Source organism: Pyxidicoccus xibeiensis (assembly GCF_024198175.1).
GTDB classification, from domain to species: Bacteria; Myxococcota; Myxococcia; order Myxococcales; family Myxococcaceae; genus Myxococcus; species Myxococcus xibeiensis.
On record NZ_JAJVKV010000017.1, the window covers coordinates 1 to 57,029 of the forward strand.

Genomic DNA, 57,029 nt, shown 5'->3' on the forward strand with positions numbered 1-57,029 from the left:
GGCCGTGACGGCGGGCCGGGGCGCGGGCGTCGGCGTGGGCGCCGTGGCGGCTGGCCGGGGCGCGGGCGTGGGAGTGGGCGCCGCGGCGGTCGGCCGGGGCGTGGGGGTGGGGCGCGGCGTGGGCGCCGGGGTGGGAGAGGCCGTGGGGGTCGGCGTCACGGTGGCACTCCCGGGCGTGGAGGCCGGGCGCCGGATGACTTCGACCGCGGGGACCACCCGCCGTGTCTTCCTGTCGTTCACAGTCTTACGTTACCTGATGCGAGTCGTCCGGGCATGCCCGGCTTCACGGCTGGAGGGATGCTGAGAGGTCCACCTTCCATCCGGATGGCTCTCGGACCATCCGGACCTCGTGGGTGCTTCCTGGCGAGCGTACGAGCACTGTCGCCTCGTCGCCCTCCTCCCGGACCAGCGAGACCTCCGTAACATCCGGAGGGGGAGGGACATTCGCGAAGAAGAGGGCCATGGGCTCCGGTGGCTCCGTGCTTCCCGAAGCCTTGCCCACCGCCTGGGCCCGCTCGGCCAGCGCGTCCTGCGTGGGCTTGGAGAGGACGGCCCAGGCCTCCTTCAGCTCCCCCCGCTTCACCAGCCGGTGGAAGGAGGTGTAGGCGTCCTGGGGGGTGCCGAAGCGCGGCCGGTTGCAGCCGCCCAGGCCGAGCAGGACCAGGGCCACCAGCCAGGGCATCGTCACAGTCAGGCGCATGGAAACAGGGATTTAGGTCAAAGCGTGGCCGGGGGAAAGCCCGAGCTTCATCCCTCCTACGCAGCGTGCTGGTGAACCCGGTTGCGGCCAGCCCCCTTGGCTGCATAGAGGCTGGTGTCCGCCGCCCTCAGCAGGGCCTCCGCGCTCGTCAGGTCGGCGGAGGGCACCGTGGCCACCCCCAGCGACGCCGTCAGCCGCACCTCTCGCGCCGTCCCGTCCTCTGCCGGGTGCTCCAGCCCCAGTGACGCAATCGCCTCGCGCACGCGCTCGCACACCCGCAGGGCGTCCGCCGGCGTCGTCTCCGGCAGGATGGCGATGAGCTCCTCGCCGCCGTAGCGGGCAATCAGGTCCACCTCCCGCAGCCGCGCCCGCGCCGTCTGCGCCACCGCCTTGAGCACCTGGTCCCCGAAGGGGTGCCCGAAGGTGTCGTTGATGCGCTTGAAGTGGTCGATGTCCAGCATCACCAGCGACAGGGGGGAGCCGTACCGCCGCGAGCGCGCGAACTCCTCGTGCAGCCGCTCCTCGAAGTAGCGCCGGTTGAACAGCCCCGTCAGGCTGTCCGTGCGGCTGAGCGCCAGCAGCTCCTCGCGCCGCCGCGCCAGCTCCTTGTTCGCCTTGTCCAGCTCCCGGTTCTTCTCCACCAGCGCGTCCTGCAGCACCTTCAGCCGCAGCATCGACTTCACCCGCGCCGACAGCTCCAGCATGTCGAACGGCTTCACCAGGTAGTCGTCCGCCCCCAGCTCCAGCCCCTCCACCTTCCCCGCCGCCTGCCGCGCCGTCATCAGAATCACCGGGATGAAGCCGAAGCCGTCCTCCCCCGAGTTCGCCTTGATGATGCGGCACACCTCCACCCCCCCCAGCCCAGGCATCTCCACATCCATCAGGATGAGGTCCGGCCGCGCCTGGCGGATGGCCGACAGCGCCTGCGTCCCGTCGTGCGCTTCCTTGAAGATGTAACCGTGTGGCGCCAGGCCCTCCCGGACATGGCGCACGTGCGCGGGGTCGTCATCCACGATGAGCACCGTCCGGCCGCTGAGCTCGGCTCCCGGTGTCGCACGGCGGGCTACCTCCAGCGTCCTCTTCCGTTCGCCGTCCGCCATGATGTTGCGCCCCCGTCACAATCATCGCGCACTACGGGAATACTTGCAATTCTCACCTGCCAAGATTGGGAAGCCAAGGGGGGCGCCCAAGTGCCCGTCATCCGGACGTCACCCGGGCTTCACCAGCCGGGCGCGGTACACCGGCTCCCCGCTCGCCAGGTAGCGCCGCTCTCGCGTGGAAGGCACTTCTTCGGGGTCATACGGATGGAAAACCCCTGAACCCAGGGGGTTCTGGAAACCCACGGATTCCAGGATGGCCAGCATGGACTCGCCGCGGTCCTTCACGTCGGTGCGCATGTCGAAGCGGCCGCCGGGTGCGAGCTTGGAGTACAGCAGCTCGGCGAAGGCGGGCTGGACGACGGCGCGCTTGGCGTGGGAGCGCTTCCACCAGGGGTCCGGGAACTGGAGGTGGATGCAGGCCAGCGAGTCGGGAGCGAAGATGCGGGGGACGATGAAGCGGGCATCTGCCTCGATGACGCGCAGGTTGCGCATGCCGGCCTTCTCCGCGCGGGACTGGGTGTCGCGCGCGTACTTCTTGCGCCACTCGAAGGCGACGAAGCGCACCTCGGGGTGGCGGCGGCAGTACTCCAGGGCATGGCCGCCGGCGCCGGAGCCGATCTCCAGCTCCAGCGGGCCGGAGTAGCCGAACTCCGCGTCCCAGTCCGGCGGAGTCTCCATCTCGACGAACTTGAGGCCGACGGGCTCTGGCAGCAGGCGGGGACGGGGCATGGAAGGGGCGCCTCCAACCACGGCCGGGCCCGTCCTGGCCAGGGAAAAACGCGCGGACCCGTCCTGCGGGGCTGGGGTATACGAGGGGCATGAAGGTCTTCCACTCGGTGGCGGAGGCGGGCCGTTTCCTGGCCGGCCGGGCGCTCGCGCTGGGCAACTTCGACGGGGTACACGTGGGCCACCAGGCCCTCTTCGCGGAGGCCCGCAGGCACGCGGGCGCCGCTGCCTTCACCTTCCATCCCCACCCGGGCAAGGTGCTCCAGCCGGACCTGGCGCCCAAGCTGATTACGCTGCTGCCCCGCAAGCTGGAGCTGTTCGCCGGCTGTGGGCTGGAGGCGGCGGTGGTGCAGCCCTTCTCCCGGGACTACGCGCGCACGCCGCCGTCGGATTTCGAGTCCGCCCTTTTCGACGCGCTCGGTGTGGCGCACGTGGTGGTGGGCAGCGACTTCACCTATGGCGCCATGCGCGGGGGCACCGTGAGCACCCTGCGCGAGGCGGCCGCCCGGCATGGCGCCCAGGTCCATGTCGTCGCCCCCGTCACCGTGGACGGCGTCGTGGCCTCGTCCTCGCGGGTGCGCGAGTACATCCTGGAGGGGCGCGTGTCCGCCGCGCGGCGGCTTCTGGGCCGCCCGTTCGACCTGGACGGCACGGTGGTGGCCGGCGCCGGGCGGGGGCGGGGCATCGGCTTTCCCACCGCCAACGTGGACACCCAGAACGAGCTGCGCCCCGCACCCGGCGTGTACGCCATCCGCGTCCACCTGCCAGGCGAGCCGGAGGGCGCCTGGCACGCGGGCGCGGCCAACATCGGTGTGAAGCCCACCTTTGGCGGCACCGAGGTCACCATCGAGGCCCACCTGCTGGATTTTTCGGGCGACCTCTATGGCAAGGAGCTCCGGGTGCAGTTCCTGGAGCGGCTGCGCCCCGAGCAGCGCTTCGGCTCGGTGGCCGAGCTCGTCGGGCAGATAAAGCGGGACGTGGAGGCCGCGCGCACTGTCATCGCCGGTGTGGGTGACTGAGCGTTTTTCCCGTGTCTCTTCAACGGTTTGACCGAGCAGGGGAGCAGGCAGGGGCGCCTTGACGGGCGCGCGCGGCTCCCCTCTAATTCGTAATCAGGAACCGTGCCAGGGGCGCCCATGGCCCTCTGGCATCTCCCCTCGGTCTCCTGCACGCGAGACGGGCCCCCCGCCCGTCTCTTTCTTCTTTCCTCAAGGAAGAGGCTTCAACGAATGTCCGGTCGACTCGGTGAACTGCTGGTTCGCGAGAACCTCATCTCCGTCCAGCAGCTGCGCAAGGCCCAGGAAGAGCAGCAGAAGAACGGCACGCGCATCGGCACCGCCCTCATCAAGACGGGCGCCATCGAGGAGTCGAAGCTGACCGACTTCCTCTCCAAGCAGTACGGCGTGCCGGCCATCAACCTGAAGGACTTCGACATCGACCCGGAGATCATCAAGCTCGTGCCCAAGGAAGTGGCCGAGAAGCATCTGGTGATCCCCGTCAACCGCGCCGGCCCGTCGCTCATCGCCGCCATGTGCGACCCGTCCAACATCTTCGCGGTGGACGACCTGAAGTTCCTCACCGGCTACAACATCGAGACGGTGGTCGCCTCCGAGGTCTCCATCCGCGAGGCCATCGAGCGCTACTACGCGGAGAAGGGCCCCTCCCTCGAGGACATCGTCGGTGACGTGGGCGACGACATCGAGACCGTCAAGGAAGAGGCGGAGAACCTCGACGAGATGACCAAGGCCGCGGATGACGCGCCCGTGGTCAAGCTGGTGAACCTCATCCTCATGGACGCCATCAAGAAGCGCGCGTCCGACATCCACATCGAACCGTACGAGAAGGACTTCCGCGTCCGCTTCCGGATCGACGGTGTGATGTACGAGGTCATGCGCCCGCCCATGAAGCTTCGCAACGCGATCACCTCGCGTCTGAAGATCATGGCCTCGCTGGACATCTCCGAGCGGCGCCTGCCGCAGGACGGCCGCATCAAGATCAAGATTGGCGGCGGCAAGGAGATGGACTTCCGCGTGAGCGTGTGCCCCACGCTCTTCGGCGAGAAGGTGGTTATGCGTCTGCTCGACAAGAGCAACCTCCAGCTGGACATGACCAAGCTGGGCTTCGACGCGCAGCCGCTGGCCTGGTTCAAGGAAGCCATCGACCGGCCCTACGGCATGGTGCTGGTGACGGGCCCCACGGGCTCCGGCAAGACGACGACGCTGTACTCCGCGCTCTCCAGCCTCAACGGCGTGGACACCAACATCTGCACCGCCGAGGACCCCGTCGAGTTCAACTTCGCCGGCATCAACCAGGTGCAGATGCACGAGGACATCGGCCTCAACTTCGCCGCCTCGCTGCGCTCCTTCCTTCGCCAGGACCCGGACATCATCATGATTGGTGAGATCCGTGACTTCGAGACGGCGGAAATCGGCGTCAAGGCGGCCCTCACCGGCCACCTCGTGCTCTCCACGCTGCACACCAACGACGCCCCGGGCACGGTGAGCCGTCTGCTCAACATGGGCATCGAGCCGTTCCTCGTGACGGCCTCGCTCAACCTCATCCTCGCCCAGCGTCTGGCGCGCCGCCTGTGCCCCGCCTGCAAGAAGCCGGCGGAGAACGTGGACGAGCAGGCCCTCATCGACGCCGGCGTGCCCCCGGACAAGATGGGCACCTTCACCATGTACGAGAAGGTCGGCTGCCGCGACTGCAATGACCGCGGCTACCGTGGCCGTGTCGCCATCTACGAGGTCATGCCCTTCTGGGACGGCCTCAAGGAGCTGGTCATCAACGGTGGCTCCGCCGCCGAGCTCAAGCAGGAGGCCATCCGCCTGGGCATGAGCAGCCTGCGCATGTCCGGCCTCCGCAAGATGATGGACGGCGCCACCACCCTCGAAGAGGTCGTCGGCAACACGGCCCCGGACCGCTTCTAGTCGTCACGCTTCCCCCACCGCCTCACCGAAGGACATCCCCCCGTGGCCAACCTGCACCAGCTCCTCAAGGCGATGGTCGAGAAGGGCGCTTCCGACCTCCACGTCACCACCGGCTCTCCGCCGCAGCTTCGAGTCGACGGCGAGCTCGTCCCCTTGAAGACGGCGCCGTTGACTCCGGTGGAGACCAAGCAGCTCTGCTACTCCATCCTCACGGACGCCCAGAAGCACAAGTTCGAAGAGGACAACGAGCTGGACCTGTCCTTCGGTGTGAAGGGCCTGTCGCGCTTCCGCGCCAACATCTTCATGCAGCGTGGCGCGGTGGCCGGCGCGTTCCGGACCATTCCCTTCAAGATTTTGACGTTCCAGGAGCTGGGCCTGCCGCCCGTCGTCGCGGAGCTGGTGAAGAAGCCCCGCGGCCTCATCCTGGTGACGGGCCCCACGGGCTCGGGCAAGTCCACCACGCTGGCCTCGATGATCGACAAGATCAACACCGAGCGTCATGAGCACATCATGACCATCGAGGACCCCATCGAGTACCTGCACCCGCACAAGAACTGCCTCGTGAACCAGCGCGAGGTGGGCGCGGACACGCGCAACTTCAAGACGGCCCTCAAGTACATCCTCCGCCAGGACCCGGACGTGGTGCTCGTCGGCGAGCTCCGCGATTTGGAGACCATCGAAGCGGCGCTCACCATCGCCGAGACGGGCCACATCTGCTACGCCACGCTACACACCAATAGCGCGGTGCAGACCATCAACCGCGTGCTGGACGTGTTCCCGCCGTACCAGCAGCCGCAGGTGCGCGCCCAGCTCTCCTTCGTGCTCGAGGGCGTGATGAGCCAGGCGCTGGTGGCCAAGGCGGGCGGCCCCGGCCGCATCCTCGCGCTGGAGGTGATGGTGCCCAACCCCGCCATCCGCAACCTCATCCGCGAGGACAAGGTCCACCAGATCTACTCCTCCATGCAGGTCGGCCAGGCGAAGTTCGGCATGCAGACCTTCAATCAGGCGCTGGCGGCGCTGCTCATCCGCCGGCTCATCTCCCAGGACGAGGCCTTCGGTCGCTCCAGCGACCCGGAGGAGCTGCGCAACATCCTGGCCAGTGGTGGTGCGGGCCTCCCGGGCATGCCGCAGCAGCGGCCAGCCGGGGGAGCGGGCGCTCGTTAGTTCCGGGATTCGGAAATCACAGGTTAGACTCGCGCGGCGTCCGCGGAGGTCCAGTCCATGGCAGCACCGGCAGTGCAGCAGAAGATGGCAGCGCCCAAGAAGAACACGGCCCAGTTCCTCTGGGAGGCGAAGACCAAGAGCGGCGAGGTCAAGAAGGGCGAGATGGAGGCCCTCGACACCGAGGCCGTCAACGCGCGCCTCAAGTCGCTCGGGCTCAATCCCACCAAGGTGCGCAAGAAGGGCGCCCTGGATGGCGCCATCTCCATGCCGGGCATCGGCGGGGTGACGGGCAAGGACATCCTCGTCTTCACCCGGCAGTTCGCCACGATGATCGACGCCGGCCTGCCGCTGGTGCAGTGCCTCGACATCCTGGCCAGCCAGATGGACAACCCCGCCTTCAAGAAGGTGTTGTTCGCCATCAAGGGCAAGGTGGAGCAGGGCAGCACCTTCGCTGACGCCCTGAAGGACCACCCCAAGGTCTTCGACGAGCTCTACACCCAGCTGTGCGCCGCGGGTGAGGTGGGCGGTATCCTCGACTCCATCCTCAACCGGCTCGCCGCCTACCGCGAGAAGAGCGAGAAGCTCAAGCGCAAGGTCAAGGGCGCGATGACCTACCCGGCCATCGTCATCCTGGTGGCCATCGGCGTGACGGCGCTGCTGCTGCTGAAGGTGACGCCGGTGTTCGAGAAGATGTTCTCGGACTTCGGCTCCGCGCTGCCGGCTCCCACCCAGTTCGTGGTGGACTTCTCCAAGTTCGCGCAGGCGTACGTCTTCCACGTCATCGTCGGCGTCGTCGTGCTGGCGGTCTCCTTCACCTGGACCTACCGCCAGCCCCGGGGCCGCAAGTTCTGGGACAAGGTCTTCCTGAAGATGCCGCTGTTCGGGTCGGTGCTCCGCAAGGTGGCCGTGGCCCGCTTCACCCGCACGCTGGGCACCATGCTCTCCTCCGGCGTGCCCATCCTCGACGCGCTGGACGTCACCGCCAAGACGGCCGGTAACCGCACGGTGGAAGAGGCCATCTACTACGTGCGGAGCAAGATCTCCGAGGGCAAGAACATCGCGGGCCCGCTGGCGGAGACCAAGGTGTTCCCCTCCATGGTGGTGCAGATGATTGGCGTCGGTGAGGCCACCGGCGCCATGGACACCATGCTCAACAAGATCGCCGACTTCTATGACGACGAGGTCGACACCGCCGTCAGCTCGCTCACCGCCATGATTGAGCCGCTGCTCATGGTGTTCCTCGGCGGCGTGGTCGGTGGCTTCCTCATCGCCATGTACCTGCCCATCTTCTCCATTGCCGGCGCCATCAAGTAGCTCGCACCCGGCGGGCGGACGCGGCCCCTCCCACCCGGAGGAGCTGCGCCGCAAGCTGACCTGGCTCATCGCCTTCCGGCTCGTGGCCACCAGCCTGTCGCTGGTGGCCATCGTCCTGCGGCTGCTCGCCCAGACGCCCGCGGAGCCGGACCGGGGCGACTGGTTCGCCTTCTCCATCATCGGGTTCATCTACCTGCTCTCGCTCGTCACCGCGGTGGCGGTGCGGCGCGGGCGCTGGACGCTGCCGGCGGTCATCACCCAGGTGCTGGGGGACCTGGTCATCGCCACGGTCCTCGTCGTGCTCACCGGCGGCGGGGACTCCCCCTTCACCTTCACCTACTCGCTGGCGGTCATCAGCGGCGCCATCCTGCTGGAGCGGCGCGGCGCGCTGGCGCTGGCGGCGGCCGGCTCGGTCATCTACGCGGGGGTCGTGCTGGGCTTGTACGAGGGCCTGGGGGAGCCCGTCCTCAGCCGGCGCGCCCCGTTCCTGCTCGTCTCCCACGTCCTCGCGCTGTTCCTCGTGGCCGTGCTGGCCGGCTACCTCAGCCGGCAGCTGTCGGCGGCGGGCGGCGCGCTGTCCGCCAAGGAGAAGGACCTGCACCGCCTGGAGACGCTCCAGGCGCAGATTCTGGCCTGCATGCCCTCCGGGCTCGTCACCTGCGACGCGAAGGGGCAGGTCACCTTCGTCAACCACGCGGCCGGCGCCATCCTCGGCATCGACGTGGAGAAGGGGCGGGAGCGGATGCTGGAGGAGCTGTTGCCCGGGGCGCTGCACCTGGGGCGGCGCACCAGCCGGCGCGAGCTGACCGTGCGCACGCCCGCGGGGGAGCGCATCCTCGGGCTGAGCACCACGCCGCTGGAGGACGAGCGCGAGGGCGCGCTGCTCATCGTCTTCCAGGACCTGACGGAGCTGCGGCGCATGGAGGACGGGCTGCGGCGGGCGGACCGGCTGGCGGCGCTGGGAACGATGTCCGCGCAGCTCGCGCATGAAATCCGCAACCCGCTGGCCGCCATGAAGGGCTCCGCCCAGCTGCTGGGGCAGGACCGCACGGCGGACGCCGCGACGGTGAAGCTCACCGGCGTGCTGGTGCGGGAGGCGGACCGGCTGTCGCGGCTGGTGGAGGACTTCCTGCGCTTCGCGCGGCCGCCCACGCCCTCGCGGCGGGAGGTGCGGCTGGACCAGCTGGTGGCGGAGACCATGGAGATGCTCCGCGGCGACCCGCTGGCCCGTGACGTCCGGCTGGAGGTGGGCACGGGCGAGGCGCCGGTGGACGTCCGGGTGGACCCGGACCAGCTCCAGCAGGTGCTCCTCAACCTGGCGCGCAACGCGCTGCAGGCCACCGGGGCGCAGGGCCTGGTGCGCGTGGAGGTGGCGCGCTCGGACGGCGAGGTGGTGCTCAAGGTGTGGAACTCCGGCGCGCCCATTCCCCGCACGGACCTGCCCCGCCTCTTCGAGCCCTTCTTCACCACTCGAGAGGGCGGCACCGGCCTGGGACTGGCGTCCGCGCACTCCATCATCCGCGCACACGGAGGCGACATCCGGGTCCATTCGGAGGAGGGCGCGGGCACGGAGTTCGCCGTCATCCTGCCCGTCCAGGCCGCGGGCTCCCCAGGCTCCTCGCTCTCTGGGCCCGTACCGCCCGAGCCCACCCCCGCCCCTGGCGGCCCTCGGGGCGAGCAGCCGGGTGTCGACGTCGTGACGGCGCTCTCCCGGGTGCACTGAGGCACGCCCTCTCCTCCGCGGTCATGCCCGGGGGTGGAAGTCACCCCAGCCGACTGTCGTGCTGCCGAACGGCCGGTGCGGGCCGTGTCATGGGGCGCGTACCGTCTGGTACCTTGGCGTCATGCACATTCTGGTGGTGGATGACGAGCCGTCGATGCGCGACGTGCTCGAGGTGCTCTTCACGCGGGCGGGCTTCCAGGTGACGTGCGCGGGCAGCGTACGGGATGCGAGCGCCGCGCTGGCGAAGGCGCCCGTGGACCTCGTGCTCACCGACATGAAGCTCGGCAGCGGCAGCGGCATGGAGGTGCTGCGCAGCGCGCGGGCCCTGAAGGACGCGCCCGAGGTCATCGTCATCACCGCCTTCGGCACGGCGGCCTCGGCGGTGGAGGCCATGCGGGAGGGCGCCTACCACTACATCTGCAAGCCCTTCGACAACGAGGAGCTCCGGCTGCTCGTGCAGAAGGCGCTGGAGAAGCGCACCCTCCGGCAGGAGAACCTGACGCTGCGCGCGCAGCTGCTGCCCGGGGCCGGCATGCTCGCCGTGGGCCGCAGCGCGCGCATGCAGACCGTCATGGGCCTGGTGGAGAAGGTCGCCTCCACGCGCACCACCGTCCTCATCTACGGCGAGAGCGGCACCGGCAAGGAGCTGATTGCCCGCGCGCTGCACCTCAGGAGCCCCCGCGCCGGGCACCCCTTCCTGCCCGTCAACTGCGCCGCGCTCTCCGAGGGCGTGCTGGAGAGCGAGCTGTTCGGCCACGTGAAGGGAGCCTTCACCGGGGCCACCAGCGACAGGGCCGGGCTGCTCGCGGCGGCGGGGGAGGGCACGGTGCTGCTGGACGAGATTGGCGAGGTGCCGCCCGCCACCCAGGTGAAGCTCCTGCGCGTGCTCCAGGAGCGAAAGGTGAAGCCGGTGGGCAGCAGCCAGGAGGTGCCCTTCCAGGCCCGCCTCGTCGCCGCCACCAACCGCAACCTCGACGCCGAGGTGAAGGCCGGCCGCTTCCGGGAAGACCTGCTCTACCGCCTCAACGTCATCACCCTGGAGCTGCCGCCGCTGCGCGAGCGCGCGGAGGACATCCCCCTGCTGGCCAGGCACTTCCTGGCGCGGCTGGTGGAGGAGGTGGGGCGGCCCGGACTGCACTTCACCCCCGAGGCGCTCGACATCCTCCAGCGCTACCCGTGGCCCGGCAACGTGCGCCAGCTGCAGAACATCGTCGAGCGGGCCGTCGCCCTGTCGGACGGAGACGCGCTCGGGCCGGACACCCTGCCGGCCACGCTGCGCGGCGAGCCCACCGCCCCCACCGGCGACGTGCAGCTGCCCGCCGGCTTCAACCTGGAGCGCTTCCTCGACGACAGCGAGCGGCGCTACCTCCTGGCCGCCCTCAAGCGCACCGACGGCGTGAAGACGCGCGCCGCGGAGCTGCTCGGCCTGTCCTTCCGCTCGTTCCGCTACCGGCTCGCCAAGCATGGCCTCGTCGATGAACTCGATGAGGTCCGGGAGTCCTGAAGCTGCTGGGATTCCAGGGGTTTTCCCTGGGTCGGGGCGGGTGACGAGAAGTGACGGACGCTGATGGAGATCGACAGTTCTGGTCACCTCCGACTGCCATTTTTTGGCACTTGAGAAGCGGGCCAGCAGGCGTGGGATTGGGGCACCATCGGAATTTCGCGACGTTGGCGCAGCACCAGGGGCCGGAGGGGGTTGGCATCCCATGTGCTAAGAGTCCAGTGCAGGGCAACAGGCCCTCGTCGTTGCAAACCCCCTGAGGAATCCCCAATGCGCGTCTCCCGCTTCAACCCCCGCAACCGCGGCTTTACCCTCATCGAGCTGATGATCGTCGTCGCCATCATCGGCATCCTGGCGGCCATCGCCATCCCGAACTTCATCAAGTTCCAGGCGCGCTCCAAGCAGGGTGAGGCGAAGTCCAACCTCAAGGGTCTGTTCACCGCCCAGAAGTCCTACTTCCAGGAGAAGGACCGCTACTCCGGTCTGGCCGGCGCCATCGGCTTCGCCCCCGAGCGCGGCAACCGCTACGCCTATGTGATCTCCGCCGCGGTTCCCGCGGGCTCCGGCGCCGTCCCCCAGGACCGCTCCGTCGCGGCCATTCCCAACACGGCGAACCACATCATCCAGGTCGACACGTTCAAGTTCCAGTTCATGCCGGACGGCATCACGCAGACCCTGCCCAACCCCCCGATGACGGTGAACGGCGGCCTGCCGAACGCGGCCGGTCTGTACCAGAACGCGGGCACCTCGCACTTCCTGCACACCGCCGTGGGTAACATCGACAACGATGTGACCGCCGGTCTCGGGTACGACCAGTGGTTCATCGCCTCGCAGTCGGTGGGCGGTGTCGCCCCGTCCGCGTGCAACGCCTTCCAGCCGGACGAGCTGAACGCGGCCGAGGGCCTGCCGTACAACATGAACAACGACGTCGAGTGCCAGTAAGCGCTCGCGGCTGATTGAAGCTCCGGGGGGAGGACAGGCCACGTGCCTGTCCTCCCCCTTCTTCGTGGAGCGGTATCTCGCAGTCCGAGCAGGCACCGTTCAGCGTGAAGGCGCCTGCTGACATCTGGAAACGCCACCAGCGATAATGGCCGCCGCCTCTATGTCGAGCCGCCTCCTCTGGTCCCTCGTTCTTGCCCTGTCCGCGACGCTGTGCGTGGTGCTCGCCACGCCCCCGGTGCGTCCCGGCCGGCAGGGCCACCTCCCCCCGCTGCTTCCCCGGCTGGAAGTGGTGCGCGCGGTGGGGGCCCCCATCCACCACCTCGTCACGGACTACTTCTGGATTCAGACCATCCAGGCGGTGGGCAAGGCCAACACCCGTCACGAGTACCGTGACATCTACGCCTACGCGGACCTGGTGACGGAGCTCGACCCCAAGTTCCGTCAGGTCTACCTCTTCGCGGGTATCGCCATCCCGTTCCATGCGCGGGGCGGCAAGTGGTTCAACACGGAGGAGTCGACGCAGCTGCTGGAGAAGGGCCTGCGCAACTTTCCGGACCACGTCTACCTGCGCATCATGCTGGCCTACAACCTGAGCACCTTCCATCGCCAGTACGAGCGGGCTGCGAAGATCATCGAGGAGGCCGCGAAGCTGCCGGACGCCCCCGAGTACCTGGCGGGCCTGGCGACGCGGCTGCATGCGCAGGCCGGCAACTTCGACGCGGGCCTCGACTTCGCGCGCTCCCTGGCGCAGTCCTCCGACGAGCCGGAGACGCGGGAGCTCTTCGAGCGCCGGGTGAAGGAGCTGGAGCTGGAGCGGGAGCTCAGCCGGGTCGACGCGGCCGTCCAGGCCTACCGCCAGCGCGAGGGCCGCCTGCCTTCGGGACTCCCGGACCTGGTGAGGGCGGGTGACCTGCCACGCGTGCCGGAGGACCCGCTGGGCGGCGTCATCCAGCTGGATGAGGAAGGCCGGAGCCACTCGACGGCCCAGGAGAAGCGATTGACCGACTTCGCGCGAGCGAACATGGAGGAAGCGCCGTGAGCAGCAGCCTGCCTATCGACGTCCGAGGGCTCTCCAAGACGTACCGACTGGGCTTCTGGATGAACCGTCAGGTCCGGGCGCTCCAGGGGTTGGACCTGGAGGTGCAGCCCGGCCAGGTCTACGGGCTGCTCGGTCCGAACGGCGCGGGCAAGTCCACCACCATCAAGATCCTCATGAACCTGGTGCAGGCGTCCGTCGGCGAGGCCCGCCTCTTCGGCCTGCCGCCCACGGATGAGGAGGCGCGGCGGCAGGTGGGCTTCCTCCCGGAGAACCCCGCGCCCTACGAGTACCTGACGGGAGTGGAGCTGGTGACACTGGCGGGGCAGCTGGCGGGGCTGAGCGGCCACGAGCTGGACCAGCGGGTGAAGGAAGTCATTGGCATGGTGGAGATGGAGCGCGCCGCGAAGCTCCAGATTCGCCGCTACTCCAAGGGCATGATTCAGCGCATCAGCCTGGCGCAGGCCATCGTCAACCGGCCGAAGCTGCTCATCCTGGACGAGCCCACGTCGGGCCTGGACCCGGTGGGCCGCCGTCAGGTGAGAGACCTCATCCTCGCCGAGCGTCAGCGGGGGACGACCATCCTCTTCTGCACGCACATCATCTCGGACGTGGAGGCGCTCTGCGAGCGGGTGGTGGTGCTGGTGGGCGGCCGGCGGGTGCGCGAGGGCAGCGTGCGGGAGCTACTGTCGGGTCAGGCGCCCGTGGTGGAGATGACGGTGGAGGGGCTGTCGCTGGGACAGCTCCAGGGGTTCGGCCACGAGCTCACGTACGCGCAGGACTTCGGGGACCGGGTGCTCTTGCGCACCGGCAACGAGGCCGCGCAGTCCCTGCTTCAGCAGGCGCTCCTGCACGGAGGGCGGGTGACGCAGGTGCAGCCGACCCGCTACTCGCTGGAGGACCTGTTCCTCGACGCCCTCAAGGAGGCGAAGCACGGCACGGTAGGAGGAGAGATTTCATGATTCGCGAGTTCGGTGCGCTCACGCTCAATGGGTTCCGCGAGGCGCGGCGCAACCGCGTCAGCGTCGTGGTGGCGGTCTTCACGCTCGGCCTGCTGCTGGCGTCCACGCTCGTCACCAACGTCACGGTCTACACGTTCCAGCGGGTGCTGTCGGACGTGGGGCTGGGGGCCATGTGCCTCACCCTGGTGCTGCTGGCCATCTTCCTGTCCAGTGGCCTGCTCAGCCGCGAAATCGAGCGGCGGACCATCTTCCTCATCGTCTCCAAGCCCATCTCCCGCGCGCTGTTCATCGTCGGGCGGCTGGCCGGCAACATGCTGACGCTGGCGGTGCTGCTGCTGGCCATGTCGGTGGTGTTCTTCCTCCAGGTGGCGCTCTACGGGGTGCCCGTCACCACGCCCCAGGTGGTGGCCGCGGGCATGCTCTGGGTGGAGCTGCTGGTCATCTCCAGCGTGGGCTTCGCGCTGTCCAGCTTCGCCAGCCAGCTCGTCTCGGCGGTGGTGACCACGGGCGTGTACTTCGCGGGCCACCTGTCGGCGGACATCTACAACCTGGCGACCCGCTCGAACTCCCTCGCCATCCAGTGGCTGGGCAAGGGCGTCTACTACGTCCTCCCCAACCTGGCCCGGCTCAACTTCCGGCCCCAGGCGGCGTATGACGTGGTGACGCCGGCAATGGACATCGTGAAGTCGGCGGCCTATGGAGTCGGCTACGCGGGGGTGATGGTGGCGCTCGCCGTCTTCATCTTCAGCCGGCGCGACTTCAAGTGAAGCGGGTGGGGCTCCTGGCTGCCCACCGGTAGAGGTCCATGGTGGAAGGCTTCTTCGCCGCCTGGCTGTTCGTCACCGGCCTGGTCGTGGGCAGTTTCCTCAACGTCGTCATCGCGCGGGTGCCGCTGGAGCAGAGCATCGTCCGCCCGCGCTCGCGCTGCCCGAAGTGCGGGCACGTCCTCGCCTGGTACGAGAACATCCCGCTCGTGTCGTGGATGGCGCTGCGGGCGCGCTGCCGCGGCTGCGCCACCCCCATCTCCATCCGCTACCCGCTGGTGGAGCTGCTCACGGGGCTGCTGTGGTTCGCGTGCCTGCGCCGCTTCGGCTGGACGTACGAGCTCGCCCCGGCGCTGGTGCTCGTCACCCTGCTGGTGCCGCTCACCTTCATCGACCTGGACCACTGGATACTGCCGCGCTCCATCACCGTGTCCGGCATGTTCGCCGGGCTGGTGCTGGCCTGGCCCCGGGGGCTGGACGCGTTCTGGGACGCGGTGTGGGGGCTCGTGGTGGGCTTCCTGGCCTTCCGGCTGATGGAGTACGTGGGCTGGAAGTTCTTCAAGAAAGAGGCGCTCGGCGCGGGGGACAAGTACCTCGTCGCCATGCTGGGGGCCTTCCTCTCCTGGCGCGCGCTGCTCGGCATCCTCCTCTTCGCCTCGCTGCAGGGCGCGGTGGTGGGCATCCTGATGCTGGCCCTGACGGGCCGGGCGGGGCCGCGCGGGGAGGCGACGGAAGGCCCCGAGGGCTCGGACGGCGAGGCGCCCGCCGGTGAGGAGCCGCCGCTCACCATGACGTGGGAGTTCACGAAGCCCGGCCTGCCGCTGTGGCAGCGGCTGCTGCTGGTGCCGGTGTGCCTGCTGCTCCAGCCCATCCCCGACGCGCCCCTGGACGAGGAGGGGGAGGAGGAGGACTGGGTGCCGGACCGCACCAGCATCCCCTTCGGCCCGTGGCTGGCGCTGGCGGGGCTGGAGGTGCTGCTGCTGGGCCCGTGGCTGTCGCGGGTGCTGCCGCCGGAAATCGGCCTGATGCTGGGCGCCGGATGAAGTGGCGCATCGCCAGCGTGGCGTTCCTGCTGGGCTCGCTGTCCACGGGGCTCACGTGGCTGTCGGTGCAGCCGGTCCTCATCCGCCTGCTGGACGTGGTGCGCCGGTTGGCGCCCCCGGGCAGCGCGGAGGCGGAGGTGCTGGCGCGGGTGAAGGGCCTGCTGCCGCTGGCGCTCGGACTGGACCTGGTGGCGCTGACGGTGCTGGCGTACGTGGTGCTGGATTTGACGGTGGGCCGCCCGCTGCGCAGCACCGAGGCGGTGGTGGAGCAGTTCGGCAGGCTGGAGCTGGACGCGCACCTGGTGCCCGCGCAGGGTGGGCCCTTGTTGTCGCGCATGCAGCGCGCGCTGCGGCGCATGGCGGAGGCGCTCCAGGCGGAGCAGACCCTCACGCGCTCGCAGATGGAGTCGCTGCGCGAGGCCAACGCCCGGCTGGCGCGCGCGCAGACGGAGCTGGTGTCGTCGGAGCGGCTGGCCACGGTGGGCCGGCTGGCCGCGGGCGTGGCGCACGAGGTGGGAAATCCCCTGTCGGGCATCCTCGGCTACGTGGCGCTGGCGCGCACGAAGGCCTCCACGCCGGAGGTGAAGGACTTCCTGGACCGCATCGACCACGAGGTGCAGCGCATCGACCACATCATCCGCGGGCTGCTGGACTTGGGGCGCCCCGGTTCGGCCTCGCTGGGGCCGGTGGAGCTGGGCGCGGTGGTGGAGACGTGCGTGCGGCTGGTGCGCGCCACGCCGGAACTGGCCGGGGTGACGGTGGAGCTGGGGCTGGAGCCGGGGCTGCTGGCCCGGGCGGACCCGGGGCCCCTGTCGCAGATCCTCATCAACCTGCTGCTCAACGCCGGGCAGGCCATGGGAGGGCAGGGGAGGGTACACGTCACCAGCCGGCGTGAGGGGGACGAGGCGTGGCTGGTGGTGGAGGACGCCGGCCCTGGCATTCCTCCCGAGGTGATGGAGCGCCTGTTCGAGCCCTTCTTCACCACCAAGGGGCGGCAGGGCACCGGCCTGGGGCTGGCGGTGTCGCTGCGCCTGGCGCAGGTGATGGGCGGCCGCCTGCTGGCGGAGAACGCCCCGGCAGGCGGTGCCCGCTTCACCGTGTCCCTACCCGCACCCTGAGAGGAAGAGCGCTTCCTACCGGCCAGGAGCTATCGGCTTCGGCGTGGCTGGGGGATGATGCCTCGCAACGGCCCCTCCATGTCCCTGTTCCGCAATGTCCTCGTCGCCGACGACGAGCCCTCCATCCGCCACATCCTCACGCTGGTCCTCACCGACCGCGGCTACGACGTGCGCGCGGTGGCGGACGGCGACGAGGCCCTGCGCGAGCTGGCCGCGCGCGACTACGACGTCCTCATCAGCGACGTGCGCATGCCGCGCAAGGACGGCCTTACCCTGGTGCGCGAGGCGCTGGCGGCCCGCCCCGGCCTCATCGCGGTGGTGATGAGCGCGTATGGCTCGCAGGAGCAGGCCCTGGAGGCCGTCTCCGCCGGCGCCTTCGACTACGTCCAGAAGCCCTTCAAGCCGGAGGAAATCGTCTTCGTCCTCCGCAAGGCGGAGGAGCGCGAGCGGCTGCTGCGGGAGAACCGCCGGCTGAAGGAGGCCAGCCACCCGTCCGCCCCGGAGGGCCACATCCTCGGCGGCAGCGCCCCGCTGCAGGCGGTGCTCCGGCAGGTGGCGCGCGTGGCCCCGGCGGACACCACGGTGCTCATCAGCGGCGAGAGCGGCACCGGCAAGGAGCTCGTCGCCCGCGAGCTGCACACGCGCAGCCGCCGTGCCGCCATGCCCTTCGTCGCCGTCAACTGCGGCGCCATTCCCGCCGGCCTCATCGAGAGCGAGCTGTTCGGCCACGCCCGGGGCGCCTTCACCGACGCGCGCACCGCCAAGCGCGGCCTCTTCGCCGAGGCCGACGGCGGCACCCTCTTCCTGGACGAGGTGGGCGAGCTGCCGCTGTCCGCCCAGGTGAAGCTCCTGCGCGTGTTGCAGGAGGGCGAAATCCGCCCGGTGGGCGAGAACCGGGTGGAGAAGGTGGACGTGCGCGTGGTGGCGGCCACGCTGCGGGACTTGGCGAAGCTGGTGGAGAAGGGGGAGTTCCGCGAGGACCTCTACTACCGGCTCAACGTGGTGAACCTCCGCGTCCCCCCGCTGCGCGAGCGCCGCGAGGACGTGCCGCTGCTGGCGCGGGCCTTCATCCACCGCTTCAACCGCGAGCTCAACCGCGAGTCCCCCGTGCAGGGCCTCTCCCCGGAGGCCGAGGCGCTCCTGCTGGCCTATGCCTGGCCCGGCAACGTGCGCGAGCTGGAGAACGCCATGGAGCGCGCCGTGCTGCTGGCGGACGGCACCTTCATCCTCCCGGCCAACCTCCCCGACAAGCTGTGGGCCGCGTCCCCACCCGGACCCACGACGGTGGCGCCCGGGGGAGGGCAGGGGGCGGTGCTACAGGACGGTGGCGACCTGTCGCTCAAGCGCGCCATCCGCGAGCTGGAGGAGTCCTACATCCGCGCGGCCCTGCGCAGGACGAAGGGCAACCGCACCCGGGCCGCGGAGCTCCTGGACATCAGCCACCGCGCGCTGCTCTACAAAATCAAGGAGTACGGCGTGGATCCTGACGCGGAGGCCGAGCGGGGCTGAGCGGCGGACACAGCCTGCCTGCCTGCATTTGACGGAAAGCGCCGGGGGCCTGAAAATCGGGCCTTCGCGACGGTGTCGAGGGGCCCGGCGCGGTGTGTGGTGTAGGGCCCCGTCCGTCCGGAGGGCAGGCGGGCTCCAGGCACTTTCTAGGAGGGGTTGACGGCCAGTGTTACGCTGGCCGCCTCTCGACGGAGTCAAGCATGGCGAAGGGCAAACTGGCACTCGGCCTGGATATCGGTTCGACGTCCATCAAGATGATTCTCCTCAAGGAGCAGCGCAAGCGGGGCGAGCGCAGCTTCGCGCTGCAGAGCTTCGGCATGAAGCCGCTGCCTCCGGAGGCCATCGTCGACGGCGCGTTGATGAACTCCACGGCCATCGTCCAGGCCGTGCAGGAGCTGATGTCCGAGCTGAAGGTGAAGGGCAAGGACGTCGCCATCGGCGTGTCCGGTCACTCGGTCATCATCAAGAAGATCCAGATGCCCCGCATGTCCCAGGACGAGCTCGAGGAGAGCATCCAGTGGGAAGCGGAGCAGTACATCCCGTTCGATGTGAAGGACGTGAACATCGACACGCAGATCCTCGACGGCGGCGGCAACGACGCCACCGGGCAGATGGACGTGCTGCTGGTGGCCGCCAAGAAGGACATGATCAACGACTACACCACCGTCGTCTCGGAGGCGGGCCTCGCCCCGGTGGTGGTGGACGTGGACGCCTTCGCCGTCCAGAACATGTTCTCCGTCAACTACGACCTCCCGGAGAAGGAGACCGTGGTGCTCATCAACGCGGGCGCCTCGGTGGTGAACATCAACATCATCGCCAACGGCGTGACGGTGTTCACCCGTGACGTCACCATCGGTGGCAACCAGTTCACCGAAGAAATCCAGAAGCAGCTCAACGTCTCCTACGAGGAGGCGGAGGCGCTGAAGATCGGCGGCAACCGCGCGGACGCGGACGCCGTGGTGCCCCAGGAAGTCGAGCGCGTGCTCTCGAGCGTCGCCGAGCAGGTGGCCGGGGAAATCCAGCGCTCGCTGGACTTCTACGCGGGCACCGCCGCCGACTCCAACTTCAGCAAGGTCTACCTGTCGGGCGGCACGGCGAAGATTCCCGCGCTGTTCAAGACCATCGAGGCCCGCACGGGCGTGCCGGTGGAGATCCTCAATCCGTTCCGGAAGATCGAGGTGGACAACCGCAAGTTCGACCCCGCGTTCATCATGGACGTGGCGCCCATGGCGGCGGTGGCCGTGGGCCTGGCGCTGCGCAGCCCGGGCGACAAGCTGGCCTGACCGGTCCACCCCTTAGGAGCCTCCGCGCGGAGGCTCCGGTCTCTAGGAGACGACGCACATGATGATTCGCATCAACCTGCTGCCCGTCCGGGCGGTGAAGAAGCGCGAGTTGGGCCGGCAGGTGCTGGTCCTGTTCGCCCTGGTCCTGCTCGGCGCGGGCGTGGGCAACTACCTCTGGTACGCGGACCGCGACGGCGAGGCCACGCGCAACCGCATGGCCATCGCGCAGACGCGCACGAAGATCGCCGAGCTGGAGAAGGTCATCGGCGAGGTGAAGAACATCAACGCCCGCAAGGCCGAGGTGGAGAAGAAGTTGGCCGTGCTGGACTCCCTTCGCAAGGGCCGCAACGGGCCGGTGCGCATGCTGGACGCGCTCGCCTCCGCCACGCCGAAGAAGGTCTGGGTGAAGAGCTTCTCCGAGGCCAACAACCAGGTCTCCATCGACGCGGCCGCCGTGAGCCACGACGAGGTCGCCGAGTTCATGCGCGGCCTCAACGGCGTGGTGTGGACGCCCAAGGGCATGGGCCGCCTCGTGGACCAGCGCCGTGAGGCCAAGACGACGCGCGTGGAGCTGCTCACCGCCGAGGCCACCGTCGAGGAGTTCCCGGCGGCCGAGGTCACCCCCTTCTTCACCAACATCGACCTGACCAACGCCTCCCAGACCAAGCAGGGTCAGGCCGGCGGCGTGCCCCTGGTCGACTTCAAGATCACCCTCACGTCCAACTACGCCATCTGACCGAGGCCCACGCCATGGACAAGTACCTGGATCAATTCGTCAAGGCGCCCCCGGCCACGAAGTTCGGCGGGCTGGGCATCGTCGTGCTGCTGATGACCGTCGCCAACTTCTTCCTCCTCATCCAGCCCACCGAGGACTCCATCAAGGTGATGATGGCCCAGCGCCGCACGCTGGACCTGGAGCTGGCGGAGAAGAGCGAGATTGCGCAGAACCTCAACGACCGCCGTCGTGAGATGGACGTGCTGGAGCAGAAGCTCGCAGAGGCGCTGACGGAGCTGCCCGAGAAGAAGGACATCGAGGAGCTGCTCGCGCAGATCAACGACGTCGGCAAGAAGAGCGGGCTGGAGATCTCCAGCGTGACGCCCGACAAGGAGTTCGTCGGCGGCGGCGAGTTCTTCGCGCGCATCCCCATCAAGATGACGGTGAGCGGCAACTACCATGAGATCGCCCTGTTCCTCCAGGAGATGGCGAACATGCGCCGCATCGTCAACGTCAACAACATCAAGCTCGATGCTCCCGCCCTGAAGAACGAGAAGGTCGTCCTGCAGAGCAGCTTCCTGGCGACGACGTTCCGCTTCGTCGAGCAGGCCAAGACCGACACCCCGAAGTAGAACCAGAAACTTGATCCGCTCGAAAAGTAGGGCGACAAGGGGATTGAGGATGAAGACGTTCAAGGCCACCATGACCACCGCCGCACTGGCGCTCGCGCTGAGCGCCTGCGACGACCCGCCCCCACCGCCGGCTCCGGCGGCGAGGCCCGTGGCGGCGGCCCCGGCGGCTCCGGCGGAGGAAGCACCTGCCGCGGCGGCCGAGGTCGCCCAGGCGGCACCGGTGCCGTATGTGTACTCGTACAACCCGGTGGGCAAGCGGGACCCGTTCCGCAGTCCGGTGGACGAGCTGAACCCCGTGACTCCCGGCCCGGTGGCGTCATGCAGCGAGCCGCTGTGTGCCTTCGACCTCGACCAGCTCAAGCTGGTGGCGGTCGTGACGGGGGATGCCAACCCCATGGCCATGGTCGAGGACCCCGTGGGGCGAGGCCACATCGTGCGCCGCAACACCCGCATGGGACGGCAGGGCGGGAAGGTGACGCAGATCCTGCGTGACTCGGTGACGGTGACCGAGGTGTTCTCGGGCAATGGAGAGATCATCAAGAATCCGGTGACGCTCCAGCTCAAGCCCGATGCAAAGCAGGACCCCGCCTACAACATGATGACGGGCAGGAACTACGGAGAGTAGCGCCCCCTGAAGGCGCTCCCGCGGGCGGTCGCCCGCTTCCAACTTGTTGAGGGGACGCATGCTCGAGAAGAGCGCTGTGACGAGGGGCAAGTGGATGTTTGCGGCCGCGTGGGCCGTCATTCTTGTGGGCGCCAGGGTGCAGGGCGCCGAACTGAATACGTTGCGGGACCTGGATGTGTCCCGCACGGGCTCGGGTGCGCAGGTGGTGGTGACGGGGACCCGTCCACCCACCTTCACCGTGTTCCGGCTGAGCAGCCCGGAGCGGCTCGTGGTGGACCTCTCGTCGGCGGATGCGACGGGAATCAAGGGCCACCATGACGGCTCCGGCCCTGTGTCGGGCGTGGTGGCCTCGCAGTTCTCGGACGAGCGCGCCAGCGTCGGCCGGGTGCTGCTGGCGCTCGACAAGGCCTCCCAGTACGACGTGCGCGCGGACGGCAACCGCGTGGTCATCTCCGTGGATGGTGGGGCGCAGCCCGCGGCCGCGCCGGCCGAGGCGAAGCGCGCCGAGCCCGCCGCCGTGAAGCCGGCCCCGGCCGAGGTGGCCGCCGCCACGCCGCAGGCGCCCGCCGTGGCGAAGCCGGTCGAGGCAGCTGCCGTGGCTGCGAAGCCCGCCGCGCCTGTGACGGTGAAGCCGGCCGCGGTGGTGGCCGAGGCTCCCCGTGCGGTCGAGAAGACCGAGGCGCCCGCCGCGAAGCAGGCCCTGCCGGAGAACGTGGTCGCCGCCGAGGCCGACGAGCGCGAGGTGGCGCACCCGGCCCAGCGCATCACCGGCCTGAGCTTCGCCGACGACACGCTGCGCATCCGCGCGGACGGCGACATCGCCCGCTACGAGGTGCTGGAGCTGGCGGACCCGCCGCGGCTCGCGGTGGACCTGTATGGCGTGGGCCTGACGGCCCGGGCGCCGCGCGTGAGCTCCGGGGCGCTGAAGGAAGTGCGCGTGGGCGCCCACGCGGACAAGGTGCGCCTGGTGCTGGACGTGCGCGGGCAGATGCCGGCGTACCGCGTGGACCGGGCCGCTCGCGGCCTGGAGGTGGTGCTGGCCGGGGCGGTGGCCCGCAAGGCGGCGCCGAAGCCGGAGCCCACCGAGGTCGTGGCCTCCATCGCCGAGGTCGCGCCCATGCGCCCGGTGCCCGAGCCGTCCGCGTCGCCGGCGCCCGTCACGGCGTCGCTCGTGGAGGTGAAGGACCTGACCTTCGAGGAGAGCGGGGCGGGTGGTCGCGTGGTGCTGAAGCTGTCTGGCACGGCCGGGTGGAAGGTGGAGCGGCCGGACCCGCGCAGCGCGGTGCTGACGCTGGACAATGCGCGCCTGCCGAAGAAGCTCGAGCGCAGCCTGGACACCAGCGCCCTGGAGACGCCGGTGAAGATGATCAGCGCCTTCAGCGTGCCCGGTGAGGGCCGCAAGGTGCGCGTGGTGGTGGCCGCCGACGGCGCCATCGAGGAGAAGGTGACGCAGAACGGGGGCACGCTGTCCTGGCGCCTGGACGTGCAGGGCGTGAAGACGGACCAGGTCGCCGTGGCCCAGCGCACCGCCGGCTTCACCGCCGAGGCGCCCTCCTACGCCGCCGAGGGCGCGCCGCAGCAGGCCCGCTACCGCGGCAAGCGCGTCTCCTTCGAGTTCAAGGACATCGACATCCAGAACCTGCTGCGCGTCATCGCGGAGATCTCCAAGCGCAACGTGGTGCTCGCGGACGACGTGACGGGCCGGGTGACCATCCGCCTGCGCAACGTGCCCTGGGACCAGGCGCTGGACCTCATCCTGCGCACCAAGCAGCTGGGCAAGGAGGAGTTCGGCAACATCATCCGCATCGCCCCGCTGAAGACGCTGGAAGAGGAGGCGCGGCTGCGCCAGGAGCGCAAGAAGTCGCTCCAGCAGCAGGAGGACCTGCTGGTCAACCTCATCCCGGTCAACTACGCGGTGGCCGCGGACATGTCGGCGCGGGTGAAGGACGTGCTGAGCGAGCGTGGCACCGTGACGGTGGATACGCGCACCAACGTCCTCATCGTCAAGGATGTGCGCTCCAACACGGAGAAGGCCCGGGCGCTGGTGCGGAGCCTGGACACCCAGACGCCGCAGGTGCTCATCGAGAGCCGCATCGTGGAGGCCAACACCACCTTCAGCCGTTCCCTCGGCGTGCAGTGGGGCGGCCAGGCTCGGGCGACGTCCGCCACCGGCAATCCCACCGGCCTCATCTTCCCCAACGACGTCGGCGTCACCGGCGGTGTCGCCGGGGTTGCCAATGGCATGCCGGAAATTCCGAACTTCGCGGTGAACCTGCCGGCCTCCGTGGGTGAGGGCGCGGGTGGTGCCCTGGGCTTCGTGTTCGGCTCTGCGGGAGGGGCCCTGCAGCTCAACCTGCGGCTGTCCGCGGCGGAGAACGAGGGCTCGGTGAAGACCATCTCCGCGCCCAAGGTGACCACGCTGGACAACAACACCGCCCGCATCAGCCAGGGCGTGTCCATTCCGTTCAGCCAGGTGTCCGCCCAGGGTGTGAACACCACCTTCGTCGAGGCCCGCCTGTCGCTGGAGGTGACGCCGCACATCACCCAGGACGGCAGCATCCTCATGTCCATCAACGCCTCCAACAACCAGCCGGATCCGGCCAGCACGGGCGCCAACGGGCAGCCCTCCATCCAGCGCAAGGAGGCCGTCACGCAGGTGCTGGTGAAGGACGGAGACACCACCGTCATCGGCGGCATCTACGTGCGCCGCGGCAGCACCTCCACTGCGCGAGTGCCGTTCTTGTCGAGCATTCCGGTGCTGGGCCTGCTCTTCAAGAACCAAACGGAGCGCGATGACCGGCAGGAGCTGCTCATCTTCATCACGCCCCGCATCCTCAACCGGCAGACCATCGCGCAGAGCCTGTAGTCCCTCGCGCGGCCCTTCCAGGAAAGTGTTCGCCTTATGAAGATGAATCACTTCGTCATCCCGGCCCTCATGATGCTCGGACTGACCACGGCCTGCGTCGAAAGCACCCCCATCCTCCAGCTGAAAGGCGGGGCGCCGCAGAACGACGACTGCAGCTTCCCCAATACCGCCGAGGTCTCGCAGTTGCGTGGCTCCGTCAACCTGGGCTTCGTCGGGGGATATCCCCTGGTCTTCGGCGTCACCTCGAACGTGATCACCACGGCCATCGAGGTCAGCGAAGAGCCGGTGCTGGGGGACCCGGACCTCAACACCATCTACATCACCGACCTGGTGCTGAGTTACAGGACCAATCCGGAGTTCGAGAACTTCCCCCAGCCCCGCGGCCCCGTCCCCCTCCACGGAACGATTGAACAAGACGGACAGCTGCTGCTCAACCTGCTCACGGCCGAGGCGGTCGACTTCCTGGATGACCGGGCGGGTGCGGGCGGTATCGAGGTCCTGGTCACCATGCACCTGCGCGGGAAGCGCGCGTCGGGCGACGAGGTGGAGTCCAACGAAATCACCTATCCCATCACCGTGACGAACGTGCCCTACCTGGACGTGCAGGCGGCACTGTGCCCGGGCCAGGTGTTCGAGCCACGGACCGATTCCTGCGACCAGCGCGGGCTGAACGGCAGCTACCCCGCGTGCGAAGACCCTCCGGCTCCCTGAGCCGTCACGCTTGACCGGGCGCCGTCCGCCACCTAGGAACGCAGACCTATGTCCTTCCGCACGCACCTCGAGTCGGTGGTCAACCAGGTGGACGGAGCCCTCGCCTGCAGCGTGATGGGCTTCGACGGCATCTCGGTGGACACCTTCCAGCGCGACGAGGCCGCCGAGCTGGACCTGGGTGGCGCCTGGGTGGAATACGCCAACCTCCTCACCCAGCTCCGTCACGCCGCGGAGGTCCTCAAGACGGGCTCGGTGAGCGAGGTCAGCGTCAACAGCGAGAAGGTGCTGACCCTGATGCGGCTGGTGTCGCCGGAGTACTTCCTGGTGCTCGCCCTGCGCGCGGACGGCAACTTCGGCAAGGGCCGCTATGTGCTGCGCGTGACGGCCCCCAAGGTGCGCGCCGAGCTGTAGCCGCGCGCCCTGTACGGCAGTCATCCAGCCGACGCACGGCGCCGCGCCTTTCCCCTTCCCATGGAAGGGGGGCATGGGCTACACACCCCCGACTTTTCAAGCTTTCGAAGCTTCGAGTGTGAAGGAGTCGGTTCCCATGGCCGGGTTCGTCGATACGTCCGAGTTCCGCAACGGTCTCAAGATCGAAATCGATGGTGAGCCGTTCATCATCGAATATTTCCAGCACGTGAAGCCCGGCAAGGGCTCCGCCTTCGTGCGCACGAAGATTCGCAGCCTCCTGAGCGGGCGCGTCCTGGAGCCCACCCTCAAGTCCGGCGACAAGGTGGGCGTGCCGGACATCGAGGAGAAGGACATGCAGTTCCTGTATGTCCAGGGCGAAGACTTCTACTTCATGGACACCCGCAACTACGAGCAGACCTTCCTCGGTGAGAAGGTGCTCGGAGAGGCGAAGAACTTCCTGAAGGAGAACATCACCGTCTCGGTGGTCTTCTGGAACGGCAAGGCCATTGCCGTGAACATGCCCAACTCGGTCGACCTGAAGGTCACCGAGTGCGACCCGGGCGTGCGTGGCGACACCGTGTCCGGCGCGCTCAAGCCCGCCAAGCTGGAGACGGGCTACACCGTCAACGTCCCGCTCTTCATCAACGAGGGCGACGTGCTCAAGATCGACACGCGTGACGGCAAGTACCTGACGCGCGTGGCCACGGCGGGCTAGCTCCGGCGACTCCGGACGGAGGGGACGCGAGAATGGCAACGAAGCGCAAGTCGACCCGGGCGGCAGGGCCCGCGAATCCACCGGCAGCCGCCGGTGGCGGGCGCGACGCGAGCAACACGTCGCTGGACGTGGATGCCCTGCGGCAGATTGTGGAGATCCTCGAGGCCTCGGACGTGACGAGGCTGGTGTGGAAGCGCGGTGAGGAGAAGCTCTTCATCCGCCGCGGCCACGGCCCGGAGACGACCATCGTCCACCACGCGGCGCCGGCCCCGGTGTCCACGGGCCCGGGCGTCGAGTACTCCACCCCGCCGGCCCCCCGGGCCGCCGCGGCCGCTCCGGCTCCCGCCGCGGCGCCGGCGGCTCCCGCGCCCGCGGCGGAGAAGCCCGGCCACCAGGTCACCAGCCCCTTCGTGGGCACCTTCTACCGGACCCCCGCGCCGGACCAGCCTGCCTTCGTCGACGTGGGCTCGGTGGTGAAGAAGGGCCAGGTGCTCTGCATCATCGAAGCGATGAAGCTGATGAACGAAATCGAGTCCGAGGTGTCCGGCCGCGTGGCGGAGATCCTCGTGGAGAATGGCCGCCCGGTGGAGTTCGGCCAGGCGCTGTTCCGCATCGAGCCGGCCTGACGGACTGCCCGCGCCGCCTGCCCCCGCGGGCGGCGCGTCGTCCTTCAAGGCCCCTGACGGAGAACCCCCCGTGTTCAAGAAGGTGCTGATCGCCAACCGCGGGGAGATTGCCCTGCGGGTCATCCGCGCCTGCCGCGAGCTGGGCATCGCCACCGTGGCGGTGCACTCCACGGCGGACGCCAACGCGCTCCACGTGCGCTTCGCGGACGAGGCGGTCTGCATCGGCCCGCCTTCGTCCAAGGAGAGCTACCTCAACATCCCGCAGCTCCTGTCCGCGGCCGAAATCACCCGCGCGGACGCCATCCACCCCGGCTACGGCTTCCTGTCGGAGAACGCCGAGTTCGCGGAGGTGTGCGAGAACTGCAAGATTCGCTTCATCGGCCCGCGGCCGGAGATGCTGCGGCTGATGGGCAACAAGGTGCGCGCCCGCGCGGCGGCGCGTGAGGCGGGCCTGCCGCTCTTGCCCGGCAGCCCGGGCACGGTGAAGGACCCGCGCGAGGCCGAGGTCTACGCCCGGGAGATTGGCTTCCCGGTCATCCTCAAGGCAGCCGCGGGGGGTGGCGGCAAGGGCATGAAGATCGTCCGCGAGCCGGGCGCGCTGGCCCAGGCGTTCTCCACCGCGCAGGCGGAGGCCGTGGCGTCGTTCGCCAACGGAGACCTCTACATCGAGCGGTACGTGGAGAAGCCGCGCCACATCGAAATCCAGATTGTGGCGGACGAGCACGGCAACATCATCCACCTCAACGAGCGCGAGTGCTCGGTGCAGCGCCGGCACCAGAAGCTCATTGAAGAGAGCCCGTCCCCCGCGCTCACGCCGGAGCTGCGCCAGCGCATGGGCGAGGTGTCCGTGCAGGCCATGAGGAAGCTCGCCTACAACAACGTGGGCACCATCGAGTACCTCCTGGACGAGCGCGGCGAGTTCTACTTCATGGAGATGAACACGCGCATCCAGGTGGAGCACCCGGTGACGGAGCTCGTCACGGGCATCGACCTGGTGCGCGAGCAGATCCGCATGGCCTACGGCCACCCCCTGCGCTTCAAGCAGGAGGACATCCAGATTCGCGGCCACGCCATTGAATGCCGCGTGAATGCCGAGGACCCGATTACGTTCGCCCCCTGGCCGGGGAAGATTACCGGCTACAGCGTGCCGGGCGGCTACGGCGTGCGGGTGGACTCGGCGGCCTACGAGAACTACACGGTGCTGCCGTACTACGACAGCCTGCTGGCCAAGCTCATCGTCCATGCGGAGGACCGGGCCACGGCCATCCGCCGCATGCAGCGCGCCCTGGGCGAGTACGTGGTGGAGGGCATCCGCACCAACATCCCGTTCCACCGGGCCGCACTGGCGGAGGAGTCCTTCCAGGAAGGCCAGTACGACACCCGCTTCGTGGAGCGCCTGCTGGCGAGCGAGACGGGCACCCGCCGCTTGAAGAAGGCCGTCGAAGAGACGCCTTAGCGCACGTCCACCTACCGTGGGCCTCCCGCCTGTCGGGCGGCCACGCGAGCAGGTGATCTGGCCCCGGGGGGAGCCGGGCTGTTTCTTGACCCGCGTCGGAGGATTCCGTTAGCCTCCAAGTTCCCCCTTGCAGAGGATAGAAACCCGCGAAGTTCAAGGGATTTCTGCCTGCCGGAAGCCCACCGCTCGATGGACAAGAACAAGATCATCGAAGGTGCCGCGAAGCTCGTCGCGAAGGGCGCCTACGACAAGGCCATCAAGGAGTACCAGAAGGTCCTGGAGGTCGACCCGAAGGACATCCGGGTGCTCCAGAAGATGGGGGAGCTGTACCAGAAGAAGAACGACAACGCCCAGGCGGCGCACTTCTTCACCAAGGTCGCGGAGAGCTACTCCTCGGACGGCTTCTTCCTGAAGGCCGTCGCCCTCTACAAGCAGGTCCTCAAGCTCAACCCGAACCTGCTGGAGGTGAACCTCAAGCTGGCGGAGCTCCACCAGCAGCTCGGGCTGATGTCCGAGGCGATGGCGTACTTCCAGATTGTCGCCAACCACTACGACAAGGCCGGCGACACCAAGGCGTCGCTCGATACCTTGAAGAAGATGGTGGATCTCGACCCGGAGAACGTGGCGTCGAAGATCAAGCTGGCGGAGCTGTACGCGCGGGAGAACATGACGCGCGAGGCCGCGCAGGAGTTCAAGCGCGCCGCCGAGTACCTCAAGCGCAACGCCCGCGCGGACGACTGGCTGCGCGTCGCCGAGCGCCTGTCCTCGCTGGAGCCGGAGAACCTGCCGCTGGCCAAGGAGCTGGCCACCTCCTACCTGCAGCGCGGCGACCAGAAGCGCGCGCTGGCGAAGCTGCAGGTGTGCTTCAAGGCGGACGGCCGGGACGTGGAGACGCTCACGCTGCTGGCCCAGGCGTTCCAGGGGCTGGGGCAGACCTCCAAGACGGTGTCCGTCTACAAGGAGCTGGCGAAGATCCACCAGGAGCGCGGCCGCGTCACCGAGTCCGAGGCCGTCTGGACGCAGATTGAAGTGCTGGACCCGCAGGACCCGGACCTGATGGCGCGCCGTGCGCCCGTCGCGGCTCCGGCGCCCATGCCGGCCCAGGCCGCGCCGCAGCCCGCTCAGGCGCCCCAGCCCCGCGCCGCGGCCCCGCAGCCCGCTCAGGCGCCCGCGCCGGTGCAGCCGCCTCCGCCCCAGCCCCAGGGCGGCATGGGCCGCGAGCAGCTCTCGAAGCTGCTCACGGAGACGGACGTCTACGTGAAGTACGGGCTCCACGACAAGGCGCTGGAGCACCTGCGCAAGGTCTTCTCCGTGGACCCGGAGAACCTGGATGCGCACGAGAAGGCGTATCAAATCTACGTCGCGTCCGGGAACGCGGCCCAGGCGTCCGAGCAGCTGCTGAACGTGCTGCGGCTGTGCACGCGGGCGGCGGACTCGGTGCGCGCGCAGCCGTACCTGGCCACCATCCTCCAGGAGAACCCGGCGCACCCGGAGGTGCCCGCGTTCCTGTCGGTGCTGCGCACGGACGGCCCGGTGGCGGTGGCGCCCACGGCGGCCGTGGTGGAGTCGGTGGGCGAGGACGCCATCCTGGTGGACTCCAGCGACGACGAGATTCTCGTCGCGCCTCCCCCGGAAGACGCGCTGCTGCACCCGCCGGGGGACGAGCTGGCGTTGACCACGCTGCCCTCGGGGGACTCGGACGAGGTCATCGAGGAGGACGGGGACGACTCCACCGTCGTCAGCGAGGAGTCGCTCGTCGGCGAGCCGCTCTCCGGTGAGAGCATCGTCTACGAGTCGCCCTCGCCGGAAGACCTGGCGGCGGAGGCGGCGGACGAGACGCTGGTGGCCGAGGACGAAGGGCTGGTGCTCGCGGACGAGCCCGGCCTGGAGCAGGTGGAGGACGAGCCGCTCGTGTCGTCCGACGACGACGACGAGGCCACGTCGGCGTGGTCGCTGGAGGACGAGACGCTTTCGGGCGAGGCCACGGCCACGTCCATGGATGCGCTGGCGCTCGGCGACGACGACGACCCGCCGCCCACCATGATTCGCGCGCCCACGCGGGCGCTGCTGCAGGAGGCCGCGCCGGACACCCGGCAGCTTCCCGCGCTCCAGGAAGAGGCCGAGCTGGAGCTGGAAGACGTGCCCACGCGCGTGGGCATCGCTCCGCTGGACGCGTCCATGCTGGAGCAGGACGAGGCCGAGTTCACCGCGCTGGGCGACGAGGAGCAGGAGGAGCCCACCGCGTCGCACGCCGTCGTCGCGCCCCTGGACGACGAGCCCGTCTACGAGGAGCCCGAGCCGGAAGTGTCCCAGGTGGAGGACGCCGATGAGGCGCCCTACGCCGAGGCCGAGGCCGTGTCCGATGTGGAGCCCAGCGACGAGCCCGGCGAGGAGCCGGCGGCGGAGGAGTGCGACGAGGCGTCCTTCTTCCTCGACCAGGGGCTGCTGGAAGAGGCGCGGGAGATTCTCGAGACGGTGATGATTGCCTTCCCGGGCCACGTGCGCGCCGGGGAGCTGATGGCGCGGCTGGAGGCGCTCGAGGCCGGCGGTGGCGCGGAGCAGGCGGAGGCGCCCGCGGAGCCGCTGTACGTGCCGGCCGTGCAGCCCGTGCTGGAGGCGGAGCAGGAGCCCACGGGCGAGCGCGACGCGTTCGACCTGGCGGCGGAGCTGGCCGGGGAAATCGACAACCTGGGCGACGACTCCGCATCGGCGCCGCCGGCCGAGGAGGACTTCCAGTACTCGGTGGAGGAGGTCTTCTCCGAGTTCAAGAAGGGCCTGGCCAAGGTGGTGAAGCCGGAGGACGTGGACACGCACTACGACCTGGGCATCGCCTACAAGGAAATGGGCCTGCTGGACGACGCGCTCCACGAGTTCGACGTGGCCCGCCAGGGCTGCGTGGGCACCAAGCGCGAGCTCGACTGCATCACCATGATGGGCATGCTGCAGCTGCTGCGCGGTGATGCGCTGGCGGCCGTCGAGGTCTTCCGCGAGGGGCTCACCAACGCATACGTCGCGGGCGAGCCGGCCAAGGCGCTCGGCTTCGAGCTGGCGACGGCGTACGAGGCGGCGGGAGAGCCGGGCAAGGCGCTCTACCACTACCAGCGCGTGGCCGCGCTGGACGGGAAGTACCGCGACGTGGGGGGACAGGTGTCGCGCCTGGCCGCCTCCACCGAGCCGGAGGAAGACCCGCTTCCGTCCCATGCAGGCAACGGGGCCCGGGCCGGCGGCGGGGCCGCACCCGCGGCGGCCGTGGCGCCCACTCCGATGCCGGCGGCCGGCGCGTCCAAGGCGCGCAAGGTCGGCTACCTGTAGTCCACCCCGAGGTTCGGCGAGCCCATGACGACCTACCTCGACTTCTTCGAGCTGACCCAGGAGCCCTTCTCCAACGCTCCGGTGAGCCGCTTCTATTACAACTCCGCGCAGCACTCGCAGGCGCTCACCCGGCTGATGCACGCCGTGAGCTACATGAAGGGCCTGTCCATCCTCATCGGCGACATCGGCGCGGGCAAGACGACGCTGGCGCGCCGCATGCTCGACTCGCTGCCCGAGTCCGAGTACGAGGCCGCGCTGCTGGTCATCATCCACTCCGGCATCACCGCCAACTGGCTCTTGCGGCGCATCGCCCTGCAGCTGGGCGTGGAGAACCCGGCACAGGAGAAGCTGGCGCTGCTGTCGCAGCTGTACCAGCGCCTGCTGCAGATCTACGAGTCCGGCAAGAAGGCCGTCGTCCTCATCGACGAGGCGCAGATGCTGGAGACGCGCGAGCTGATGGAGGAGTTCCGGGGGCTGCTCAACCTGGAAGTGCCGGAGCGCAAGCTCATCTCCTTCGTCTTCTTCGGGCTGCCGGAAATCGAGAAGAACCTCAAGCTGGACCCGCCGCTCGCGCAGCGGGTGGCCATGCGCTACAAGCTGGAGCCCTTCACCGCCGAGTCCACCGAGGCGTATGTGAAGCACCGCCTCCGGCTCGCGGGCTGCCCGCGCATGCCGTTCTCGCCCGACGCGCTGCTGGCGGTGCACCAGCACTCGTCCGGCTCGCCGCGCGTCATCAACACGCTGTGCGACAATGCCCTCTTCGAGGCCTTCCTGGCGCGCCAGGAGACTGTCTCGGCCGAGCTGGTGCACCGCATCGGGAAGAACCTGGGCCTGCAGGGCATCAACACGCCCGCCCAGGAAGCAGGCGAGCGGGCAGGCGCCTCCGTCACGGCCCTCCCCCGGACGTCCAATAGCAAGGTGGATCTGGCGGAGATCGACCGCTACCTCGAAGGGCTGGGTAAGCTGTAGCGGCTTTGGCCTCCCCGAGCCGCAACGGTCCGCGCACGGCGCTCCTGCTGGTGCTCCTCGTCCTGTCGGGGAGCGTCATGCTGTTGCGCATGGAGGCCTCGTGGGAGGTGGCCTGCACGCTGGCGCGGCGCAACCTGCCGGACGTGCTCGGGCTGGACGTGGGCATCGGCCGCTGTGAGCTGGACCCGCTCGGCTCGCGCGTGCTGGTGCACGGCTTCTCGCTCTTCCTGCCGGGCACGGACACGCCGCTGGTGGCGGCGGACACGGCGGAGGTGCAGCTCGGCTTCCTGCGGCCGCTCACCGGCCGGCTGACGCTGGCGCTGGTGCGGGCCTCTCGGCCGCGCGTGACGCTGGACTTGTCGAAGCCGTCTCCGCCCGAGCCCGGCAAGAAGCCCGCGGGCTGCTTCCTGGACCCGCTGGAGCGGCTGCGGGTGGCGCGGCTGGACATCACCGGCGCGGAGCTGCGGCTGGCGCTGCCGGAGGGCCGCCGCGTGGAGGTGGGCGAGCTGGACGTGCGCTGGGTGGAGCGCTGGGGCGTCATCGAGCTGGACGTGGAGGCGCGCCGCGGGCTGGTGCGGCTGGGGCCGGACGGCCAGGAGCTGGCGCTGGCACAGCTGGCGGTGGCGGGCGCGGTGGACCCGGACGAGGCGCTGCTGGAGCTGGAGCGCGCGGAGGTGTCGCTGGACGACATCACCACCACCGTGTCCGGCCGCGTGGAGTCCCTGTGCGACCCGCACCTGGCGCTGGACGCGCAGGTGTTCCTGCCGCTGCGCACGCTGTCCCAGGCGAAGCTGGTGCCGAAGCCCGCCACCGGCCACCTCTGGACGCGCGTGTCCATCGCCGGCAAGCCAGCCTCTCCCGCGATTTCTCTGGAGCTGTCCGGCAGCGGGCTGGGCTACGACAGGTTCGGCCCCACCAACCTCACCGCGCGCCTGTCGTACTCGGGAGACGAGGTCCGCGTGGAGGACGTGGTGGTGCCGGTGGGCGCGGGGAAGGTGCGCGCCGAGGCCCGGCTGGGGCTGACGCCCAACTTCCCGCTGGAGGTGACGCTGTCCACGGAGGAGGCGTCGCTGGGGCGCATCCTGGACCGGGCCGGCGTGAAGGGCTCGTGGGTGGACTTCCCGGCCACGCTGGACGCGAAGCTGTCCGGCAACCTGCTGCCGCGCTTCTCGCTGGCGGGGCCGCTGGACCTGCGCACCGGGCCCTTCGTGCTGGCCACGCGCGCCTACGACGCGCCGGAGGCGGACGGGCTCACCATCCTGGAGTTCGACAAGGGCCGCGCCCAGGCGCAGGTGAAGCTGCAGGCGGACCGCGTGTCCTTCAACCAGATCACCGCGGAGTCCGGCCGCACGCGCGTGCATGGGGACGTGGGCCTGCTCATCGGCGACGGGCTGGGGCTGGACATCCACGGCCACGGCGACCTGGACCTGGCGGACTTCGGCCACATCGCCGGCCTGCAGTGGGCGGGGCGGGGGAGCGCCACGTACGCGATTTCGGGCCCCGCGTCGGAGGTCAAGATTGAAGCGGGCCTGTCCATGCGCGACTTCGTCTTCTGGAACCTCTCGCTGGGGGTGCTGCAGGGGAAGCTGGCGTACTCGGACGGGGTGCTGGGCTTCCCCTCCTTCACCGGCCAGAAGGGGCGCACGCAGTACTACGGCAAGGCGGGCGTGGAGTTCGGGCGGCTGCTGGGCCTGCGGCTGGAGGTGAATGTCCCGCAGGGGCGTACCGAGGACCTGGTGGACGTGGTGGCCGGCCTCAGCCCCTCGCTGGGGGTGCTGCAGGGGACGGTGAGCGGCACGGCCACGGGGCGGGTGGAGGTGGACAGCCCGGTGGAGAAGCTCGAGGGGCTGGTGGCCTTCGACGTGAAGGACACCGCCTACTACGGCCGCCGCCTGGGGGATGGCAGCCTGCGGCTGCGCTTCGTGGACGGCAAGGCGATGGTGCTGGAGCGCACCGAGCTGAAGGGGCCGCTGGGGCGCACGTGGGCGGATGGGACGTTCTTCTTCGCCGGCGGGCTGGACTACCGCTTCGGCGGGGCCGCCCTGTCGCTGGCGGAGGTGGTGGGGCCGGAGCTGGCGACGCCCATGGGCATCCAGGGGACGATGGTGATGGACGGCACGGTGTCCGGCACCGCCGACGTGCCGGTGGTGGACGCCACGCTGAAGGCCCCGAGCGTCAGCTTCGCCGACCGCAACCTGGGCGCCATGAGCCTCACCGGGCAGCTGGTGGGCCGGAACTTCGAGGTGAAGGGCCAGCCCTTCCAGGACGCCAATGGCCGGGTGCGCATCACCGTCCAGGATGACTGGCCCTACGAGGCGGAGGGCTCGCTGTCGTTGCCGGAAATCCGGCCGCTGCTGCCGTCGGGGCCGGTGTGGGCCGGCGTCTCCGGGCAGCTCGCCGGCACGGTGAGCGCGAAGGGGCTGTTGCTGGCGCCCGCCGGCTCGCAGGTGAGTGCCACGGTGGACCGGCTGGTGCTGTCGCGCGACGACCTGCGCGGGGAGAACGCGGGCCCCATCGTCCTGGCCTATGCGGGCGGGCGGCTGGACGTGCAGCCCTTCCGCTTCACGGGCCAGCACGTGGACCTGTCGCTGGGCGGGTGGATGAGCCCGCGCGGCATGGCCGTCACCCTGCGGGGCGGCGGCGACGTGCGCCTGCTGGAGTCGATGCTCCCCTCCATGGTGGAGCGCGCCACCGGCCGCGTCACCGTGGACGCGGAGGCCACCGGCACGCTGGAGTCGCCGTCGGTGGTGGGCATCGTCGAGCTGCTCGACTTGCGGCTGGCGCTGCGGGACTGGCCCGTCAACGTGCGCAACCTGTCCGCGCGCCTGGAGATGACGGGCCAGCGCGTGCTGCTGGAGCATCTCCAGGCCCAGCTCAACGAGGGCCGGGTGTCCGCGCGCGGTGACGTGCGGCTGGAGCGCTTCCTGCCCCAGCGGCTGGGCCTCACGGTGCAGCTGGACGAGGTGCCCTACCGCCTCACGGAGGACCTGCCGGCCACCTTCTCCGGACTGCTCCAGGTGATTGGCCCGCCGCAGGGCTTCACCGTCACGGGCGGGCTGGACATCGTCAAGCTGCGCTACCAGAAGGCGCTGGACGTGGAGTCGCTGCTCAAGTCGCTCCAGAAGCGCAGCCACGTGGTGGCGTCGTCCTCCACCTCCGCTTCGGGGGAGCCGCAGAAGCCGTGGGTCATCTGGGACGTGAATGTGCACCTGGGCGACGTGCGGGTGGACAACAACCTGGCCAAGGCCCGCCTGCTGGGCGACCTGCGGCTGACGGGGACGGACCTGCGGCCGGGCCTGCTGGGGCGGATGGAGCTGGCCGAGGGCAGCCAGGCGTTCTTCCGCAACAACCCCTTCACCATCAGCCAGGGGCAGCTCGAGTTCCAGGACCCCACCAGCATCGACCCCGTCTTCGAGGTGCAGGCCCAGACGCAGGTGCGCGAGTACGTGGTGAAGCTGCACGCCTTCGGCAAGCCGGCGGACCCGCAGATCCTCCTCTCCTCGGAGCCGGCGCTGGTAGAGGGGGACATCGTCTCCCTGCTCACCCTGGGCTTCACCTCGTCGGACCGGGACACGGCGGCCACGGCGAGCGCCGGCCTGGCGGCCGAGGCCCTCTTCAACGTGTCGGGCCTGGACCGGCAGCTCCAGCGCTTCCTGCCCAGCAACCCGGTGCTGAGGGACTTGTCCCTGCAGATTGCCACCACCTACAACGACGCCACCCGGCAAGCGGAGCCCACCGCACAACTGGAGTCGAAGTTCCTGAGCGAGCAGCTTAAAATCGGAATGACACAACCGGTGAGCGGACGCGGCACGCGGGCGCGCGCCGAGTACCGCTTCGACGACCGACTCTCTGCTCAGGCCCAGTGGGACAACGAGAACAGCGAAGCCTCGTTCGGCAACCTCGGGCTCGAGCTGAAGCTCAGCTGGGAGGTCGAGTAGCCCGCGCCGCCATGGCGTGGGTGCTGCTGCTGTGCGTGCTCTGCGCACGCGCGGCGGTGGCGCAGTCCGGCGAGGGCGGCGAGTCCTCGCCCACCGTCGTCGCGGTGGAGCTGCACCTGCCGGGCGGCGCGGACGCGCAGGGCCTCAGCGGGCTGGTGGCGGTGCGCAAGGGGCAGACGCTGTCGCCGGGCGCCGTGCGGCGCTCGCTGGAGCAGCTGTGGGCCACGGGCCGCTTCACGGACGTGGTGGCGCGTGCGGTGGACGTCCCCGGCGGAGTCCGGCTGGTGTTCCAGCTGACGCCGGTGGCACGGCTGGCGCGGCTGCGCTTCGAGGGCAACGCGGTGCTGTCCGAGGGCGAGCTCATCGACGCGAGCGGCCTGCTGGAGGGCGGGCCGCTGGACGCGGAGGAGCTGGAGGGCGCGGTGTCCGCCGTCCTCCAGGCGTACCAGCGCAAGGGCTACGACTCCGCGAAGGTGACGGCGCGGCAGGAGCCGGTGACGGACGGCGTGGCGGTGACGCTCATCGTGGACGAGGGCGTGCCCACGCGGGTGAAGATGGTGACGTTCTCCGGCAGTCCGGGCCTGCCGCTGCCCCGGCTGCTGGAGGTGCTGGAGCTGCGGCCGGGCGAGGTGTTCGACCGGGCGCGCCTGGACACGGGGCTGGATGGGCTGCGCACGCTGCTGCGCGAGGCGGGGCACTGGCGCGCGCAGGTGGGCACGCCCGCGGTGCTGGTGGAGGGCAGCGCGGCCTCGGTGGCGGTGCCGCTGGCAGCGGGGCCGCGGTACGAGGTCCGCTTCCACGGCAACCACCGCTTCCCTCCGGCGCTGCTGGAGCGGGTGCTGGCACACGACACGGCGGAGTCGCTGGACGAGGTGGTGGCGGGCCGGCTGGCGCGGCGGGTCGAGTCCTTCTACCGCTACCGGGGCTTCCATGACGTGCGCGTGCGGCCCCGGGACGTGGTGCGTCCGGATGGGGAGCGGGCCGCGCTGGTCTTCGACGTCGAGGAGGGCCAGTCCCTCAAGGTCACCGAGGTGCGCTTCCACGGCAACGCGGGCCTGGGCTCGGAGCGGCTGCGCACGCTGCTGGTGGACAGGGTGCGCGCGGGCGAGCCTCGGCAGGACCTGGACCTGCGCCTGCTGGACGACCCGCTGGACGTGGAGGGCCGCCATGGCCCGGAGGTGGGCGAGCTGGAGCCTCCGCCGGACCCGTCCACGGTGTACGTGGAGGACGCGTGGCTGGAGGCCATGGACGCGATGAACGAGGCGTACCGCGAGGAGGGCTTCCTCTCCGCGGTGGTGACGTTCCGCGGGCTGACGGTGGACGTGACGGGCCGCACGGCGGTGGCGGACTTCGACGTGGAGGAAGGGCCGCAGGCGCGCGTGGTGGACGTGCGCTTCGAGGGTGTGCCGAAGGAGGTGCCGCTCCTCGCGGCGAACGCGAAGGTGCGCCGCGGTGACCCGCTGAGCTTCGACAAGGTGGAGGAGGCACGGCAGGCGCTGGAGTACTCGCTGGCGCAGTGGGGCTACCTCTTCTCGCGCGCCACCACGGAGACGGGCGTCGGCGAGGACGGGCAGGCTGCGACGGTGGTGTTCCGCGCGGACCCGGGGCCCCAGGTGCGGGTGGGGAAGATACTGGTGCAGGGGCTGACGCGGACGGACCTGGACCTGGTGCTGGGCAACCTGAACCTGGAGGAGGGCAAGCCCGTCGCGCTGGAGGAGCTGACGGAGGGCCAGCGGCGGCTGGCGCGGCTGGGCGTGTTCCGTCAGGTGGACGTGGCGCTGGCGGACCCCACGCGGCGCGAGGAGACGAAGGACGTCCTGGTGTCGGTGCAGGAGCGGCCCCGGCTGGATGGCGAGGTGTCCGGTGGCTACTTCCTGGTGGACGGTCCGCGAATCTCCGTGGACGCGGCCTACCGCAACCTGGACGGGCTGGGGCTGAGCCTGCTGGCGCGCGGGAAGGTGAACTACGCGGGCTGGAGCGCCGAGGCGCTGTCGGAGGACCGGCGCGTTGCCTGCGACCAGCGCACGCCGGACGGTGGGGTGGCGCCAGGCTGCGATGCGGAGCTGCAGGGGCTTAGCGGGCTGGGCGGCCGGGGCAACCTGGCGCTGGCACAGCCGCGGCTGTTCTTCCTGCTGCCGCTGGAGGTGGGCGCGCGGTTGGATTTGATTGGCGAGCGCGTGCACCGGCCCTCGTACGTGTCCACGCGCTTCGCGGCGGCGGCGGCCCTGAACTGGGCGGCGGCCTCGTGGCTCAACCTGTCCCTGTCGTACGAGGTGGAGAACAACCGGCTGCGCTCGCGCGCGGGCGTGCTGGAGCTGCTGAACCGGGCGGACCAGGAGCGGCTGCGCTATCCCTTCGGAGACTTCACGCTGCACTCGCTGCGGCCGTCGGCCACGCTGGACTTCCGGGACGACCCGGCGAATCCGCGGCGCGGGGTGGTGTTCGTCTCCAGCGCGGAGTTCACCCGCGGGTTGAGCGTGAGGCCCACGGACGTGGCGGGCAACCGCGTGACGGAGTACCCGATTGACGGCGTGAAGCTGTCGAGCAACCTGAGCGGCTACATCCCCCTGGGAAGGCGGGCGAGCGTGGCGCTGTCAGCGCGCGCGGGCACCATCATCCCGCTGGAGCCGGAGGCGCAGGCCATCGGCTCGAAGCTGTTCTACCTGGGCGGCTCGTCGAGCCTGCGGGGCTTTCGCGAGGACGGCGTGCTGCCGGAGGACGTGCGTGGGGTGGTGCGGCAGCGGCTGCAGGACTGCCGGGCGCTGATTACGCCGTCGGGGTGCTCGGCGGAGCTGAAGGCAGTGCTGGCGGGGCAGGTGCCGGCGAGCCAGGGCGGTGAGCTCTTCACGCTGGGCAAGGCGGAGCTGCGGCTGCCGGCGCTGACGTCGTTGGACTTGGGCCTGTTCTTCGAGGCGGGCAACCTGTGGCTGGACAGGACGCAGTTCGACCCGGGCCGGCTGCGGTACGCGGCGGGCGCGGGCCTGCGGTACGTGACGCCGGTGGGCCCGCTGGCCTTCGACGTGGGCTTCAACCTGGACCCGGACGAGGCGGTGAACGAGGCGACCACGCAGTTCCACTTCAGCATCGGCACGTTCTGAGGAGGCGAGGGTGCGCATGCGCTGGGCGGGGTGGATGGCGGCTCTGATGGTGCTGGGCCTCGCGGGGGGCTGCCGGCACACGCAGGCGAAGGACGCGAAGCCGGAGCGCCCGAAGTGGATGCCGCCGGAGGGTGACTGTCCCCGGGGGGCGCTCCTGCAGATGGAGCGGCTGGGGCTGAAGCCGGGGGACAAGGTCCCCGTCATCGTGGACGCCATCCAGGACCACCCAGGGCCGGCCCGGTACAACTACAGCTTCGTGATTGCCCTGCCGCGCGAGGAGGGAGAGAAGACGCTGCCCGGGGCGCGCATCGGCGGGCGGTTGTACGTGACGAAGCACCGCGTGTTCGGGAGGTATGACCGCATCTTCCTGCCGGAGAGCGGGGCGATGTCGGTGCCCTTCTGCGGCATCCTCCTGGACTCGCGCTGGGACAAGGACGGCGAGGGGCTGATTGCCTATCCCAGCCCGATGAAGGGCTTCTCCGTGGTGCAGGACAACACGGGCGTCATCCAGGTGGTGGACCGGTACCCGTGAGTCTCGGCGGGCAGGTCAGTCCTTGAAGAGCCGGTGGAGGTACGCCTCGCGGTTGAGCAGGAAGTCGCGCGTGAGGGAGTAGTGCTCGGTGTCCTCGTAGGCCACCGGGGCGATGCCGGCTTCCGACAGGTGGTAGATGCGCGCGTCCGGATAGGCGAGCAGCAGCGGTGAGTGCGTGGAGATGATGAACTGGCAGCCCTCGCGCGTGAGCTCGTGCATCGCGCGGAGCAGGCTGAGCTGGCGCTGGGGGGAGAGGGCGGCCTCGGGCTCGTCGAGGACGTAGAGGCCGTTGGCGGAGAAGCGCTCGCGCACCAGCGTCAGGAAGGCCTCGCCGTGAGACATCTCGTGGGGGCTGACGGAGCCGAAGGCGGCCAGGGCGTCGGAGTTGTTCTCTGTTTCTGTCGCGACGTTGAAGAAGCTCTCGGCGCGGAGGAAGTAGCCCGTCTTGGGCCTGCGGGTTCCCCGGGCGAGGCGCAGGTACTCGTGGAGGCTGGACTCGGAACGCCGCGTGGCGAAGTTGAAGTTGCGGCTGCCGCCTTCCGCGTTGAAGCCGGCGGCCACGGCGATGCCTTCCACTAGGGTGGACTTGCCGCTGCCGTTCTCACCGACGAAGAAGGTGACCTGAGGGTGGAAGTCGAGCGTCTCCAGCTCGCGGAGGGCCGGGATGCTGAAGGGGTACTTCGAGAGGTCCGGCACGTCGTCGCGCAGGAGCGTCAGGGACCTCACGTAGGTGTCCATCCCGCCCGTGAGCCCGCTGGTCGACTGCTTCGTGCGTGTACGTGCCATGTCGGATGCGAAGGGTACTACCCTGGAGATTGTCCGTGAAGCCGAGGATCCTGGCTCAACCTGGCTTCATGCCGGTGCGGACCATGGCCTGCTCTATGTCCTTCATGCATTCCCGCTTGAAGCGCCCGCGCTTCACGCACCGGAGCCGCCGTGCCGTGTCCGCGATGAAGGGCCTGACGATGGGGGAGTCTTCCTTGCCCAGTTGGACCCACCTGCCAAGCATGGCGGCGATGTGAACTCTCCGGTCGATGTTGGAGTATCCAAGCCGGTTCATGCGCTTGAACTCGAGGGTGAGTGTCGCCTCGGGTTGAGGGGGCATGCATGCTCTGGACAGTATTCTCTCGGCAACCCGCCTGGCCATCTCGCGGCGCACGAACTCTGTATGCGCCTTAGCCTGCATCTTTCGGAGGAACCGCAGCATCTCGGCCCTGAAGACTGCGTGGTTCTGACGCCGGAGTGAAATCTCGGTCCAGCCGATCGCCTCTCCAAACTCCATTTCGAGCTTCTGCTTGGGAGTCATTCGACGGCGGGGCACTTTCTTCCTCCATTCGTCTTGGTAGGCCAGTATCCACGGCGCTCGCAAATTTCGAGGCACTGCTGGCACACGCTGGACCCATACCCACCGGAGTTCCGGCGGTTCGCCACCTTCGCCTGCTCCATGCACTTCGTGTACAGGTCATTGCAGCGGTCGTAGGGCTCGCCATCGTCCTCCGCCTCCAGTTCCTTCGCCGCCTGAGGTGGAACGACCGGCCCCGGATTCGGGGGCTTGGGCTTGGACACCTTGGGCACCGTCCCCAGTTGCTCGCACGCCGACGCAGAGCCGTTCTTGCACGCACAGTCCAAGCTATTCGAGCACCCAGGCCCTGGTCCCGGTCCCATGGACTGACGCAATGGCCGCCCGCCACCGGCACAGGCCGCGAGGCACAGACACAGGAGCGCCAGCCACGGGCAGGAACGCATGACCGCCAGCGTAGCACCCGCACCCCACGCGGGAGCGGAGACGCCTGCCGAGCCACTCTGCGCTACAGTCTCCACCGTGTTCTACGCGTGTGTCCGTGCCGTGGTCGCGCTGTTCCTGCGGCTCTTCTACCGGGTGAAGGTGAATGCCCCCGCCACCGAGCCGGAGGGCCCCGTGCTCTTCGTGGGCAACCACCCGAACGGCCTCATCGACCCGGCCCTCGTGTTCATCCTCACCCGGCGCAAGGTGACCTTCCTCGCCAAGGCGCCGCTGTTCAAGCTGCCCGTCATCGGCTGGCTGCTGCGCGGCCTGGACGCGCTGCCCGTGTATCGCAAGCAGGATGACCCCACGAAGATGGCGGGCAACGAGGGCACGCTCGACGCCGCGAAGGGCGCGCTCGTCCAGGGCCGCGCCATCACCATCTTCCCCGAGGGCAAGAGCCACTCCGAGCCCGGGCTCGCCGAGCTCAAGACGGGCGCCGCGCGCATCGCCCTCAACGCCGCGAAGGAAGGCGCTCCCGTGCGCATCGTCCCCGTGGGCCTCACCTACGCGGAGAAGCACGTCTTCCGCAGCGAGGTCCTCATCGACGTGGGCCCCGCCATCGAGGTGCGCCCCTTCCTCCCCACGGACCCCGCCGCCGAGCAGGACGCCGCGCGCCGCCTCACCGAGCGCATCGCCGAGGGCCTGCGCGCCGTGACGCTCAACCTCGAGCAGTGGGCGGACCTGCCGCTGGTGCAGCTCGCCGAGCAGCTCTATGCCTTCAAGCAGGGCGGGGCGCTGGACGCGGAGCGGCTGCGCCTGTGGGCTCGCGGCGTGCAGCTCTTCCGCACGCAGGAGCCGGAGCGCTTCGAGAGCCTCCGCGTGCACCTCGCCTCCTTCAAGCACCGCATGGAGCTGGTGCAGGCCGCCGGCCCGAAGGACCTCGCCCTGCAGTACCGCCCCGGCAACGTGGTGCCCTTCGTGGTGAAGAACCTGCTCGCGCTGCTGCTCGGGCTGCCCCTGTTCGCCCTGGGCCTGGTGTTGTTCTGGCTGCCCTACCAGGTGCCTCGCGCCGCCAGCCGCAAGGCGGAGCTGGACGTGCAGGCGACGGTGAAGTTCCTCACCGCCTTCGTCGTGGCGCTGGTGTGGTGGGCCGCGCTCACCGTCGCGGCGGGCGTGTGGGTCGGAGCGCCAGCGGCCGTGGCCACGTTCCTCCTCGTGCCACCCCTGGCCCTCTTCACGCTCTACTTCTCCGAGCGCTGGGAGTCGCTCCGTCAGGACATCATCGTCTTCTTCACGCTGGGCAACCGCGCGGGCCTCAAGGCGCGGCTGCTCGCCGACGGAGAGCGGCTGGCCTCGGAGGTGGAGCGCCTGGCCGGCGAGTACCGGCCCAAGCTGGAGTCCACCCCCGCGACGCCCTGAGGCGCGTCACCGCATCCGGGGCACGGCCTCGCGGAACAGCTTCGCGCCCACCAGCAGCGCCAGCCCGCCCAGCAGCACGGGCACGGAGTTCACCTCGATGGCGGTGTGCAGGCTCGCCGCGTCGGCGATGGAGCCGATGAGCGTGGGCGAAATCGCATCCCCCAGCATGTGGATGAACAGCACGTTCAGCCCCATGGCGAAGGCACGGAACGCCGGCGGCACGCAGTTGACGATGGCCGCGTTGATGGGTCCGCTGTTGAGGAAGATGAGGAACTGCGCCACGGCAATCGCCGCGTACGTGGGCCCCATCGCCTTGAGATTTACCGCCAGGTACATGGCCGGCGCCGCCAGCAGCAGCCCCACGCCCGACATCCACAGGCCGCCGCCCTCGCGCTTGCGGTCCAGTCGGTCCCCGAGCCACCCGCCCACCACCGTCCCCACCAGGCCCGCCACCAGCGTAATCGCGCCGAACGTGGTGCCCGTCTCCGCCTGGGCCAGGCCTCGCTCGCGCACCAGGTACGTGGGCATCCAGAAGCCCAGCCCGCCGATGGAGAACGTCATCAGCGTGTAGCCCGCCGTCACCGCCCAGAACGCACCGTTGCGCCCCAGCCCCTTCAGGCCCACCATGAAGGGCATCTTCGTCTGTGCGTCCGGCCCGTCCATCGCCCCGCGCCGGGGCTCGGGCATGAAGAAGGCCATGGCGCCCAGGATGAGCCCCGGCACGCCGCCCACGTAGAAGGCCACGTGCCACGAGTAGCTCTGCGTCAGCCACCCGCCCAGCCCGTAGCCCGCCGCCACGCCCACGGGAATCGCCGTGTAGAAGAACGCGAGGATGCGCGTGCGCATCTCCCGCGGGTACAGATCGGAGATGATGCTCGGCGCCACCGCGCCGTAGCCCGCCTCGCCGATGCCAATCACCGAGCGCGCCACCAGCAGCGCGATGAACGTCGTGGCGAGCCCGCTGGCGCCCGTGGCCAGGCTCCACAGCAGCACGCCGCCCGCCACCAGCAGCTTCCGGGGATACCTGTCTCCCAGGTAGCCCCCCAGCGGCGAGGCCAGCATGAACACCACCATGAACATGGTGCCCAGCAGGCCGGACTGCGTGTCGTTGATGCCGAACTCCTTCTGGATGTCCGGCAGCGCCACCGCGACGATGTACCGGTCGAGGTAGTTGACCAGGTTGATGAGCGTCAGGATGGTCAGCGCGAAGGCTGCGTTTGACGCGGGCGCGACGGGCGCTGCCTGCGAGGCCGTGGGAGAGGCGTTCATGTGGAGGTGGCTCCGGCTCCGAAGCGGTGCGCGAGCAGGCCCCAGCGCAGGCCCCTGTCACTGATGCGACACGTCTCAAGGCCGAGCGCCTTCACCGACTCCAGGAGGATGAGGGCGCCCGCGGAGATGACGTCCGCGCGCTTGGGCTGCAGGCCGGGCAGGGCGCGGCGCGCTTCCAGCGGCATGCCACACAGCCGGTCCACCAGCGCCTTCAGCTCCGCCAGGGACAGGGTGCCGCCGTGGACGCGCTCGGCGTCGTACGGGTCGATGGCGTGCTGGAGCGCGTAGAGGGTCGTCACCGTGCCCGCCACGCCCACCAGCGCGGCGCCCGGCGGAGGTGGCGGCAGCGTGCGGAAGGTGTCTCGCAGGTGGGCCTCCACGCGGGCGCGGTCCTCCGCCGTCATCGGGTCCGAGCGCACGAAGCGCTCCGTCAGCCGCACCGAGCCCACGTCGAAGCTGTGCCGGAAGGCCACGTGCCCGGCCCGGTTGCCGTAGATGAACTCCGTGGAGCCGCCGCCGATGTCCAGCACCAGCAGCGGACCGGCCGCCTCCGATGCGAAGTCCGCGTGCACCGCGGCGAAGGAGAGCTGCGCCTCCAGCTCACCGGAGATGATCTCCACCGTGACACCCGCGCGCGCCTTGGCCGCCGCCATGAACTCCGCGCCGTTCTGCGCGTCGCGCGCCGCGCTGGTGGCGGAGACGGCGATGGCCTCCGCGCCCTGCTCGCGCGCCTCGCGGGCGAAGGACTCCAGCACGGACAGCGTGGCCTCCATCCCCTCCGGGGACAGCCGGCGTGTCGCATCCACCCCCCGGCCCAGGCGGGTGATTTCCGCGCGCTCCAGCACGGGCTCGAAACGTCCTTCGGGGGTGCGCTCGGCGACCAGCAGCAGCACGGAGTTGGTTCCCACGTCGATGGTGGCGAAACGCGGCATCCGCCGGAGACTACTCAACGCAGCAGCGCTTCCAAAGCGTCGCCCAGGGCCTCGTACTCGGAATGCGTGTTGTAGAGCTGCGCGGACACGCGCACGTGACGCTGGGGCGCCTTCGGCCAGGGGACGATGGGCACTTCAATCCGGTGCTCGTCGAAGAGGCGCAGGTGGAGCGGGTCGACGAAGGTCGGGGGCGCGGGGCGCTCGGGGAAGCCGTCGGGCAGGCGCACCGTGGCCATGCTGCCCACCATCTCCTCAGGGCAGTCGGGCGCCACCTTCAGCCGCTCGCACAGCAGCTTCCGGGCGGCCAGGGCCTTGGCGCGATTGGACTCCATCACCGCCGGCCAGCCGCCGGGGAGCAGGCCCCCCATGACGCGAATCGCCTCGGGCACGCAGATGAAGGCCGAGGGGTCGTGTGTCCCCGTCCAGTCGAAGTCCAGCCGGAACTGGGAGCGGTCCTTGCGCCCGGAGTTGTGGCCATGGCTGATGACCAGCGGCTTGATGCCGGGCTGCAAGTCCCGGCGCACGTGGAGGAACGCCGCGCCCTTGGGCGCGCACAGCCACTTGTGGCAGTTGCCCGTGTAGTAGCCCACGCCCAGCGAGCGCAGGGACAGCGGCAGCATGCCCGGGGCGTGCGCGCCATCCACCAGCGTCTCCACGCCCCGCGCGCGCAGCGCGGTGGCGAGCTTCGCCACCGGCATCACCACCGCCGTCTGGCTGGACACGTGGTCCACCAGCAAGAGGCGCGTGCGCGGCGTCACGTGCGCCAGCACGGTGTCCACCACCGCGTCCGGCGAGGGAATGGGCCAGGGCAGCTTTGCCACCACCACCTTCGCGCCCCACTGCGAGGCCGCGTACTCCAGCGCGTTGCGGCTGGCGTTGTACTCGTGGTCGGTGGTGAGCAGCTCGTCACCGGGTGCGAAGCGCAGCGAGCGCAGCACGGTGTTCACGCCCGTGGTGGCGTTGGTGACGAGGGCGAGGTCGTCGGGGTCCGCGTCGAGGAAGGCGCCCAGGGTGGCGCGGGCCTCGTCGAGCAGGGGCTCGATTTCGCGGTGGAGGAACCGCACCGGCCCCGCCTCCAGGCGCGCGCGCAGCTCGGACTGGCGGCGCAGCACGGCGGTGGGGCAGGCACCGAAGGCGCCGTGGTTGAGGTAGACGACTTCGGGGTCCAGGCTCCAGTGGCTGCGGAAGGGGGCACTCATGCGCGGGCACTCGACCCGAGCCGGCGCCCCCTGTCAACGCCGCTACTGCGCCTGCGGCAGGGGCGCCCAGTCAGGCGTCTGCAGGGTGCCCTTCTCGGCGCGCAGCGGGAGCTGGCTGCTGCCGTCCGCCGTCATGACGAACAGCTGCGAGCCGCCATTGCGCGTGGTGGTGAAGAGGATGAGCCGCCCGTTGGGAGAGAAGGCGGGCTCCTCGTTGCTGCCCTGGTCCTGCGTCAGGCGCGTCACCTTGCCGGTGTCCACGTTGACGGTGAACAGGTCGAACGCGTTGCGCTCGTCTCGCGCGGTGAAGACGATGAGGTCGCCGCGCGGAGACCAGTCCGGCGTCTGGTTGTAGTTGCCCTGGAAGGTGAGCCGCCGCACGCCCGAGCCGTCCGCACCCATCACGTAGATCTGCGGGCTGCCGCCCCGGTTGGACACGAACGCGATGCGCTTGCCGTCCGGCGACCAGGTGGGGCTGGTGTTGAGGCCGTAGGGCGTGTCGGTGACGGCCTTCGCGCCGCTGCCGTCCGCGCTGGCCACGTAGATCTGCGCGCTCTCACCCTCCGCCAGCGCGTACGCCATGCGCTTGCCGTCCGGTGAGAAGGCCGCGCCGGTGGCCATCTGCCCCTCGGACACCACCGAGCGCGCCTCGCCGCCCGGCGCCTGCACGAAGATGTCCGGCCGGCCCTTGCGGTAGGTGGTGAAGGCCACCTTCGCGCCGTCCGGGCTCAGCCCGGGGAGGATGTTGATGCCGCCCTTGGTGAGGCTCTGCGCGTTGCCGCCGTCCCAGTCCGCCACCACGATGTCGCGGTTGCTGCCGGCCTTGCGCACGTAGGTGATGCGCGACAGGAAGGGGCTGGGCTCGCGCGTGAAGTGACGGTAGAGCGCGTCCGCCAGCCGGTGCGCCAGCAGCGACGGGTTGTCCGCCGGGGCGTCCTTCGCGACCTTCAGGTCCTCACGGCCGGTGCCCACGTTGAACAGGCGCAGCTCGCCGCGCAGCGTGCCGCCGTCCTGCGCCAGGGAGACCTTGACGAGCGCCTCGGCGCCCACGTCCGCCCAGCGGGGGAACTTGATGGTGCCGGCCGTCATGCCCTCGGTCGGGTCCGCGGTGAAGCTCTTGCGGTCCAGCACCTGGAGGATGCCGGACGCGGCCAGGTCGAAGCTGAAGGCCTGGTCGAAGGCGGGCGCCAGCTTCTTCCCGCCGTCGTTCTGCGTCACCGGCGCGGGTACGGCCACCGGCAGCGGGCGGAAGTTGGCGCCGGAAATCTCGATGGTCGGCGCCTGCGCGAGCGCCGCGAGCGGGAGGAGGACGAGGGAGAGGAGCAGGGCTTTCATAGGGCGTTCGGTCTGAAGCTCAGGTTGACGCCGCTCTTCTGCAGCGTGTCCCGCAGGTGGTCCGGCGGAGGCGAGAAGGGCGCGGCCTTGCGTACGGCGGTGACGACGGCGGAGTCGAACAAATCGTTGCCACTGGGCTTCGTGAGGCTCACGTCCAGCACCTCGCCGGCGCGGCCCAGCCGCACGGCGACGACGGTGTTGAGGTGCAGGCGCTCGGACTCGGGGATGGTGTCCGCCACGTTGTAGTGTCGGCGCACCTGCGACTGGAGCAGGCCGAAGTAGCGCTCGCCCTCGGCTTTGGCCGAGTCGCCGTCCGGGTCGCCATCCTCGGCGCCCTCCTGCTCCTCGGGCTCGGCCGCCTTGGCCGTCTTGTCGAAGGCGCCGAAGAGGCGCTTGCGCCGGTCCTCGCCCGTCTTCTCACCCTTCTGGGGCGCGGGCTGCGGCGCGGAGGGCTCCGGCTTCACGCCGGGAATCGGCACCGCCACCGCGGCGGGCGTGGGCGCGGGGGGCGGCGCTTCCGGCGCGGGCTTGGGGGCGAGCACTTCCTTGACCGGAGGCGGCGGCTGCTCCTTGCGCGGCAGCAGCTTGGAGTCCCTGGGCTTGCCCAGGCGCACCAGCGTGGCGTTGATGGGCTTCGCGTTCAGGTCCACCTTGGGGCCACCCGAGAAGCGCGCGTACAGCACCGCCGCCAGCAGCACGGCGATGTGGCCCACCACGGACGCCCCCACGAAGCGCGACAGCCGCGTGGGGCGTGTGACGAGCAGGCTGTGGCTCACCGCGGAGTCCGTCATGGGTTAGCGCTTCGCCTCCTTCGACTTGCCCTTGCCCGTGTTGGACGTCTTGGCCCCCGGTGTCGGGTCCGTAATCATCCCCACATTGCTGATGCCGGCGCGCTGGGCCGCCGCCATCACCTCCACCACCACGCCGTACGGCACGTCCCGGTCCGCATGGAGGTAGACCTCCTTGTCGGCCTGGGCCTTGGCGTTGGCGGCCAGCTTCTCCTGGAGCTCCTCCAGCGCCACCTCGGCGTCGCCGATGTAGACCTTGCGCCCGGCGTCGATGGACAGCACCAGCTTCTTCTCCGTGGCCTCCACCGGCGCGGCCTTCGTCTCCGGCAGGTTCACCTTGACGCCCTGCTGGATGAGGGGCGCCGTCACCATGAAGATGATGAGCAGCACCAGCATCACGTCCACCATGGGCGTGACGTTGATTTCGCTCATGGTGGTGCGCCCACCGCCGCGGTTGCCTCCGCCCATTCCCATGGTCGTCTCCGGCTACCGGAAGAAGTGCCGCTTGATGATGTTGAGGAAGTCCGCGGAGAAGTTCGCCATCTCCGTGTCGAACACCTTGATGCGGCTGACGAACGAGTTGTAGGCGACCACCGCTGGAATCGCGGCGAACAGGCCCGCCGCCGTGGCGAACAGCGCGTTGCCCACCGGCGCGGCCACCGTGGCCAGCGTCGCGTTGCCCTGCTCGGCAATCTGGTTGAACGCGCTGAGGATGCCGATGACCGTGCCGAACAGGCCCACGAAGGGCGACGCCGCGCCCACCGTGCCCAGGAAGGACACCCGGTTCTCCAACTCCGTAATCTGCGCCGTGGACGCACGGTTGAGCGCGCGCTCCACGTTTTCGATTCCGCCCAGCCGCTCGGCCATGGCGCCCTCGGCGCCGCCCTCCTTGGCCTGGGCCAGCTTGCTGAGCTCTTCGTAGCCAGCGCAGAAGACCTTCGACAGCGGCGAGCCGTCGAGCTTCTGGGCCGTCTGGTAGATGGCCTCCAACCGAGAGGCCTTCCAGAAGGTGTCGAGGAAGGTGAGAGATTGTGCGCGAGCCTTGGAGAGCTGGGTTGCCTTCATGGCGATGAGGGCCCAGGAGGCGACAGAGACGCCCATCAGGAGCAGCAGGACGGCCAGCTCGATGAAGGACGCATCGCGGATGATCTCCACGTAGTTCATGGCGCCGAGCGCCAGGGGCAGGTGGGGCGTCATGGGGGTCAGCGCGTAACACTCCGAAACAACAGGGTCAAACAAAGGGGACACGCCCGGTTGCTTGAAACGGCTTGCCGGTGCGGGTGAATAATTCCCGAGGCTGCTCGTCCGAGGGGTTGTAACGGGCCGAACACCTCACCACCCCACGAACGGGTCCCCCATGAACTCCCGACTGCTGGTCGCATTCCTCGCCCTGGCGGCGGTCACTCCAGGCTGTGTCATCCACGACAACTCTCCCGAGTACCCGGGCGACGTGACGTTCCGCTGGACGTTCGGCGGACTGCGCTGCGACGAGGACCGCGACATCAAGGGTGTGAACATCGTCATCCCCGGCGAGCGCCTCGCGAATGACGGCTTCTATCCCTGCCAGGCCAACGGCTTCGACGGCATCGTCCTCCACGACTTCGTGCCGGGCGTGTACAGCTTCACCATCGAAGGCGTCAGCTACGGCAACGAGCAGCTCTACCTGGCGAGCGGCACCTTCCGGGTGGACGGCGACGTGACGGTGAGCGTGGACCTCACGCCGACGGGCAGCCCGCCGTCCTTCGCCTACGTGAGCTGGCTGTTCCCGGCGAACACCTCCAGCCCGAGCCCCAGCTGCACCCAGGCCGGTATCACCGCCGTGGAGGTCCGCGTGAATGACGGCGAGTGGGCGCGCTTCGACTGCACCCGGGGCCATGGCGCCAACAGCATCCAGACGCCGTACCTGGAGCCGGGGGAGCACTCGCTGGAGTTCGTCGCGCTCAACCGGGACGACATGCCCCTGTACTACTACAACGGCCTCATGGTGACGCAGGCCGGTGCTCCCACGTCGCACACCGCCTCCATGTGGGCCATCGGCGGCGCCTCCATCCGGTGGGACATCGTGGCCGGCGGCTCCACCCTGAGCTGCTCGCAGGCCCGCATCGACGAGGTCCGCGTCAACTTCCGCGACGTGTTCACCGGCGAGCTGGTGTACGGCATGTTCGGCGACGGGCACGGCTGCAATGACGCTCCGGTGGTGTACGAGTTCCTGCGTCCGGGCCGCTACCAGGTGGAGATCTACGCCCGGGCCGCGGATGGCCGCGAGTACTGGTCGCCGGAGGAGGGGCCGTTCATCGAGGTGGAGGCCCACCGGTTCCCGGGCCCGAACGGCGCGCTGCTGGTCCCCATCTTCCGGCAGTAAAAACGCCTGCCCGGTCGTGAGGTGAACGGAGGGTCGGAGCGCAAGGCTCCGGCCCTTCGTCGCGTCTGGGGGGCCGGCGGGCGTTGGCATCAAACGTGATAGGGACACTGTCCATGCGGCAAAGCAGCCACAGCCCCATCGGGGTGTTCGACTCGGGTGTCGGGGGCCTCACGGTCCTCAAGGCGCTCATGGCCCACCTCCCCCACGAGAGCACGGTGTACCTGGGGGACACGGCGCGGGTGCCCTACGGCACGAAGTCCGGCGAGGTGGTGACGCGCTACTCCCTGAAGAACGCGGAGTTCCTCGTGGAGCGCGGCATCAAGCTGCTGGTGGTGGCCTGCAACACCGCCACCGCGGTGGCGCTGCCGGCGCTGGAGGCGGCGCTGCCCATTCCGGTGGTGGGCGTCATCGCCCCCGGCGCGAGGGCGGCCCTGGCGCGCACCCGGGGCGGCGGGGTGGGCGTCATCGCCACCCCCGGCACCATCCGCTCGGGGGCCTACCAGCGCGCGCTGGAGGCCGCGGACCCGCGGGTGCGGGTGAAGGCCCGCGCCTGCCCGCTCTTCGTGCCGCTGGCGGAGGAGGGGTGGACCACCGGGGACGTGCCCTTCCTGGTGGCGCGCGAGTACCTGACGGAGTTCGCCCGCGACGGCGTGGACACGCTGGTGCTGGGCTGCACCCACTACCCGCTGCTCAAGGGCGTCATCGCGGAGGTGGTGGGGCCGAAGGTGACGCTGGTGGACTCGGCGGAGGCCACGGCGGAGGCGGTGGCGGCGCTGCTCGCGGAGCGCGGCGGGCTGGCGCTCGCGGGCCAGGCGGCGCCGTCTCACGCGTACTACGTCACCGACGTGCCGGAGCGCTTCGCCGAGGTGGGAGCGCGCTTCCTCGGCCGGCCCATCCCCGCCGCCGAGCAGGTGGACCTGACGTTCTGACGGACTGACGTGAAGGGGCGGGACGCCGCCGGGCGCCGGACGGGCCGTGAAGCACGGCCCCGGGCCCTGGCGGGCGTCCCCCGCGCCCGTGGCTCAGGCCGACGGGCGGGTGGAGACGGGCGCGGCTTCCTCGGCGCTGGTGGCCTTGGTGAGCAGCTCCTTGGCGGCCTGGACCATGGGCGCCTCGGTGGAGACCTGCACCGCCACCAGGGCGCGGGCGGCCTCGTCGCCGATGTCGTCCTGGCGCGGCAGCAGGCCGGTGGCCCAGGTGATGAGGCGCTCCGACAGCGGGAAGAAGTGAACCACCTGCAGCGGCCAGTTCAGCCAGCCCACGGTGATGCAGTAGTACTTGTTGTACGGCGCCGTGTGGTGGATGCGGTGGTGGTCCGGCGGCAGGATGAGGTGCACGCGCTGCAGGAAGCCGATGAGCGCGGGCGGCGAGTCCATGTGCGACCACTTGTGGAACTGGTTGGTCGCCATCACCCAGAAGATCATCGCGCCCAGGAAGGACGAGGCGAACACCCAGCCCGGGCCGCCCATGGGCATGGCCACGGCCATGATGGCCACGGGGATGGAGATGAGGCAGTTGTTCCCGTTGGTCTCCACGAAGTCGTGGCGGGTGATGGCCTTCTCGTCCACATGGTGCTCGCGGAAGGGCCGGATGAAGGCCTTGCCCAGGATGGGCATCTCCGTGGAGCCCCAGGTGTCCCCCAGCCAGTGGACGAAGCCGGACACGAAGTCCGCGGCGAGGTAGCCCAGCAGCACCGCGCTCAGGAGCAGCCAGGTGCCGGCATGGGGGTTGCCCCACAGCCGGTACACCAGCGCCAGCTCCAGTGAGACGAAGGCGACGATGGAGCTGATCTCCATCGCGCGGATGGCGGGCGAATAGCCCTGAGCCAGCACCTGGGCGTCCTGCTGGCGCACCTTGTTCTTGATCTCGTTTTTCTTCATCCGTGGAGTCCTGGACGTCGGCGGCGTTGAGCACCACTCACGTCAGCCAGTACGTACCCCAGCCTGTTTCGGCTTTTCAACGTTGCGGGCCAGGAACGCGAGGGCCTGCACGGCCGGTGGCTTCAGGACGGGTCCGGAAGCGGCCGGGCAGCGGCCGGGGAACGCCTGCTTCGCGCCCGGAGGGCAGGCGCGCTGACGCAAGAGCGAACCCGCGGTGACGGCTTCCTTGTGTCATGGGGACCCGACTGGTACGTTCCGGGCCCTCGGCGATGACGAAAACCTTCGAGAAAGCCGTCACCGGCTTCAACCACAACATCAAGCACAAGGGTAAGGTTTACCACGTCCAGACCGAGGACTCGGGCGTCAACAACCCCCACATCATCACCCACCTGTTCGTGGGCGGGAACATCCTCGCGTCGAAGAAGACGTCCTACGCGGACATCCTCAACGCGGAGAACCTGTCGGAGGTCGTGCGCGAGCTGATGGAGGAGCAGCACAAGGAGATGCTGCGCAACCTCATCAACGGCGTGTACGACAGCTTCGAGTCCACGGCGCGCAGCTATCAGCCGGGCCAGCTGGAGACGGACACGGCCCCGGTGAAGATGCAGCCCGGCCAGTCCATGGCCCCGCGCCCGCCGCCGCCGCAGGCCCCCGTCGTGCCCGCGGTCTCCGCGCTGCCTCCCGAAGTGGCCGCCGCCCGCGCCATGAAGGAGAAGCCGAAGATCAACGAGGTCGGCGTGGAGACCCTGTTCGGCGAGGACCTCATCTCCGAGAAGAGCCTCGACGAGGTCATCCTCAGCTACCTCGCCGGCGAGGGCGAGCAGTCCTGACCTTGCCGTGACGCCGGGCACCCGGGCGCGCCTTCCCGCGCCCGCCCGGCTCCAGCCCCGGACAGCCCCTGGCCGCGTTCGCGCACCCGCGTGGACAGCCCGCATCCGGCCTTCCAGGGCATGGGTCCGCCTTGCCAGACGTTCGGTGAGAGCGCGGGAGGCCTGGCAGGGATGAAGGAGCGACTCATGGATGCGGACTCCCTCACCGGCGAGCGGCTGCGCGCGATGTCGGCCGAGGAGTTCGACCGGCTGCCGTTCGGAGCCATCAAGCTGGATGGGGAAGGTCGGGTGGTGGCCTACAACGCGGCCGAGGCGGCGGTGGCCCGGCGGACGGCGCAGGCCACGGTGGGCCGGCGCTTCTTCGAGGAGATTGCCCCGTGCACCAACGTGGCGGCCTTCCGGGGCCGGCTGGACGCCCTGGTGGCGCGCGGCGAGGACGCGACGGAGCGCTTCGACTTCCGGTTCAACTTCCCCTGGGGCTCGCGCGAGGTGCGCATCCGGCTGATGGTGCTGCACGACGGGGCCCGCTGGGTGTTCGTCACCGCCCTCAACAGCCTCGGCTGAGCGTCCGGGCGCCGCTCAGGGCAGCACCCACCGCACCCACAGCGGCCCGTAGACGGTGAGCAGCCCGGCGGCCAGCACGTCCAGCAGCACTCCGGCCTTCATCATCACCGGCAGGCGCACATAGCCGCTGCCGAAGACGATGGCATTGGGCGGCGTGCCGGCGGGCAGGGCGAAGTCACACGAGGACGCGAAGGTGCTCACCGCCAGCAGCGGCCGTGTGCCGGGCAGCACGTTGAGCATGACATTCACGGTGGCGGTGTTGGAGGCGATGGCCGACAGCAGGATGGTGGTGCCGGCCACCACGCCGTACTGGGCGAGCGCGGGCAGCGACTCCAGACCGGACAGGCGGGTGATGAGCCAGGCGGACAGGCCGCTCGCTTCGATTCCGGCCGCCAGCGCGAAGCCTCCGCCCAGCAGCAGCAGCGTGTCCCAGGGCACCCGGCGCAGCGCGGCCAGTGACAGCCGGCCCGCGGCGAAGAGCACCAGCGCCCCCACCACGGCCACCGTCGCCTCGTAGTGCTTGCCTCCCAGCTTGAAGCCGTCGAAGGCGCTCGCCACCAGGGGGGCGAGCAGGGGGCGCAGCAAATCACCCGCAATCCAGAGCACCGCCGCCACGAGGAACACCGCGCCCACCACGCGCTCCCCCGCGGACAGGCGGCCCAGCCCGGCCAGCTCCCGGGCGATGACGTCGCCGCCCTGGCCGGGGCCCATCGCGTCCTTGCGCCCCCAGCGCCACAGCACCAGCCAGATAAGTGGGACGAAGAGGAGGACGAAGGGGAGGGCGGCGGCCATGTACTCCAGGAAGCCCACGTCGCTGCCCAGCCGCCGCGACACCACGCCCGCGAAGACGGAGTTGGTGGGCGAGCCAATCTTGGTCCCGATGCCACCCACGTTGGCGCCGTACGCCACCGACAGCATCAGCGCCGCGCCGAAGTGCTCCAGCCGGCGGCCCTCCGTCGCCTCGAGCTGGGCGATGAGGGCCATGCCGATGGGGACCATCATCACCGCGGTCGCGGTGTTGGAAATCCAGAGCGACACGGCGGCGGTGGCCACCAGCATGCCGAGCAGCAGGCGCCGGGGCCCGGTGCCGATGGCGCGCATGATGAGCAGGGCGATGCGCCGGTGCAGGCCCCACTGCTCCAGCGCGGCGCCCAGGGCCATGCCGCCCATGAAGAGGAAGATGTACGGGTCCACGAAGGGCTGCGCGGAGCGGCCCACCGCCACCAGCACGCCGCCGTCCCCGAAGACGCCCAGGGCGGGGAAGAGCACCAGGGGCAAGAGGGCCGTCCAGCCCATGGGGAAGGCCTCGGTGAACCACCAGAGGGCCATCCAGGCCGCGACGGCGGCGGCCGCGGCGGGGCGGTGGCCCATGCCGGGGATGGCGTGCAGGCCGGAGGGGACGAAGTACACGAGCGCGGCCACGGCCGGCCCCGCGAAGCGCCCCACCCACTGTCCCGTTGTCGTGCGCGGCGTGGCCCGCTGGCTCATGCCCCTCCACCGTCGCACAGGTGGCGCCACGGGTGGGAGGGGAAAGCCCGCCCACTCGCCGGGCGTGCGTGGGGCACCCGCGCCGGGCCGTGGTAGGTTGGCCGCCTCCCGCGCGCCGCCATGATTCAGTTCTTCCACGTGTACAAGGCGTACCCCGGCGACCCGCCGGTGCTGTCGGACATCAACCTCAACGTGGAGAAGGGCGAGTTCGTCTTCCTCACCGGCCCTTCCGGCGCGGGGAAGACGACGCTGCTCAAGCTCATCTTCTGCGCGGAGAAGGCCACCAAGGGGCAGATCCTGGTGGGCGGCCGCAACATCGCCCGCATCCGCGAGTCCGCCGTGCCGTACCTGCGGCGCAACATCGGCGTCGTGTTCCAGGACTTCAAGCTGCTGCCGCACCGGACGGTGGAGGACAACGTGTCCTTCACGCTGGACGTGCTGGGCGTGCCGCGCGCCGAGGCCCGCGAGAAGGTCCGCCGCATGCTCAAGCTGGTGGGCCTGGAGCACAAGGCGGACTCGTTCCCCCTGCGCCTGTCGGGTGGGGAGCAGCAGCGCGTGGTGATTGCGCGCGCGCTGGTGAACGACCCCACCATCCTGCTCGCGGACGAGCCCACCGGAAACCTGGACCCGGCGCTCACGGTGGAAATCATGGACCTGCTCAGCCAGGTCAACGTGCGCGGCACCACGGTGATGGTGGCCACGCACGACGCCACGCTGCTGGCGCGCTACCAGAAGCGCACGGTGCGGCTGGAGCGCGGGCAGATTGTGTCCGACGAGGACGGCGTCAAGGCGGCGCGGCGGATGGTGGCCGGATGA

The 57,029-nt window shown here is 69.8% G+C and carries 49 protein-coding genes (1 of these 49 running past the window's edge); 35 read left to right on the top strand and 14 right to left on the bottom strand.

Annotated features, from left to right (window positions below; genetic code table 11):
- Positions 1 to 283 precede the first annotated feature (283 nt).
- The 3 genes from LXT23_RS42360 to trmB form a co-directional block, all read right to left on the bottom strand.
- Positions 284 to 700 (bottom strand): nuclear transport factor 2 family protein, encoded by a 417-nt coding sequence (locus LXT23_RS42360; protein WP_253986186.1) that lies wholly within the window; start codon positions 698 to 700, stop codon positions 284 to 286.
- 56 nt (positions 701 to 756) lie between these two features.
- A complete protein-coding gene (locus LXT23_RS42365; RefSeq protein ID WP_253986187.1) occupies positions 757 to 1,800 on the bottom strand; it encodes a diguanylate cyclase in 1,044 nt (347 codons plus the stop codon).
- A 108-nt stretch (positions 1,801 to 1,908) separates the two neighbouring features.
- Positions 1,909 to 2,529, bottom strand: coding sequence for a tRNA (guanine(46)-N(7))-methyltransferase TrmB (trmB, locus tag LXT23_RS42370; protein WP_253986188.1), 621 nt, complete (start codon positions 2,527 to 2,529; stop codon positions 1,909 to 1,911).
- Between the two features lie 89 nt (positions 2,530 to 2,618).
- Here trmB and LXT23_RS42375 point away from each other — a divergent pair, with 89 nt between their 5' ends.
- The 28 genes from LXT23_RS42375 (at position 2,619) to LXT23_RS42510 (ending at position 40,421) form a co-directional block, all read left to right on the top strand.
- Positions 2,619 to 3,545, top strand: coding sequence for a bifunctional riboflavin kinase/FAD synthetase (locus tag LXT23_RS42375; protein WP_253986189.1), 927 nt, complete (start codon positions 2,619 to 2,621; stop codon positions 3,543 to 3,545).
- Between the two features lie 210 nt (positions 3,546 to 3,755).
- The gene (gene pilB, locus LXT23_RS42380; protein ID WP_253986190.1) at positions 3,756 to 5,456 is read left to right on the top strand and encodes a type IV-A pilus assembly ATPase PilB; all 1,701 of its coding nucleotides are present in this window, start codon (positions 3,756 to 3,758) and stop codon (positions 5,454 to 5,456) included.
- Positions 5,457 to 5,498: 42 nt separating this feature from the next.
- Complete coding sequence (locus LXT23_RS42385) at positions 5,499 to 6,620, top strand: type IV pilus twitching motility protein PilT (protein WP_253986191.1); 1,122 nt, start codon at positions 5,499 to 5,501, stop codon at positions 6,618 to 6,620.
- A 57-nt stretch (positions 6,621 to 6,677) separates the two neighbouring features.
- Complete coding sequence (locus LXT23_RS42390; protein WP_253986192.1) at positions 6,678 to 7,934, top strand: type II secretion system F family protein; 1,257 nt, start codon at positions 6,678 to 6,680, stop codon at positions 7,932 to 7,934.
- Positions 7,915 to 9,657, top strand: a complete 1,743-nt coding sequence (locus LXT23_RS42395; RefSeq protein WP_253986193.1) for a two-component system sensor histidine kinase NtrB — start codon at positions 7,915 to 7,917, stop codon at positions 9,655 to 9,657. The genes LXT23_RS42390 and LXT23_RS42395 overlap by 20 nt, the downstream gene beginning before the upstream one ends.
- Positions 9,658 to 9,778: 121 nt before the next feature.
- Positions 9,779 to 11,161, top strand: coding sequence for a sigma-54-dependent transcriptional regulator (locus tag LXT23_RS42400; RefSeq protein ID WP_253986194.1), 1,383 nt, complete (start codon positions 9,779 to 9,781; stop codon positions 11,159 to 11,161).
- A 267-nt stretch (positions 11,162 to 11,428) separates the two neighbouring features.
- Positions 11,429 to 12,100 (top strand): prepilin-type N-terminal cleavage/methylation domain-containing protein, encoded by a 672-nt coding sequence (locus LXT23_RS42405; RefSeq protein WP_253986195.1) that lies wholly within the window; start codon positions 11,429 to 11,431, stop codon positions 12,098 to 12,100.
- A gap of 145 nt (positions 12,101 to 12,245) precedes the next feature.
- Complete coding sequence (locus LXT23_RS42410; protein ID WP_253986196.1) at positions 12,246 to 13,139, top strand: tetratricopeptide repeat protein; 894 nt, start codon at positions 12,246 to 12,248, stop codon at positions 13,137 to 13,139.
- Complete coding sequence (locus tag LXT23_RS42415; protein ID WP_253986197.1) at positions 13,136 to 14,098, top strand: ABC transporter ATP-binding protein; 963 nt, start codon at positions 13,136 to 13,138, stop codon at positions 14,096 to 14,098. Before LXT23_RS42410 ends, LXT23_RS42415 begins: the two co-directional genes overlap by 4 nt.
- Entirely contained in the window at positions 14,095 to 14,865 is a 771-nt protein-coding gene (locus tag LXT23_RS42420) for an ABC transporter permease (protein ID WP_253986198.1), read from the top strand. Before LXT23_RS42415 ends, LXT23_RS42420 begins: the two co-directional genes overlap by 4 nt.
- A gap of 38 nt (positions 14,866 to 14,903) precedes the next feature.
- Positions 14,904 to 15,905: a prepilin peptidase gene (locus LXT23_RS42425; RefSeq protein WP_253986199.1), complete on the top strand. Its 1,002-nt coding sequence runs from the start codon at positions 14,904 to 14,906 to the stop codon at positions 15,903 to 15,905.
- On the top strand, positions 15,902 to 17,023 hold the full coding sequence (locus tag LXT23_RS42430) for a sensor histidine kinase (RefSeq protein WP_253986200.1): 1,122 nt from the start codon (positions 15,902 to 15,904) through the stop codon (positions 17,021 to 17,023). Before LXT23_RS42425 ends, LXT23_RS42430 begins: the two co-directional genes overlap by 4 nt.
- A gap of 78 nt (positions 17,024 to 17,101) precedes the next feature.
- Positions 17,102 to 18,532, top strand: a complete 1,431-nt coding sequence (locus LXT23_RS42435) for a sigma-54-dependent transcriptional regulator (RefSeq protein ID WP_253986339.1) — start codon at positions 17,102 to 17,104, stop codon at positions 18,530 to 18,532.
- A gap of 200 nt (positions 18,533 to 18,732) precedes the next feature.
- On the top strand, positions 18,733 to 19,815 hold the full coding sequence (gene pilM / locus LXT23_RS42440; RefSeq protein WP_253986201.1) for a type IV pilus assembly protein PilM: 1,083 nt from the start codon (positions 18,733 to 18,735) through the stop codon (positions 19,813 to 19,815).
- A gap of 58 nt (positions 19,816 to 19,873) precedes the next feature.
- Positions 19,874 to 20,551, top strand: coding sequence for a PilN domain-containing protein (locus LXT23_RS42445; RefSeq protein WP_253986202.1), 678 nt, complete (start codon positions 19,874 to 19,876; stop codon positions 20,549 to 20,551).
- 14 nt (positions 20,552 to 20,565) lie between these two features.
- Positions 20,566 to 21,162: a type IV pilus inner membrane component PilO gene (locus tag LXT23_RS42450; protein WP_253986203.1), complete on the top strand. Its 597-nt coding sequence runs from the start codon at positions 20,566 to 20,568 to the stop codon at positions 21,160 to 21,162.
- Between the two features lie 49 nt (positions 21,163 to 21,211).
- Positions 21,212 to 21,787: a pilus assembly protein PilP gene (locus LXT23_RS42455; RefSeq protein WP_253986204.1), complete on the top strand. Its 576-nt coding sequence runs from the start codon at positions 21,212 to 21,214 to the stop codon at positions 21,785 to 21,787.
- Positions 21,788 to 21,845: 58 nt separating this feature from the next.
- Complete coding sequence (gene pilQ / locus LXT23_RS42460; protein ID WP_253986205.1) at positions 21,846 to 24,653, top strand: type IV pilus secretin PilQ; 2,808 nt, start codon at positions 21,846 to 21,848, stop codon at positions 24,651 to 24,653.
- 36 nt (positions 24,654 to 24,689) lie between these two features.
- Complete coding sequence (locus tag LXT23_RS42465; protein WP_253986206.1) at positions 24,690 to 25,364, top strand: hypothetical protein; 675 nt, start codon at positions 24,690 to 24,692, stop codon at positions 25,362 to 25,364.
- Between the two features lie 48 nt (positions 25,365 to 25,412).
- Positions 25,413 to 25,775, top strand: coding sequence for a roadblock/LC7 domain-containing protein (locus tag LXT23_RS42470; protein ID WP_253986207.1), 363 nt, complete (start codon positions 25,413 to 25,415; stop codon positions 25,773 to 25,775).
- A gap of 136 nt (positions 25,776 to 25,911) precedes the next feature.
- Positions 25,912 to 26,490, top strand: coding sequence for an elongation factor P (gene efp / locus LXT23_RS42475; RefSeq protein ID WP_253986208.1), 579 nt, complete (start codon positions 25,912 to 25,914; stop codon positions 26,488 to 26,490).
- Positions 26,491 to 26,522: 32 nt separating this feature from the next.
- Positions 26,523 to 27,116, top strand: a complete 594-nt coding sequence (gene accB / locus LXT23_RS42480; RefSeq protein ID WP_253986209.1) for an acetyl-CoA carboxylase biotin carboxyl carrier protein — start codon at positions 26,523 to 26,525, stop codon at positions 27,114 to 27,116.
- Positions 27,117 to 27,186: 70 nt separating this feature from the next.
- Complete coding sequence (accC, locus tag LXT23_RS42485) at positions 27,187 to 28,572, top strand: acetyl-CoA carboxylase biotin carboxylase subunit (RefSeq protein ID WP_253986210.1); 1,386 nt, start codon at positions 27,187 to 27,189, stop codon at positions 28,570 to 28,572.
- A gap of 189 nt (positions 28,573 to 28,761) precedes the next feature.
- Positions 28,762 to 31,884 (top strand): type IV pili formation protein SgmX, encoded by a 3,123-nt coding sequence (sgmX, locus tag LXT23_RS42490; protein ID WP_253986211.1) that lies wholly within the window; start codon positions 28,762 to 28,764, stop codon positions 31,882 to 31,884.
- 24 nt (positions 31,885 to 31,908) lie between these two features.
- The gene (locus LXT23_RS42495) at positions 31,909 to 32,853 is read left to right on the top strand and encodes an ExeA family protein (RefSeq protein ID WP_253986212.1); all 945 of its coding nucleotides are present in this window, start codon (positions 31,909 to 31,911) and stop codon (positions 32,851 to 32,853) included.
- Positions 32,854 to 32,858: 5 nt separating this feature from the next.
- Positions 32,859 to 36,791 (top strand): translocation/assembly module TamB domain-containing protein, encoded by a 3,933-nt coding sequence (locus LXT23_RS42500; protein WP_253986213.1) that lies wholly within the window; start codon positions 32,859 to 32,861, stop codon positions 36,789 to 36,791.
- An 11-nt stretch (positions 36,792 to 36,802) separates the two neighbouring features.
- The gene (locus tag LXT23_RS42505; RefSeq protein ID WP_253986214.1) at positions 36,803 to 39,889 is read left to right on the top strand and encodes a POTRA domain-containing protein; all 3,087 of its coding nucleotides are present in this window, start codon (positions 36,803 to 36,805) and stop codon (positions 39,887 to 39,889) included.
- A 16-nt stretch (positions 39,890 to 39,905) separates the two neighbouring features.
- On the top strand, positions 39,906 to 40,421 hold the full coding sequence (locus tag LXT23_RS42510; RefSeq protein ID WP_253986340.1) for a hypothetical protein: 516 nt from the start codon (positions 39,906 to 39,908) through the stop codon (positions 40,419 to 40,421).
- Positions 40,422 to 40,436: 15 nt separating this feature from the next.
- Here LXT23_RS42510 and LXT23_RS42515 read toward each other — a convergent pair whose 3' ends face one another.
- Both LXT23_RS42515 and LXT23_RS42520 read right to left on the bottom strand, forming a co-directional pair.
- Positions 40,437 to 41,207: an AAA family ATPase gene (locus tag LXT23_RS42515; RefSeq protein ID WP_253986215.1), complete on the bottom strand. Its 771-nt coding sequence runs from the start codon at positions 41,205 to 41,207 to the stop codon at positions 40,437 to 40,439.
- A 55-nt stretch (positions 41,208 to 41,262) separates the two neighbouring features.
- Positions 41,263 to 41,727 carry a hypothetical protein gene (locus tag LXT23_RS42520; RefSeq protein ID WP_253986216.1) on the bottom strand — a complete coding sequence of 155 codons (465 nt, stop codon included), beginning with the start codon at positions 41,725 to 41,727 and terminating at the stop codon, positions 41,263 to 41,265.
- Between the two features lie 516 nt (positions 41,728 to 42,243).
- Here LXT23_RS42520 and LXT23_RS42525 point away from each other — a divergent pair.
- Positions 42,244 to 43,566, top strand: coding sequence for a lysophospholipid acyltransferase family protein (locus LXT23_RS42525; RefSeq protein ID WP_253986341.1), 1,323 nt, complete (start codon positions 42,244 to 42,246; stop codon positions 43,564 to 43,566).
- Between the two features lie 6 nt (positions 43,567 to 43,572).
- Here the strand turns inward: LXT23_RS42525 and LXT23_RS42530 are convergent, their stop codons facing one another.
- The 7 genes from LXT23_RS42530 to LXT23_RS42560 are packed head-to-tail and all read right to left on the bottom strand — an operon-like array spanning position 43,573 to position 50,286.
- On the bottom strand, positions 43,573 to 44,835 hold the full coding sequence (locus tag LXT23_RS42530; RefSeq protein WP_253986217.1) for a spinster family MFS transporter: 1,263 nt from the start codon (positions 44,833 to 44,835) through the stop codon (positions 43,573 to 43,575).
- Positions 44,832 to 45,767, bottom strand: a complete 936-nt coding sequence (locus LXT23_RS42535; protein ID WP_253986218.1) for a Ppx/GppA phosphatase family protein — start codon at positions 45,765 to 45,767, stop codon at positions 44,832 to 44,834. Before LXT23_RS42535 ends, LXT23_RS42530 begins: the two co-directional genes overlap by 4 nt.
- A gap of 14 nt (positions 45,768 to 45,781) precedes the next feature.
- A complete protein-coding gene (locus tag LXT23_RS42540; RefSeq protein WP_253986219.1) occupies positions 45,782 to 46,966 on the bottom strand; it encodes an aminotransferase class V-fold PLP-dependent enzyme in 1,185 nt (394 codons plus the stop codon).
- A gap of 42 nt (positions 46,967 to 47,008) precedes the next feature.
- Positions 47,009 to 48,301 (bottom strand): Tol-Pal system beta propeller repeat protein TolB, encoded by a 1,293-nt coding sequence (gene tolB / locus LXT23_RS42545; protein ID WP_253986220.1) that lies wholly within the window; start codon positions 48,299 to 48,301, stop codon positions 47,009 to 47,011.
- Positions 48,298 to 49,092 carry an energy transducer TonB gene (locus LXT23_RS42550; protein WP_253986221.1) on the bottom strand — a complete coding sequence of 265 codons (795 nt, stop codon included), beginning with the start codon at positions 49,090 to 49,092 and terminating at the stop codon, positions 48,298 to 48,300. Before LXT23_RS42550 ends, tolB begins: the two co-directional genes overlap by 4 nt.
- 3 nt (positions 49,093 to 49,095) lie before the next feature.
- A complete protein-coding gene (gene tolR, locus LXT23_RS42555; protein ID WP_253986222.1) occupies positions 49,096 to 49,563 on the bottom strand; it encodes a protein TolR in 468 nt (155 codons plus the stop codon).
- A gap of 12 nt (positions 49,564 to 49,575) precedes the next feature.
- Positions 49,576 to 50,286, bottom strand: a complete 711-nt coding sequence (locus tag LXT23_RS42560) for a MotA/TolQ/ExbB proton channel family protein (protein ID WP_253986223.1) — start codon at positions 50,284 to 50,286, stop codon at positions 49,576 to 49,578.
- Between the two features lie 160 nt (positions 50,287 to 50,446).
- On the opposite strand from LXT23_RS42560, the gene LXT23_RS42565 reads away from it, so the two are divergent.
- Both LXT23_RS42565 and murI read left to right on the top strand, forming a co-directional pair.
- Entirely contained in the window at positions 50,447 to 51,451 is a 1,005-nt protein-coding gene (locus tag LXT23_RS42565) for a hypothetical protein (RefSeq protein WP_253986224.1), read from the top strand.
- A 113-nt stretch (positions 51,452 to 51,564) separates the two neighbouring features.
- Entirely contained in the window at positions 51,565 to 52,380 is an 816-nt protein-coding gene (gene murI / locus LXT23_RS42570; protein ID WP_253986225.1) for a glutamate racemase, read from the top strand.
- Between the two features lie 93 nt (positions 52,381 to 52,473).
- On the opposite strand, the gene carF is transcribed toward murI, so the two are convergent.
- A complete protein-coding gene (gene carF / locus LXT23_RS42575) occupies positions 52,474 to 53,331 on the bottom strand; it encodes a plasmanylethanolamine desaturase (RefSeq protein WP_253986226.1) in 858 nt (285 codons plus the stop codon).
- Between the two features lie 269 nt (positions 53,332 to 53,600).
- Here carF and LXT23_RS42580 point away from each other — a divergent pair, with 269 nt between their 5' ends.
- Entirely contained in the window at positions 53,601 to 54,161 is a 561-nt protein-coding gene (locus LXT23_RS42580) for a hypothetical protein (RefSeq protein WP_253986227.1), read from the top strand.
- Positions 54,162 to 54,332: 171 nt separating this feature from the next.
- Positions 54,333 to 54,725, top strand: a complete 393-nt coding sequence (locus tag LXT23_RS42585) for a PAS domain-containing protein (protein WP_253986228.1) — start codon at positions 54,333 to 54,335, stop codon at positions 54,723 to 54,725.
- Positions 54,726 to 54,740: 15 nt separating this feature from the next.
- On the opposite strand, the gene LXT23_RS42590 is transcribed toward LXT23_RS42585, so the two are convergent.
- Positions 54,741 to 56,213 (bottom strand): SLC13 family permease, encoded by a 1,473-nt coding sequence (locus tag LXT23_RS42590; protein ID WP_253986229.1) that lies wholly within the window; start codon positions 56,211 to 56,213, stop codon positions 54,741 to 54,743.
- Positions 56,214 to 56,333: 120 nt separating this feature from the next.
- Between LXT23_RS42590 and ftsE the strand changes: the two genes are divergently transcribed.
- Positions 56,334 to 57,029, top strand: coding sequence for a cell division ATP-binding protein FtsE (ftsE, locus tag LXT23_RS42595; RefSeq protein ID WP_253986230.1), 696 nt, complete (start codon positions 56,334 to 56,336; stop codon positions 57,027 to 57,029).
- Positions 57,026 to 57,029, top strand: the start of a protein-coding gene (locus LXT23_RS42600) for a cell division protein FtsX (protein WP_253986231.1). It continues 899 nt past the right edge of the window; only the first 4 of its 903 coding nucleotides appear in the window; the start codon lies at positions 57,026 to 57,028; the stop codon falls past the right edge of the window. The genes ftsE and LXT23_RS42600 overlap by 4 nt, the downstream gene beginning before the upstream one ends.

Coding starts and splice junctions, on each gene's coding strand:
- LXT23_RS42365 (WP_253986187.1), bottom strand. CDS start 1,800: ATGGCGGACGGCGAACGGAAGAGGACGCTGGAGGTAGCCCGCCGTGCG.
- LXT23_RS42400 (WP_253986194.1), top strand. CDS start 9,779: ATGCACATTCTGGTGGTGGATGACGAGCCGTCGATGCGCGACGTGCTC.
- LXT23_RS42560 (WP_253986223.1), bottom strand. CDS start 50,286: ATGACGCCCCACCTGCCCCTGGCGCTCGGCGCCATGAACTACGTGGAG.
- LXT23_RS42375 (WP_253986189.1), top strand. CDS start 2,619: ATGAAGGTCTTCCACTCGGTGGCGGAGGCGGGCCGTTTCCTGGCCGGC.
- pilQ (WP_253986205.1), top strand. CDS start 21,846: ATGCTCGAGAAGAGCGCTGTGACGAGGGGCAAGTGGATGTTTGCGGCC.
- murI (WP_253986225.1), top strand. CDS start 51,565: ATGCGGCAAAGCAGCCACAGCCCCATCGGGGTGTTCGACTCGGGTGTC.
- LXT23_RS42430 (WP_253986200.1), top strand. CDS start 15,902: ATGAAGTGGCGCATCGCCAGCGTGGCGTTCCTGCTGGGCTCGCTGTCC.
- LXT23_RS42435 (WP_253986339.1), top strand. CDS start 17,102: ATGTCCCTGTTCCGCAATGTCCTCGTCGCCGACGACGAGCCCTCCATC.
- pilB (WP_253986190.1), top strand. CDS start 3,756: ATGTCCGGTCGACTCGGTGAACTGCTGGTTCGCGAGAACCTCATCTCC.
- LXT23_RS42420 (WP_253986198.1), top strand. CDS start 14,095: ATGATTCGCGAGTTCGGTGCGCTCACGCTCAATGGGTTCCGCGAGGCG.
- LXT23_RS42425 (WP_253986199.1), top strand. CDS start 14,904: ATGGTGGAAGGCTTCTTCGCCGCCTGGCTGTTCGTCACCGGCCTGGTC.
- tolR (WP_253986222.1), bottom strand. CDS start 49,563: ATGGGAATGGGCGGAGGCAACCGCGGCGGTGGGCGCACCACCATGAGC.
- LXT23_RS42390 (WP_253986192.1), top strand. CDS start 6,678: ATGGCAGCACCGGCAGTGCAGCAGAAGATGGCAGCGCCCAAGAAGAAC.
- efp (WP_253986208.1), top strand. CDS start 25,912: ATGGCCGGGTTCGTCGATACGTCCGAGTTCCGCAACGGTCTCAAGATC.
- trmB (WP_253986188.1), bottom strand. CDS start 2,529: ATGCCCCGTCCCCGCCTGCTGCCAGAGCCCGTCGGCCTCAAGTTCGTC.
- LXT23_RS42585 (WP_253986228.1), top strand. CDS start 54,333: ATGAAGGAGCGACTCATGGATGCGGACTCCCTCACCGGCGAGCGGCTG.
- accB (WP_253986209.1), top strand. CDS start 26,523: ATGGCAACGAAGCGCAAGTCGACCCGGGCGGCAGGGCCCGCGAATCCA.
- sgmX (WP_253986211.1), top strand. CDS start 28,762: ATGGACAAGAACAAGATCATCGAAGGTGCCGCGAAGCTCGTCGCGAAG.
- LXT23_RS42540 (WP_253986219.1), bottom strand. CDS start 46,966: ATGAGTGCCCCCTTCCGCAGCCACTGGAGCCTGGACCCCGAAGTCGTC.
- ftsE (WP_253986230.1), top strand. CDS start 56,334: ATGATTCAGTTCTTCCACGTGTACAAGGCGTACCCCGGCGACCCGCCG.
- LXT23_RS42530 (WP_253986217.1), bottom strand. CDS start 44,835: ATGAACGCCTCTCCCACGGCCTCGCAGGCAGCGCCCGTCGCGCCCGCG.
- LXT23_RS42410 (WP_253986196.1), top strand. CDS start 12,246: ATGGCCGCCGCCTCTATGTCGAGCCGCCTCCTCTGGTCCCTCGTTCTT.
- pilM (WP_253986201.1), top strand. CDS start 18,733: ATGGCGAAGGGCAAACTGGCACTCGGCCTGGATATCGGTTCGACGTCC.
- LXT23_RS42515 (WP_253986215.1), bottom strand. CDS start 41,207: ATGGCACGTACACGCACGAAGCAGTCGACCAGCGGGCTCACGGGCGGG.
- LXT23_RS42520 (WP_253986216.1), bottom strand. CDS start 41,727: ATGACTCCCAAGCAGAAGCTCGAAATGGAGTTTGGAGAGGCGATCGGC.
- LXT23_RS42360 (WP_253986186.1), bottom strand. CDS start 700: ATGCGCCTGACTGTGACGATGCCCTGGCTGGTGGCCCTGGTCCTGCTC.
- LXT23_RS42445 (WP_253986202.1), top strand. CDS start 19,874: ATGATGATTCGCATCAACCTGCTGCCCGTCCGGGCGGTGAAGAAGCGC.
- LXT23_RS42450 (WP_253986203.1), top strand. CDS start 20,566: ATGGACAAGTACCTGGATCAATTCGTCAAGGCGCCCCCGGCCACGAAG.
- LXT23_RS42455 (WP_253986204.1), top strand. CDS start 21,212: ATGAAGACGTTCAAGGCCACCATGACCACCGCCGCACTGGCGCTCGCG.
- LXT23_RS42580 (WP_253986227.1), top strand. CDS start 53,601: ATGACGAAAACCTTCGAGAAAGCCGTCACCGGCTTCAACCACAACATC.
- LXT23_RS42495 (WP_253986212.1), top strand. CDS start 31,909: ATGACGACCTACCTCGACTTCTTCGAGCTGACCCAGGAGCCCTTCTCC.
- LXT23_RS42550 (WP_253986221.1), bottom strand. CDS start 49,092: ATGACGGACTCCGCGGTGAGCCACAGCCTGCTCGTCACACGCCCCACG.
- LXT23_RS42405 (WP_253986195.1), top strand. CDS start 11,429: ATGCGCGTCTCCCGCTTCAACCCCCGCAACCGCGGCTTTACCCTCATC.
- LXT23_RS42535 (WP_253986218.1), bottom strand. CDS start 45,767: ATGCCGCGTTTCGCCACCATCGACGTGGGAACCAACTCCGTGCTGCTG.
- tolB (WP_253986220.1), bottom strand. CDS start 48,301: ATGAAAGCCCTGCTCCTCTCCCTCGTCCTCCTCCCGCTCGCGGCGCTC.
- LXT23_RS42470 (WP_253986207.1), top strand. CDS start 25,413: ATGTCCTTCCGCACGCACCTCGAGTCGGTGGTCAACCAGGTGGACGGA.
- LXT23_RS42565 (WP_253986224.1), top strand. CDS start 50,447: ATGAACTCCCGACTGCTGGTCGCATTCCTCGCCCTGGCGGCGGTCACT.
- LXT23_RS42465 (WP_253986206.1), top strand. CDS start 24,690: ATGAAGATGAATCACTTCGTCATCCCGGCCCTCATGATGCTCGGACTG.
- LXT23_RS42505 (WP_253986214.1), top strand. CDS start 36,803: ATGGCGTGGGTGCTGCTGCTGTGCGTGCTCTGCGCACGCGCGGCGGTG.
- LXT23_RS42510 (WP_253986340.1), top strand. CDS start 39,906: ATGCGCTGGGCGGGGTGGATGGCGGCTCTGATGGTGCTGGGCCTCGCG.
- carF (WP_253986226.1), bottom strand. CDS start 53,331: ATGAAGAAAAACGAGATCAAGAACAAGGTGCGCCAGCAGGACGCCCAG.
- LXT23_RS42590 (WP_253986229.1), bottom strand. CDS start 56,213: ATGAGCCAGCGGGCCACGCCGCGCACGACAACGGGACAGTGGGTGGGG.